This window comes from Pseudomonas sp. D(2018) (assembly GCF_005502555.1).
Classification (GTDB): domain Bacteria; phylum Pseudomonadota; class Gammaproteobacteria; order Pseudomonadales; family Pseudomonadaceae; genus Metapseudomonas; species Metapseudomonas resinovorans.
In genome coordinates, this window is sequence record NZ_SCOK01000004.1 from 110,522 (window position 1) to 167,905 (window position 57,384).

Genomic DNA, 57,384 nt, shown 5'->3' on the forward strand with positions numbered 1-57,384 from the left:
CTGTTCCAGCACGAATCAGTGCGCCACGCCTCCATCGGCCACCCCAACGAGCCCATGTTGGCGGAGAAAGACCGGCCGCTGATGGAGCTGTCGACCCGCTGGCTGACTGACCCCATCCTCGGCAAGGAACAGACCTTCACCATCCAACTGGTCGGCCGCAGCCCCTACAGCGAGTACTACGGCGACCTCAGCATCACCCTCGACACCGCCCCCTACGGCGAAGACTTCGTCACCAGCTCGGTGATCATCTTCATTTCCGGCGTGCTGCGCGCCCTGGCCATGGGCCTGGTGCTCTACCTCGTGTACCACTGGCTGCTGACCAAGCCCCTGTCGAAGATCATCGAGCACCTCTCCAGTATCAACCCCGACCGCCCCAGCGAACACAAGCTGCCCATGCTCAAGGGCAACGAGAAGAATGAGCTTGGCCTGTGGATAACCACCGCCAACGACCTGCTGGCCTCCATCGAACGCAATACCCACCTGCGCCGCGAAGCCGAAAACAGCCTGCTGCGCATGGCTCAATACGACTTCCTGACCGGCCTGCCCAACCGCCAGCAATTGCAACAGCAGCTGGACCAGATCCTTGAGGACGCCGGCCGCCTGCAACGTCGCGTGGCCGTACTTTGTGTCGGCCTGGATGACTTCAAGGGCGTGAATGAACAGTTCAGCTACCAGACCGGCGACCAACTGCTGATCGCCCTGGCCGACCGCCTGCGTGGGCATAGCGGCCGCCTCGGCGCGCTGGCCCGCTTGGGGGGCGACCAGTTCGCCCTGGTCCAGGCCGACATCGAGCAGCCCTACGAAGCCGCCGAACTGGCCCAGAGCGTGCTCGACGATCTCGAAGTGGCCTTCTCCCTGGAGCAACAGGAAGTGCGCCTGCGTGCCACCATCGGCATCACCCTCTTCCCCGAAGATGGCGACAGCACCGAGAAGCTGCTGCAGAAAGCCGAGCAGACCATGACCCTGGCCAAGAGCCGCTCGCGCAACCGCTACCAGTTCTACATCGCCAGCGTCGACAGCGAGATGCGCCGCCGCCGCGAGTTGGAAAAGGACCTGCGTGAAGCCCTCGCCCGTGGCGAAATGCACCTGGTCTACCAACCCCAGGTGGACTACCGCGACCATCGCGTGGTGGGCGTCGAGGCCCTGCTTCGCTGGCAGCACCCGCAGCACGGTTTCGTGCCACCAGACCTGTTCATTCCATTGGCCGAGCAGAACGGTTCCATCATCCCCATCGGCGAATGGGTGCTGGACCAGGCCTGCCGCCAACTGCGCGAATGGCATGACCAAGGCTTCAGCGAACTGCGCATGGCGATCAACCTCTCCACCGTGCAGTTGCACCACGCGGAGCTCCCGCGTGTGGTGAACAACCTGCTGCAGGTCTACCGCCTGCCGCAACGCAGCCTGGAAATGGAAGTCACCGAAACCGGCCTGATGGAGGACATCTCCACCGCCGCCCAGCACCTGCTGAGCCTGCGTCGCTCCGGCGCGCTGATCGCGATCGACGACTTCGGGACCGGCTACTCCTCGCTGAGCTATCTGAAGAGCCTGCCGCTGGACAAGATCAAGATCGACAAGAGTTTCGTGCAGGACGTGCTGGAGGACGAAGACGACGCCACCATCGTCCGCGCCATCATCCAGTTGGCCCGCAGCCTGGGCATGCAGGTGATCGCCGAAGGCGTGGAAACAGCCGAGCAGGAGGCCTATATCATTGCCCAGGGCTGCAACGAGGGTCAGGGTTACCTGTACAGCAAACCCCTGCCCGCCCGCGAACTTACCCTCTACCTCAAGCAGGCCCGACGGCTGACCAACGCGGCGTCCAATCCCGCTACGCTCTGACGCCGGTCCAGTAGGATGCGGTAGAGCGCAGCGAAACCCATCGCTCCTCACCGCTCCTCATATCATCTGGTCAACCTGAGCCTGATCGGTGGGCTGAAGCCCACCCTACAAAAGCCCCGTCACCCTGAGCAGATACACGGTCGCCACCGCACCGCCGACGCAGAGCACTGCGCCAAGCAGTGCCTGCCAACGGAACTGCCGCGCGAGCACATCCTCGCCGTGACTGGACAGCAGGAAGGGCTGTGACTCCGGCGGACGGCGCATCTGGTTCACGGCAGGCGCCGCGCTGGTGTGGCGATGGCGGTCTTCGGCTTCGAGGCTGGCGGCCAGGCGCACACGCGACCACTCCGCTTCGTCCAACTGGCCATCGCCATTGCTGTCGAAACGTTGCAGCAAGCCGGCGAAATCGCCCTTCCACTCGCGAATCACCGCCCCCTGGGCCGAGTTCAGGTCCAGCCCCTGGCGCCCACCACCGCTGGTACGAAAATCGCCAATGGCATACAGCGGCTCGTCGGCATGCAGGCGTTCCTCGGTGTAACGGTACTCGCCGCCGGACAGCCAGCCAGTCAGGCCGCCAGAAACCAGGGCACCACGAGGATGACGCTGATGGCCTTTCCAGACCTCGCGGGTCGACGGGCGAACTTCGGCACCGCGCGGATCGATCAGGCATTCGCCCGTGGAGTCGACCAGGCGCAGCCAGGCATCGCTGACGCCACTGTCCACCACCCGCCAGCTCTTGTTCTTGCCGCTCTCGCTGTATTCCTCGATGCGATAGCGCCACCAGAGGCACGGCTTGCCCGTCAGCGGCGCGGCCAACTGGCCCTCGCCGCAGGAATGGAGCAGGCCATACAACTCCACATAGCCTTGGGCGGCAGAGCGGATCTTCGAAGTCGGGGTATCCAGCAGCAGCCGCGCCTGGGCCAGGCGGCGCAGGCACCACCAGCCGCCACCGGCAAAGGCACCGAGGCTGAACCCCAGGCTGATGGTCAGCCCGGCGATATCCACAGCCATATCAGCCAAACAGGCTCTTGAGGTCGACGTCGGCCTTCTCGGCTTCGCTGAACTCCAGCAGCTCGGCAGCCTTGAAGCCAAACAGGCCGGCAATGATCACGTCCGGGAACTGCTCGATGCGCACGTTGTTCAGGTTTACCGCCTCGTTGTACAGCTCGCGGCGGTCGGCGATGCCATTCTCCAGGCCGCTGATGCGCTGCTGGAGGAACTGAAAGCTTTCGTTGGCCTTGAGCTGCGGGTAGTTCTCCGCCAGGGCAAAAAGCTGTCCAAGGCCGGCACGCAGGCCGCTCTCGGCCTGGCCGAGGGCACCGATATCGCCTTTCTCGCGGGCACTGGCTACCGCATTACGAGCCGAGATCACCCGCTCGAGGGTGGTGCGCTCGTGCTGCATGTACTGCTTGCAGGTTTCCACCAGCTTGGGCAACTCGTCATGGCGCTGCTTGAGCAGTACCTCGATATTCGACCAGGCCTTGCCCACCCCATGTTTGAGGCGCACCAGCGCGTTGTAGAGGATCACCGCATAAGCGACGACAAGTAACAGGACCACGATCAGGGCAACGCTGGTCAGACTCATGCAGGCTTCTCCTTCAGCTGCGGGTCATCAGGGTTATGGCGATTCTAAGGGTGTTTGGCCCACGACGCGGAGACCTTGGACACAGCTGTTGCAAAACGCCCGATAACAGCCTTTCCAAAAATGAAAATCTTTCGCATTATGTGTCGGTTTTCATTTGCGCAACTACACATTGCCATCACCCAGAAGCAAAGGACCTCGCACATGATTCGTATGCCCCTGGCCACCGCCAGCCTGCTCGCCGTCGCCATCTCCCTCGCCGGTTGCGGTGACGACAAGAAAGAAGCGGCAGCACCGCAAGCCGCTGCTCCGGCCGCCACCACCGCGGCCCCGGCTGCCACCGCCAAGGTCGACGAGGCCGAGGCCAAGAAGGTCGTTGCCCACTATGCCGACCTCGCCCTGGCCGTGTTCACCGACGCCCACGCTACCGGCGTGAACCTGCAGAAAGCCGTTGACGCCTTCCTCGCCAAGCCCGACGCCGACACCCTGAAAGCCGCCCGCGAAGCCTGGCTGGCCGCCCGGGTTCCCTACATGCAGACCGAAGTGTTCCGCTTCGGCAACGCAGTGGTGGACGACTGGGAAGGTCAACTGAATGCCTGGCCGCTGGACGAAGGCCTGATCGACTACGTTGCCGGCGATTACCAGCACGCCCTGGGCAACCCCGGCGCCACCGCCAACATCGTCGCCAACACGACCATCCAGGTCGGCGAAGACAAGATCGACGTCACTGAAATCACCGGCGAGAAGCTGGCCAGTCTGAACGAACTGGGCGGCTCCGAAGCCAACGTCGCTACCGGCTACCACGCCATCGAATTCCTCCTCTGGGGCCAGGACCTGAACGGCAGCGGCCCGGGCGCCGGCAACCGTCCCGCCACCGACTACGTGGTCAGCGAAGGTTCCACTGGCGGCCACAGCGAGCGCCGTCGCGCTTACCTGAAAGCCGCCACCGACCTGCTGGTCAGCGACCTGGAATACATGGTCGGCCAGTGGAAAGCCGGCGTTGCCGACAACTACCGCGCCAAGCTGGAAGCCGAACCGGCTGACTCCGGCCTGCGCAAGATGCTCTTCGGCATGGGCAGCCTGTCCCTCGGCGAGCTGGCGGGCGAGCGCATGAAGGTCGCCCTGGAAGCCAACTCCACCGAAGACGAGCACGACTGCTTCAGCGACAACACCCACAACTCGCACTTCTACAACGGCAAGGGCATCCGCAACGTCTACCTGGGCGAGTACAAGAAGGTCGACGGCACCACCCTGACCGGTCCGAGCCTGTCGTCCCTGGTCGCCAAGATCGACGCCCAGACCGACACCACCCTGAAAGCAGACCTGGAAGCCACCGAAGGCAAGCTGCAAGCCCTGGTGGACAGCGCCAACAAGGGCGTGCACTTCGACCAGCTGATCGCCGCCGACAACACCGCCGGCCAGCAACTGGTGCGCGATGCCATCGCTTCCCTGGTCAAGCAGACCGGCGCCATCGAAGAAGCCGCCTCCAAGCTCGGCATCACTGACCTGAAGCCGGACAACGCCGATCACCAGTTCTGATCGACCCAGCGGTAAGCAGAAGCGGATGCGGCCCAGTGCCGCATCCGCTTTTTTTGTGCCTGCAGTTGAAGACCCTTTCCTTGTAGGGGCGAACTCATTCGCCAAGGGCGGCGCAGCCGCCCCCGTACGGCCCTTCGCGGCAGGACTTTGTCCTGCTTGGCGATTGAAATCGCCCCTACAGAATGAGCATCACAAGCCGTTCCAGAATGTAAGGCAAACGCAAATCCCTCTTATTCAGAGGGCCCAGTCCTGATAAGCTTGCCGGCCTGTTTCTCGCCGACCGGAACCCCGCCAATGCTTGCTCCACCGGCCTTTCGCCGCCTGTTGCCCCTGCTGCTGGCATTCAGCCTCAGTGCCTGTGACGACGCGCCGCGATTCACCCAGGCCGAGCCCGGCGAACACCTTTCCGGCGGCGCCGCGACGGTCCGTCAGTTCGACCACAACGCCTTTTCCATGCCGTCGGCGAACCTCACGCCGATGCGTCGTCTGGACTTCAGTGTCGGCAACAGTTTCTTCCGCAACCCCTGGGTGATTGCGCCCGCCACCACCACGGCGCGCGATGGCCTGGGGCCGCTGTTCAATACCAATGCATGCCAGAACTGCCATGTGAAGGACGGCCGCGGTCACCCGCCGGCACCCGGCGCGAACAACGCAGTCTCGATGCTGGTACGGCTGTCGATCCCGTCTGGTGCCTCGGCCGAACATGCGCGGCAGCTCGAACGACTGGGCGTGGTGCCGGAGCCGGTATACGGCGGCCAACTTCAGGACGTGTCGATTCCCGGCGTCGAGCCTGAGGGCAAGGTGCGAGTCAGCTACGAGCCGGTACCGGTGACCTTTTCCGACGGCACCCGCGTCGAGTTGCGCAAACCGCGTCTGGAAATATCCCGTCTGGGCTACGGCCCGATGCACCCGGACACGCTGTTCTCCGCTCGCATCGCCCCTCCGATGATCGGCCTGGGCCTGCTGGAGGCGATTCCCGAGTCCGCGATCCTGGCCAATGCCGACCCGGAAGATCGCGACGGCGACGGCATCCGTGGCCGCGCCAACCAGGTGTGGGACGACGTCGCCGGCAAATCGGTACTCGGCCGCTTCGGCTGGAAGGCCGGACAGCCCAATCTGAATCAACAGAATGCTCATGCCTTCTCTGGCGACATGGGCCTGACCACCACCTCCTTGCCCCAGGACGATTGCACCGCGACGCAGACCGCTTGCAAGTCAGCGGTGAATGGCGGCGAGCCGGAAGTCAGCGACAACATCCTGTCCCTCGTACTCTTCTACACTCGCAACCTGGCCGTTCCGGCCCGGCGCCAGGTGGACGCAGCGCAGGTGCTGGACGGCAAGGGCCTGTTCCACCAGGCAGGCTGCCAGGCATGCCATACCCCCAGTTTCACCACGGCGACCGATGCTGTCGAACCCGAGTTGGCCAACCAGGTGATCCGCCCCTACAGCGACCTCCTGCTCCACGACATGGGCGAAGCCCTGGCCGATGGCCGCGCCGAGTTCCAAGCCGGCGGTCGCGATTGGCGCACCCCACCGCTCTGGGGCATCGGCCTGACCGAAACGGTGAGCGGACACACCCAGTTCCTGCACGACGGCCGCGCGCGCAACCTGCTGGAAGCCATCCTCTGGCACGGCGGTGAAGCCGAAGCGGCGAAGCAGAAGGTCCTGAAATACGACGCCGAGCAGCGCGCCGCGCTGCTGGCCTTCCTGAATTCCCTATAAGGAGCCCCGCATGTTCCGTCCCAAACTGCTGTTCACCAGCCTCGCGGCCCTGGCCCTGGGTGCCTGCGCCCCGCAGGACCCGCAGGCGCAGACCGCCGCGGCCCTGGCCAAGGACGTGATCCTGCCAACCTACAGCCGCTGGGTCGAAGCGGACCGCCAGCTCGCCGCCAGCGCCCTGGCCTTCTGCTCCGGCAAGGAAGACCTGGCCAAGGCCCGTGCCGATTTCCTCAACGCGCAGAAAGCCTGGGCCGAGTTGCAGCCGCTGATGGTCGGCCCGCTGGCCGAAGGCAACCGCGCCTGGCAGGTGCAATTCTGGCCGGACAAGAAGAACCTGGTCGGTCGCCAGGTGGAGCAATTGGTCAAGGCCCAGCCGCAGGTCAATGCTGCAGCCCTGGCCAAGGCCAGCGTGGTGGTCCAGGGCCTGTCTGCCTATGAATACATCCTCTTCGACAGCAACCTGGACATGGCCGACAGCGCCCAGAAGGCACGTTACTGCCCGCTTCTGGAAGCCATCGGCGAGCGCCAGCAAAGCCTGGCCGAGGACATCCTGGCGCGCTGGAACAGCAAGGACGGCATGCTCGACCAACTGAGCAAATTCCCCAACCAGCGCTACGCCGACTCCCATGAAGCCATCTCCGAGCTGCTGCGGGTCCAGGTCACCGCCCTCGACACCCTGAAGAAGAAGCTCGGCACCCCGTTGGGCCGCCAGACCAAGGGCCTGCCCCAGCCGATGCAGGCCGAGGCATGGCGCAGCGAGAGCTCCCTCTCCAACGTCGCCGCCGCCCTGGCCAGCGCCGAAACGCTCTGGCTGGGCACCGACAAGCACGGCATTCGCAGCCTGCTGGGCGACGACCAGAAGGCCTTGGCCGAGAAGATCGACGCCGGTTACGTCGAAGCCCGTGGCAAGCTCGATGCGCTCAAGCAACCGCTGGGCGTGCTGCTCGCCAGCGAAGAAGGCATGAAGCAGGTCAACGACTTCTACGACAGCCTGGACCGCGTGCAACGCCTGCACTCCGGTGAACTGGCCAAGGCCCTGGGCGTGCAGCTCGGTTTCAACGCCAACGACGGTGACTGACATGCTCCGCCGCCAGGTCCTCACTCTCGCCAGCCTGCTGTTTGGTGCCGTCGGTCTGGGCGGCTGGACCCTGAGCCGCAAAGGGCAATCGCCCCTGCTGCTCTCCGCCCGCGACGACGCCGATGGTCATCACTACGCCGTGGGCTACCGCCTCGACGGCTCCCAGGTGTTCGCCACCCGCGTCGCCCAGCGCTGCCACGACATCGTCGAGCACCCCAGCGAGCCCGTGGCGATCTTCGTCGCCCGCCGTCCGGGCACCGAGAGCTACCTGGTGGACCTGCGCGACGGCCGCCTGCTGCAGACGCTGATCGCGCGCGAGGACCGCCATTTCTACGGCCACGGTGTCTGGCACCGTGACGGCGAATGGCTCTACACCACCGAGAACGACACCACCGACCCCGGTCGCGGCATGCTTGGCCGCTACCGCTATCAGGGCGGCAGGCTGATCCATGAAGGCGAGCTGTCCACCCACGGCCTGGGCCCGCACCAGGTTTCCTGGATGCCCGATGGCGAAACCCTGGTGGTCGCCAATGGCGGCATCCGCACCGAGGCCGAAAGCCGGGTAGAGATGAACCTCGACGCCATGGAACCGAGCCTGGTGCTGATGCGCCGCGACGGCAGCCTGCTGTCGAAGGAAACCCTGCCGCAGCAGATGAACAGCATCCGTCACCTGGCCATCGGCGCCGACGGCACCATCGTCGCCGGCCAGCAGTACATGGGCGATGCCACCGACCGCGCCGACCTGCTCGCCATCAAGCGCCCCGGCCAGCCCTTCCAGCCCTTCCCGCTGGAGGACGAACAGCGCCTGGCAATGGTCCAGTACACCGCCAGCGTCGCCATCCATGACGAGCTGCGCCTGGTGGCCCTGACCGCACCGCGTGGCAACCGCTTCTTCATCTGGGACCTGGACAGCGGCGCCGTTCGCCTGGACGCACCGCTGCCGGACTGCGCCGGTGTCGGTGCGGTGAAGGACGGCTTCGTCGTCACCTCCGGCCAGGGACGCTGCCGCCTGTACGACTGCCGGGGCGATCAGTTCATCGCCACGCCGCTGCAACTGCCAGCGAGCTTTTGGGACAACCATCTGCACCTGGCCTGATGGCCCGGTGCAGGATCTCTGCGCCGGGCTTACCGAGGATCGCCCCTACGGAGTCCCCCGCCTTCATGCGGCCCGCGTGAAACCCCCGCCACTCCTGGTTTCCTGGCACTTTCGTACCCCACAAATTCCCGACTCGGGGCCTTCAGCGGCGCCTCCCGGTGCCGACCTATAGAGTGCTCGCCAGACACAGGCTCGTCCGCGCCAACGCTGCGCTCGACGTCCTGCAACATTCGTCTGGTAGAGAGCCGACATCCCCCTTCCTTCTCCGAGAGGCGCAACACCATGTCTCTGCAACGCTCCTTGCGTGGCCAGATCCTCACCCTGCTCGGCGGCAGCCTGCTGCTGCTCCTGCTGATCGCCCTGTCGTGTATCCACTTCCTCTCCGGCGGCATCCAGTCCTATCGCGGACTGGTGGACGGCACGCTGGAGGCTTCAAGCCTGGTGGATGAGGCCAACCTCGAGTTCAAGGTGCAGGTCCAGGAGTGGAAGAACGTGCTCCTGCGCGGCAAGGAGCAGGAGAGCCTGAACAAGTACTGGAGCCAGTTCGAAGGTCAGGAAGCCAAGGTCCAGACCCTGCTGGGCAAGCTGCTGGACAAGGCCCAAGGCCTCGAAGACAGCGCCTTGAAGGCCAAGGTGGAGAGCCTGCGCAATGAGCACCGCAACCTCGGTATCGCCTACCGCAAGGGCCGGGATGCCTTCATCGCCGCTGGCGCCGACCCGATAGCCGGGGACAACGCGGTCAAGGGGATCGACCGCGCCGCCAGCGAACAGATGAGCGCACTGGTGGCCGAATTGCATGCCCGCGGCACCCAGCAATCCGAAGCCATCAGCGCCAGCGCCGACAGCACTGTGAACCTGGGCATCGTGGTGATGCTGCTGTCGAGCCTGGGCATCGGACTGTTCAGCCTCTGGCTGATCAACCGCAACCTGATCGCCCCCATCAGCTCGCTGATCGAACACATCGCCCAACTCAGCCAGGGCAACTTCGGCCAGCGCGTGGATGCCAGCCGCCAGGATGAACTCGGGCGCCTGGCTGTCGCCGCCAACACCCTGCGCGACTTCCTCGCCGACACGTTCAATCGCCTCAAGCAGAGCACTACGCAACTGGACAACGCCAGCGGCGAGCTCAATGCCATCGCCAGCCTGATGGCCGAGGGCACCCGTGAGCAGTTCTCGCGCACCGACCAGGTCGCCACGGCCATGCACGAGATGTCCGCCACCGCCCAGGAAGTGGCACGCCATGCCGCCGAAGCGGCCGGCGCCGCGGACCAGGCCGACCATTCGGCGCAGCAGGGGGGCTCGGTAATGCAGGCGACCATCCACAGCATCACCGGCATGCGCGGCGAAATCGCCAACACCGCCGACGTGATCCGCCGCCTGGAAAGCGACAGTGGCCGCATCGGCAAGGTGCTGGAAGTGATTCGCGGCATTGCCGAACAAACCAACCTGCTAGCCCTCAACGCCGCCATCGAGGCCGCCCGCGCCGGCGACCAGGGCCGGGGATTCGCGGTGGTTGCGGATGAAGTACGCACCCTGGCCCAGCGCACGGCCGAATCCACTGCGGAGATCCACCAGATCATCGATACGGTGCAGACCGGCGCCCTCAACGCCGTGCGCGCCATCGAGAACGGCCAGAACCGCAGCGAGGAGAGCGTCGCCCAGGTCACCGAAGCCGGCGCGATGCTGCAACGCATCACTGACGCAGTGGAGGCCATCCGTGACATGAACCGGCAGATCGCCACCGCCGCGGAGGAGCAGACCTCGGTGGCCGAGGACATCTCGCGCAACCTCACCGAGATCACCGCCATCGCCACCACAAACCAGGAAAACGTGCAGCGCACCCAAGGCGCCAGCCAGCACCTGCACGGTCTTTCCGGCGACCTCAACCAGCTCACCGCGCGCCTGCGCGCCTGACCGACAGACGGCACAGGGAGGTGCCGCCCCGGACTTGGCCCACCGATCAGAAACAACCAGGTTTCCGCAAGAGGAAATGTCGTAAAACTTCGCGATCTCCGTCGATCATCTCCGCCCGAAATCGACTATTCCCCCGAAAGCAATCTTCTGCAATTTCTTGTCTTTGACTTGGTCTAAGTCTGGTACTAAGGTGCTTGCCTCGCCTATTCCCAGGCCACTTTTTTCCCTGCCAAGGAACCGGAATATGTTGCTCCGCCGCATGCTCATCATGCTGGGCGTAGTTGCCCTCGTGGTCCTCGCCCTCGCCGCCTACAAAGGCTTCTCGATCTACCAGCAGGTCCAGCAGTTCTCTGCGCCTCAGCCCCCCATCAGCGTCTCGGCCGAGAACGCCGTCGAACAGCCCTGGCAAAGCCGCCTGCCCGCCATCGGCTCATTGAAGGCCTTCCAGGGCGTCGATCTGACTGTTGAAGCCAGCGGCACCGTCCAGGACGTGCTCTTCCTCTCAGGCGAGAAGGTCAAGCTGGGCCAACCGCTGATCCAGATGGACAGCGACGTGGAGCGCGCCAGCCTGGCCACCGCCGAGGCCGAGTTGTCCCTGGCACGCGTCGAGTTCGCACGCGGCCGCAGCCTGGTCAGCCGGCAGAACATCTCCAAGAGCGAGTTCGACCGCCTTTCCTCGGAACTCCAGGCGGCCACCGGCAAGGTCGCCCAGCTCAAGGCCCTGCTGGACAAGAAACGCATCATCGCGCCCTTCTCCGGCACCATCGGCATCCGCCAGGTGGACGTGGGCGACTTCCTCTCCTCCGGCACCACCATCGCGACCCTGCAGGACCTCAACACCCTCTTCGTCGACTTCTTCCTGCCGGAACAGTCCGCACCGCTGCTGAAGGTCGGCCAGAAGGTGCGCATCAGCGTCGCCGCCTTCCCGGGCGAATCCTTCGAAGGCGACATCGCCGCTCTGAATCCCAAGGTGGAGGAAACCACCCGTAACCTGCAGGTTCGCGCCATGTTGCAGAACCCCGACGGCAAGCTGCTGCCGGGCATGTTCGCCAACCTGGAAGTACTGCTGCCAGGCGACCAGGAGCGCGTGGTGGTGTCGGAAAGCGCCATCACCTACACCCTCTACGGCAACTCGGTGTACGTGATCGGCGAGAAGAAGACCGCCGAAGGCCAGCCCGAAAAAGGCCAGGACGGCCAGCCTCAATTGGTGGTGGAGCGTCGCTTCGTCGAGACCGGCGAGCGTCGTGATGGCAAGGTCGTGGTGCTCAAGGGCCTCGAGGCCGGCGAACAGGTGGTGACCTCCGGCCAGCTCAAGCTGGACAACGGTTCACACGTCGCCATCGTCCCTGACCAGACCCTGGCCACCAAACCGGAAAATCAAGCCCGCGCCCAGTGACCCTCACGCGCGCGAAGGAACGGAACATGGCTTTCACAGATCCTTTCATCCGTCGCCCGGTACTGGCGACCGTGGTCAGCCTGCTGATCGTGCTGCTGGGCTTCCAGGCCTTCAGCAAGCTGGTGATCCGCCAGTACCCACAGATGGAGAACGCCCTGATCACGGTGACCACCGCCTACCCGGGCGCCAACGCCGAGACCATCCAGGGCTACATCACCCAGCCGCTGCAGCAGAGCCTGGCCAGTGCCGAAGGCATCGACTACATGACGTCGTCGAGCCAGCAGAACATGTCGGTCATCCAGATCTACGCCCGCATCGGCGCCAACTCCGACCGTCTCTTCACCGAACTGCTGGCCAAGGCCAATGAAGTGAAGAACCAGCTGCCCCAGGACGCCGAAGACCCGGTGCTGTCCAAGGAAGCGGCCGACTCGACGGCGCTGATGTACATCAGCTTCTATAGCGATCAGCTGTCCAACCCACAGATCACCGACTACCTGTCGCGGGTGATCCAGCCCAAGCTGGCCACCCTGCCCGGCATGGCCGAGGCGGAAATCCTCGGCAACCAGGTCTTCGCCATGCGCCTGTGGCTGGACCCGGTCCGCATGGCGGCCTACGGCATCACTGCCAACGACGTCAGCGACGCCGTGCGCAAGTACAACTTCCTCTCCGCCGCAGGCGAAGTGAAGGGCCAGTACGTGGTGACCAGCATCAACGCCACCACCGACCTCAAGTCACCGGAAGCCTTCGGCGCCATCCCGGTGAAAACGGTGGGTGACAGCCGCGTGCTGGTACGCGACATCGCACGGGTAGAGATGGGCGCGGAGAACTACGACTCCATCAGCTCGTTCGACGGTATTCCTTCGGTCTACATCGGCATCAAGGGCACTCCCAGCGCCAACCCGCTGGACGTGATCAAGCACGTGCGCGCCATCATGCCGGAGCTCGAGTCCCAGCTGCCGCCGAACCTCAAGGTGTCCATCGCCTACGACGCCACCCGTTTCATCCAGGCCTCGATCGACGAAGTGGTGAAGACCCTGGGCGAAGCGGTACTGATCGTGATCGTGGTCGTCTTCCTGTTCCTCGGTGCGTTCCGCTCGGTGCTGATCCCGGTGATCACCATCCCGCTGTCGATGATCGGCGTGCTCTTTTTCATGCAGTTGATGGGCTACTCCATCAACCTGCTGACGCTGCTCGCCATGGTGCTCGCCATCGGCCTGGTGGTGGACGACGCCATCGTGGTGGTGGAGAACATCCACCGGCATATCGAGGAGGGCAAGACGCCGTTCGATGCCGCCATCGAGGGTGCCCGCGAGATCGCCGTGCCGGTGGTGTCCATGACCATCACCCTGGCGGCGGTGTATGCGCCCATCGGCTTCCTCGAAGGCCTGACCGGCGCGCTGTTCCGAGAGTTCGCCCTGACCCTGGCGGGTGCGGTGATCATCTCCGGCATCGTCGCCCTGACCCTGTCGCCGATGATGTGCTCCAAGCTGCTGCGCCACGATGAGAATCCGTCAGGCCTGGCGCACAAGCTGGACATGATCTTCGACCGCCTCAAGCGGCGTTATCAGAGCGCCCTGCACGGCACCCTGAACACCCGCCCGGTGGTGGTGGTGTTCGCGGTAATCGTGCTGTGCCTGATCCCGGTGCTGCTGAAGTTCACCAAGAGCGAGCTGGCTCCCGACGAAGACCAGGGCATCGTCTTCATCATGGCCAAGGCGCCGCAACCGACCAACCTGGACTACCTGAATGCTTACACCGGCAAGTTCGTCGAGATTTTCAAGGCGTTCCCCGAGTACTACTCGTCGTTCCAGATCAACGGCTTCGATGGTGTGCAGTCGGGCATAGGCGGGTTCCTGCTGAAACCCTGGGATGACCGCGAGCGCACCCAGATGGAGCTGCTCCACGAGGTGCAGGCCAAGCTCAACCAGATCCCCGGCCTGCAGATCTTCGGTTTCAACCTGCCATCGCTACCAGGCACCGGCGAAGGCCTGCCGTTCCAGTTCGTGATCAACACCCCCAACGACTACGAGTCGCTGCTGCAGGTGACCGAACGCATCAAGGCGCGCGCCATGGAGTCAGGCAAGTTCGCCTTCCTCAACGTCGACCTGGCGTTCGACAAACCGGAAGTGGTGGTGGACATCGACCGCGCGAAAGCAGCGCAGATGGGCGTGTCCATGGAAGACCTGGGCTCGACCCTGGCCATCCTGCTGGGGGAAGGCGAGATCAATCGCTTCACCATCGACGGCCGCAGCTACAAGGTGATCGCCCAGGTGGAACGTGCCTATCGGGACAACCCGGGCTGGCTGAGCAACTACTACGTGAAGAGCGAAAGCGGCACGATGGTGCCCCTGTCGACCTTGATCAGTGTGCATGACAGCGCCCGGCCGACCCGTCTGAAGCAGTTCCAGCAGCTCAACTCGGCAGTCATCGAAGGTTTCCCGCTGGTGAGCATGGGTGAAGCCATCGACACCGTGACGCAGATCGCCCGCGAAGAAGCACCGCGTGGCTACGGCTTCGACTACGCCGGCGCCTCGCGCCAGTACGTGCAGGAAGGCAGCGCACTCTACGTCACCTTCGCGCTGGCCCTGGCGATCATCTTCCTGGTGCTGGCCGCGCAGTTCGAAAGCTTCCGCGACCCGCTGGTCATCCTGGTGACGGTGCCGCTGTCCATCTGCGGTGCGCTGATCCCGCTGTTCCTCGGCGTGTCCAGCATGAACATCTACACCCAGGTGGGCCTGGTGACCCTGATCGGCCTGATCAGCAAGCACGGCATCCTGATCGTGGAGTTCGCCAATCAGTTGCGCCGCGAGAAAGGCCTGACGGCCCGTGAAGCGGTGGAAGAAGCCGCCGCCATCCGCCTGCGCCCGGTACTGATGACCACAGCCGCCATGGTGTTCGGCATGGTGCCGCTGATCCTCGCCACCGGCGCCGGTGCGGTCAGCCGCTTCGACATCGGCCTGGTCATCGCCACCGGCATGTCCATCGGTACGCTGTTCACGCTCTTCGTCCTGCCTTGCGTCTACACACTGCTGGCGAAGAAAGAACTGCAGCCGGAAGGCCAGCCGTCGACCAGCCACTGAGCCATGAGGCGATGAACAAAAAACCCCGCTTTCGCGGGGTTTTTCATGAATCCTGCCTCACTCCTGACTACGCAGTCCCTGCGACAGGCCGACCATGAACAGCAGTAGATTCTCGTCGGGTTGCACCTGCGCTTTCAGGCGCGCGTTAGGCGGCAATGGGCAGTAACCCAGCCCGTTGACGCTAACCACTGAGGGTGTAGGTTCATGCCAGGCAGCCACCGCCAGGGAGGCCACCCCCAAGGCGCCGACGAGGAACAAAGCTCGCGTGACTTCTAACTTCATGTTCGCAACCCCTTGATAGCGCTGCCAAACGCTGCTTCATAACCGTAGATCAGTATCTGCCAATCCGCCTCATCCAGTGACGAATGGCGCTTAAACTGCCACAGGTCGCGCAGCGCTGCCCGTTTGCTCGACAGCCGGCGCCGGGCTTTTTCCAGGTCCAGCAGAGCCACTTCGGGCAGTCCACCCTCCCCCATCGGGCGCACGAAGACGTGCTTGGCATAGAGGCAACCGTGCTGCCACCGGCCTTGATGCAGGCGGCAGAGGGTAGCTGCCAATTGTTGCAGTACGAGGTGTCTTTCCCCCTCTCCTTTCGTTGCCGCGTACCAGCGCTCGAATTCGATGAAACCGTCCAGAGCCTCGGTCACCAGCAGCCCTTGCCAGCCACTGTCGGCCTGGTAACGAACCGCGCCATAGACCAACCGCGGAACTCGCACACCCAAGCGTTCGATGGCGAGCAGCGCGTCCCGCTCGCGCAGCACAGTCGGTCGGCCAAAGGGGTGGCGAAGACTGCGGTAGAGATGTCCGACCTGTCGCTTGAGGTACAGCTGCGTGCCATCGGCCAGATGCAATCTCTGCACACCGCTCTCACCACCACGGCGGAGGTTGGGAGCTTCCACCCAATCACCACGCATGACCCAGAAGCGTAGAAAGCGCTCGTCCTCGGTAGGATTCGCAATGCTGGCCCAGTCAGAGGGCATGGACCGTCGCCTTGCGCAGCACGTAGACCCGCCACATCGCATAGAACGGCAGGAAGTCCAGATGCTCCTGGATCTCGAATCCGGCTTCGCGGAACTCCGCCTCAGCCGTGGCCACAGGCAATACGAAGCGGTTCTGGTAACCCGTTTCCGCGCGCCGGGACTGGCGGCGGCTTTCCAGGCGGCGGCGCTTCCAGGCCTTGTAGTTGCCATCGACCCAGAGGGACAGGATCAGGCTGTCGCGGGTCACCCGGTGGCATTCGCGCAACAGCGCCAAGCGATCAGCTGAATCGCCGATGTGGTGCAGCAGACGCATGCAGAAGACGCTGTCGACGGCGTTCGCCGGCAGATCGATGGCAAAGGCCGAGGTCTGCATCATGCGCACCCGTTTGACCAGTTCCGGTGGCTGGAACTCGTTGGCCACCCGCAACATCTCTTCCGAATTGTCGGCGCCGATGATGACCCGGTTGGGCTTCTCCGCTAGCAACGACCAGAAGCGTCCGGCACCGCAGGGCAGGTCAAGCACCAGGCCTGGCTCGTCAGCCAAGGCCAAGGCACGCCGCGCCAGTTGCTGGTCGCGCCAGTTGGAGAGGCGACGCGAGAGGCCGGACTGATGCTTGCGGAAGTAGGCTTCGGCATGCTCGCGGTCGTACTTATCGGAGAACTCGAGATTGATCGGGCGGGTCATGGACCACCTCCGGCGGGAAGATGGTCCCTAACCTAATCACGCTGACGTCAAGGGCGGGTCAAACGCAGGTGAAAAAAACGTCAATTGGCGGGCAGATCGCTCGCCTTGAGATCCACCTGGAAACGGCAACCGGTGGGTTCCATTGCGCTCAACCTGACTGCCCAGCCCTGGTTCTCGCAAATCCGCTGGACCAGCGAAAGTCCGAGCCCTAGGCCGTCGCCACGCCGCGCCGGGCCGCGAATGAAGGGTCGGAACATGGCTTCACGGTCCTCCTCCGGGATGCCCACGCCGCTATCCTCCACTACGAAACCGCTCTCTTCGAGCACCAGTCGGATGCTTCCGCTGTCGGTGTAGTGCAAGGCGTTGCGCAGGAGGTTGCCCAGTACCGAGCGCAGGAAGGAGGCATTGTAGCGCTGCTCCTGGGGCGGACCGGGCCGGTACTCGAAGCTGAGGCCCTTGTTCTCGATGTGCTCGCGCCATTGACCCGCCAGGTCGTCGGCCACGCTGCGCAAGCTCGCCTGGGGGGCCAGGTTGGTTTCGTCGCGCTGTGAGCGGGCAAGCATCAGGAAGGTTTGCACCAGGTCGCGCATTTCTTCGGTGGCGCGAGCGATGCGTTGCACCTGGACACGACCACGTGGGTCGAGGTGGGAATTGTCCGCCAGCAGTTCACAGGAGGTGGCCAGCACCATGAGCGGCGTACGCAGTTCATGGCTGACGTCGCTGGTGAACAGTCGCTCGCGATTCAGTACTTCATGCAGGCGGCCCAGTGTGTCATCGAAGGCCTGCGCCAGTTGTCCAACCTCGTCGGCGGCGTAGTCCGGAGCCAGCGGCGGCGCCATTCCGAGCAACTGGTCACGATGGCGAACCTGGCCGGCCAGTCGAACCACCGGCTCGATCACCTTGCGCGCAAGTATCCAGCCCAGCACCAGGGCCAGCAGCACGCTGAGGACGAAACCGACCATCACCACCCGGTAGAGCACCTGTTCGCGAGCCTCGAAATCGCTCTGGTCCTGTAGCATCACGTAGCGATGGCCATCGATCTCGCGGACCAGCGCATGATAGGAACTTCGCCCCTCGAACACTTCGTGGAAGCCCGGCGTCAGGCTGGACAGATTCTCAGGCACCGCAGTCGGCGCGGGGCCCTCGCTGCTGTAGAAACGGGTATCACTGCCCAGGCTTGGTGGCCGTCCCGCAGCATGGCTTTCGGTGAGCACCCGGTTGAGCTCATTGTTCAGATCGCGGGAGATCAACTGCTCTTCAATCAGATGCACGACTTCGATGATGCCCACGGCGAAGGTGCCCCCCACCAGGCTGGTCATCAGTACGAAGGCGATGAGGATCCGCCGGGCCAGGCTGTGCTTAAACTCCATCAGCGGACTCCGCCAGGCGATAGCCGAGCCCGTGCAGGGTATGCAGCAACGGCTTGCCGAAAGGCTTGTCGATCACCTGGCGCAACTGATGGATATGACTGCGCAGGCTGTCGCTGTCGGGGCAGTCATCGCCCCAGAGGGCTTCTTCCAGGACTTCGCGGCGCACCAGATGCGGGCTTTTCTGCATCAACACGGCGAGTAGTTTGAGGCCGATGGGGTGGAGCTTCAGCGGCTTGCCCGCACGACTGACCTCCAGGGTGTCCAGGTCGTAGCTGAGATCGGCAACTTGCAGGGCACGCTTGCCACCCCCCTGGGAGCGACGCAGCACAGCCTCCATACGGGCAGCCAGTTCGGAAAGAGCGAAGGGTTTGAGCAGGTAGTCATCCGCGCCGGCCTTGAAACCCTGAAGGCGATCGTCCAGGGAATCCCGTGCGGTGAGCATGATCACAGGCGTGTCGCGCCGCGCTTCTTCGCGCAGTCGGCGGCACAGGCTGTAGCCATCCAGCCCCGGCAACATGATGTCCAGCACGACCAGGTCATAGTGTTCGCTGCTGGCCAGGTGCAAGCCGGAAAGGCCGTCTCGCGCGCAGTCGACGCTGTACCCCTTGAGCTCGAGGAAATCGACCATGTTGGCCAGGATGTCGTTGTTGTCTTCGACCAGCAGGATGCGCATCGGCTCAACTCCATTCATCAATCCGCGGAAGGCCAGTTGCCGGCCCGAGCACCGTTGAGCAGAAGCCCTGCAGGATATTCAGGCGACGCGGTATCGGAGGATCATACCCATGGCCTGGTGGTCCGCCCAACTCCAGGCGCAAGAAAAAGCCCCGCACTAGGCGGGGCTTCTTCAGACCGGATGGCCGGGTGGCTTACATCATGCCGCCCATGCCGCCCATGCCGCCCATGTCCGGCATGGCCGGGGCGCCCTTGTCGTCAGCCACTTCGGCAACCATGGCCTCGGTGGTGACCATCAGGCCGCCGATGGAGGCAGCAGCTTGCAGAGCGGAACGGGTGACCTTGGCCGGGTCCAGGATGCCCATCTCGATCATGTCGCCGTACACGCCGGTAGCGGCGTTGAAGCCGTAGTTGCCGGAACCTTGCTTGACCTTGTCAACCACCACGCTCGGCTCGTCACCGGAGTTGGCGACGATCTGGCGCAGCGGAGCTTCAACAGCGCGACGCAGCAGGGCGATACCGACGTTCTGGTCTTCGTTGTCGCCTTTCAGACCTTCGATGGCCTGCAGGGCGCGCACGAGGGCAACGCCGCCGCCAGGAACCACGCCTTCTTCGACGGCAGCACGGGTAGCGTGCAGAGCGTCTTCAACGCGAGCCTTCTTCTCTTTCATCTCGACTTCGGTAGCCGCACCGACCTTGATCACGGCAACACCGCCCGCCAGCTTGGCCAGACGCTCTTGCAGTTTCTCCTTGTCGTAGTCGGAGGTGGTTTCCTCGACTTGCTTGCGGATCTGGGCAACGCGGGCTTCGATGTCAGCCTGGGCGCCAGCGCCGTCGATGATGGTGGTGTTTTCCTTGCTCAGCACAACGCGCTTGGCGTTACCCAGGTGCTCCAGGGAAGCGCTTTCCAGGGACAGGCCAACTTCTTCGGAAATCACGGTGCCGCCGGTCAGGATGGCGATGTCCTGCAGCATGGCCTTGCGGCGGTCGCCGAAGCCCGGAGCCTTGACGGCTGCGACTTTGACGATGCCACGCATGTTGTTCACAACCAGGGTAGCCAGGGCTTCGCCTTCAACGTCTTCAGCGACGATCAGCAGCGGGCGGCCAGCTTTGGCGACTGCTTCCAGGACCGGCAGCATTTCGCGGATGTTGGAGATCTTCTTGTCCACCAGCAGGATCAGCGGGCCTTCCAGCTCGGCGACCATGGTGTCCGGCTTGTTGATGAAGTAGGGGGACAGGTAGCCGCGGTCGAACTGCATGCCTTCAACAACGGACAGTTCGTTTTCCAGGCCCGAGCCTTCTTCAACGGTGATCACGCCTTCCTTGCCCACTTTCTCCATGGCTTCGGCAATGATGTTGCCGATGGAGTCGTCGGAGTTGGCGGAGATGGTGCCTACCTGGGCGATGGCCTTGGTGTCGGCGCAGGGCTTGGCCAGCTCTTTCAGCTGGGCAACGATGGCGATGGTGGCCTTGTCGATGCCGCGCTTCAGGTCCATCGGGTTCATGCCGGCAGCGACGGCCTTCAGGCCTTCGTTGACGATGGCCTGAGCCAGAACGGTAGCGGTGGTGGTGCCGTCACCGGCAGCGTCGTTGGCCTTGGAGGCCACGTCTTTCACCAGTTGGGCGCCCATGTTTTCGAACTTGTCTTTCAGTTCGATTTCCTTGGCAACGGAAACGCCATCCTTGGTGATGGTCGGAGCGCCGAAGGATTTGTCCAGAACAACGTTACGACCTTTCGGGCCGAGGGTCGCTTTAACGGCATCGGCCAGAACGTTTACGCCGACCAGCATTTTCTTGCGGGCGGAATCGCCGAATTTGACTTCTTTAGCAGCCATGTTGATTGATCCTCAATTCTTTGGTGTGTAGGCGGAGATTCGCGAGACTCAGGCTTCGACGACGGCGAGGATTTCGCTCTCGCCCATCACCAGCAGTTCTTCGCCATCAACCTTGATGGTGTTGCTGCCCGAATAAGGGCCAAACACAACCTGATCACCGACCTTGACGGCCAGCGGACGCACTTCGCCGTTGTCCAGCAGGCGACCGGTGCCGACAGCGACGACTTCGCCACGGTTCGGCTTTTCGGCAGCCGAGCCCGGCAGCACGATGCCGCCAGCGGTTTTGGTCTCTTCTTCGCTGCGACGGATGACGACGCGGTCATGCAGAGGACGAAGCTTCATTGTCGATCTCTCCCAATAGTGTTGTTACTTCGACCGGTGCGAACACCGGCGGGTTGGTAATGTCCGGCGGGGCCGGGTGCAGCGCGACAGGCGCGCGGCTGAATTCAGACCTGCTGATCAGCAGGAACCTTGCGGTGACGGATACATAGGGGCGCCGGGAGGCATTTCAAGGGCGACGCGCAAAAAAAATGCACTTTATTGGTCGCGACGCTCGTACTCGCCTTCGATCACGTTGGGGCGCACCTGGCCGCTGCGCGCGGCCAGGTCATCGGCGAAGGCACGCTGGCGCATGGCTTGGGCGGCGGCGCGCTGGCGCAGGTTGCGGATGAACAGGCGACGCGTGAAGGGAATCAGGCAGAGCAGGCCGAAGATGTCGCTGATGAAGCCTGGCAACAGCAGCAGGCCACCGCCGACGGCAATCAACAGGCCCTCAAGCATTTCCTGCTCGGGCACTTCGCCACGGGCCAGACGTTCACGGGCGCGCCAGGCAGTGGCAACGCCGGCCACCCGCAGCAACACGCTACCGAGCACGGCGGTACCGACCACCAGCAGCAGGGTGGGCAGGACGCCGATCACGCTACCGACCTGGATCAATACAGCCAGCTCGATCAGCGGAAAGAGCAGGAACAGAAAGAGAAAAGCGCGCATCACGAGTTTCCTTGGCGGAAGAACAGCTTCCGATAATCCGCTAGATGAAGCCGCCGCCCACCCAATTCAAGCCACCGCCTCTCCGCTGGTCGGCCAGATTTCAGCGCGAGCCAGCTGTACCAAGGCCTGCCGGACCGCACCTGGGTTGTTACAGGATGTTGGGAAGGGCAGCCAGTGAAGCGTCTGACCAATGCGTAGGTGGAATCCTTCCGTATCGATCCCGACCATCTCCGCTGCTGGCTCTTTCGGCAGTCCGGCCAGTTCCACGTAGTGGGTGATGGCATTGGCGTGGTCGCTGTTCATATGCTCCAGCATGCCGATTTCAGCCGCCCCGGCGAAGGCGTTGGCCAGCACCAGATGGTCCACCCAGTGGATGGCACCGAAGCCACCAATGAAGCGGGCGCGCACCGGCTCCAGGCGCCAGAAGTCGAAATCGTGGGTGCGGTGGTAGTCCACTGCCTGGGGGAAGTAACGGTAGTAGCGGGTGGCAGCAGCCTCGGTCTCGGCCGCATCGGTAATCTGCCGCGCTTCGGCCAGCAGGGTCAGACGCCCCGCGGCCTGAACATCGTCGGCGCCGCGCTCGCCCACCAGCAGCGAACACTTGGTGTCCTTCTGCAGGTTATGGGTGTGCTGGGCGATACGGCTGATCAGGATCAGCGGCCGGCCTTCGGCGTCCAGGCAGTACGGCACCACTGATCCGAAAGGGAAGCCCGGCATGGCCTTGGAATGGGTGGACAGTACCCCACGGTATTCCTTGAGCAGCAATTCTCGTGCATGCTTTGCGGCTTTCACGCTCACCTTATGACTCCTCGCAGAGAATCCGTCGAAAACGGACGAGCGCCCAGAATAGCGGTTTAACGGCGCCAGCGGGGGCAAAGCGACAGTTATTCGAGGGGATTCTCATGCAACTCAAAGACAAGGTCATCATCATTACCGGTGGTTGCCAGGGCCTCGGCCGCGCCATGGGTGAGTACCTGGCGGCCAAGGGCGCAAAGCTCGCCCTGGTGGACCTGAACCAGGAAAAACTGGATGACGCCGTGGCGGCCTGCAAGGCCGCCGGTGGTGATGCCCGTGCCTATATCTGCAACGTGGCCAACGAAGAGCAGGTGACCCACATGGTCGCCCAGGTGGCCGAGGACTTCGGCGCTATCAACGGCCTGGTGAATAACGCCGGCATCCTGCGCGACGGCCTGACCATCAAGGTCAAGGACGGCGAAATGACCAAGATGAGCCTGGCCCAGTGGCAGTCGGTCATCGACGTCAACCTGACCGGTGTCTTCCTCTGCACCCGCGAAGTCGCCGCCAAGATGATCGAGCTGAATAACGAAGGCGCGATCATCAATATCTCGTCCATTTCCCGCGCCGGCAACATGGGCCAGGCCAACTACTCCGCGGCCAAGGCCGGCGTCGCCGCCGACACCGTGGTCTGGGCGAAGGAACTGGCCCGCTACGGCATCCGCGTGGCTGGCGTGGCACCGGGCTTCATCGAGACCGACATGGTGGCCAGCATGAAGCCGGAAGCCCTGGAGAAGATGACCTCCGGCATTCCGCTCCGCCGCCTGGGCAAGCCGATGGAAATCGCCCATTCGGTGGCCTATATCCTGGAAAACGACTACTACACCGGTCGTGTCCTGGAACTGGACGGCGGTCTGCGCCTGTAAGCCCTCGCTCCAACAGAAAGCCCCGCGATGCGGGGCTTTTTTGTTTGCTTCGGCGGTTTGTCAGCCCGCGCGCCGTAGAAGCCAGAAGCCTGCCAGCGCGCAGATACCTGCCGGCACCAGCACAGCGAACAGCGGCGAGAAGCCAAACACCAGGCTCGACGGCCCGAGCAGGTCCTGGCTGATTCGAACCACGAAGCCAATCACCACGCCGGTAAACACTCGCTGGCCGAGAGTGACGGAGCGCAACGGGCCGAAAATGAAGGAAATCGCCATCAATACCAGTGCAGCGGTGACCAGGGGTTGCAGCACCTTGGTCCAGAACGCCAACCAGTAACGACCATTGTTAAGCCCCTGCTCCGCCAGATAGTGGGTGTAGCGCCACAGGCCGGAAATCGACAGTGCCTCAGGCTCCATCACCACAGTGCCGAGCAGCTCCGGCTTGAGCTCCACATCCCAGCGTTCAGTGACGTTATTGACCACCTCAGTGTGATCGCCACGAAAATGGGTAGTGGACACATCTTCCAGCTGCCAGTGGTCGCCCTGGAACAGTGCGCGCTTGGCAAAGCTGGCGGACTGCATGTGGCGCTCACCATCAAAGCGGTAGCGAGTCACGCCATAGAGCACTCCATTGGGCTGCACGGCGTTGATGTGGACGAATTCTTCTCCCTGACGGTGCCAGAGGCCGCGTTTGGAGCTCTGCGCGTCACCACCGCCCTGCGCCAGGGACCGATTGGCCTGGGCCAGGTTCTCGCTCCAGGGGGCTGCGTACTCGCCAATCAATACGCCCACCACCATCAGTACCAGCATGGGCTTCATCACCGCCCAGACGATTCGGCCGATTGAGACACCCGCGGCACGCATCACCGTCAGCTCGCTGCTACTGGCCAGGGAACCCAGGCCAATCAGGCTGCCGATCAGCGCCGCCATCGGCAGCATGTCGTAGATCCGGCGCGGCAGGGTGAGGAAGACGTACCAGGCGGCAGCGAACACATCGTAGTCACCGCCAATGTCACCCAGCTCATCGATGAAGGCGAACAGGGCCGCGAGGCTGACGATGATCCCCAGCACCGCGAGGATGCCGAAGAACACACTGGTGCCGATGTAACGATCCAACCTAACCATGGGCCACCTCTCGGGCATCACGACGAGCCGCCCACTTCAGTCGCAGTGGCTCCCAGTACAACAACAGCAGGCCGACCGCGATGAACAGTCCATGCACCCACCAAAGACCGATGGCCATGGGAATGCGCCCCTTGTCCAGCTGGCCGCGCGCAGCAATCAGCAGGGCCAGGTACGCCATGTACAGCAGGATCGCCGGAAGCAACTTGAGGAAGCGCCCCTGGCGCGGATTGACCTTGGACAAGGGAACCGCCAACAGCGTGACCACGAATACCAGCAGCGGAATCGATAGGCGCCACTGCAGCTCCGCCTGGAAGCGAGGATCAGTGCTACCGATCAGCTCGGACGTAGGCACCGCTTCACGCTCGCCAATCTCGGAGCTGATTTCCGGTTTGGGCAGCAACACACCGTAGGTTTCGTACTGGATGATCCGGTAATCCGCCTTGCCCGGGTTGCCGTCATAGCGGTAGCCGTTATTGAGGATCAGGTAACGACTGCCATCAGGCTGGATCTCCTGGTGGCCCTTCTCCGCCACCAGCACGCCGATACCGCGGTCCTTGCCGTCCTGGCGCGAAATCCGCTTCTCGGAAATGAACACACCACCCAACTCGCCGCGATCGGAGGACAGGGTCTCGGTATAGGTCACCCGCCCCCCCCCCTTGAGCGCCTGGAAGCGCCCGGGAACCAGGGTGTCGAGTTCGGTCAGGGCATCCTGCTCGTTGAGAATTCGCGCCACCTGGCCGACGCCCTGAGGCGCCAGGCCCAGGCTCAGCCAGGCCACGATCAGGGCCACCAGCAGTGCCGGCGCCAGGCTGTAGACCATCAACCGTTGTTGGCTCATGCCGGTGGCGCTGAGCACAGTCATTTCGCTTTCAAGATAGAGCCGGCCATAGGCCAGCAGGAAGCCAAGGAACAATCCCAGGGGCAGGATCAGTTGAAGAAAGCCGGGAATCCGGAAACCCATGATCAGGAACAGTACGCCGGGGTCCAGGGCCCCTTGCGCGGCCTGCGCCAGGTACTTGATGAAGCGGCCGCTCATGATGATCACCAGCAGCACGGCACTGACCGCACTCAGGGTGACCAGCACCTCGCGGGAGAGATAACGGAAGACAATCAAACCAGACACTCCAGGGTTGTCAGGCTCAGGCGGCTACGCTCAAACTAGCCGCTTTATGGCCAGCCCGCCGCAAAGACGGGCCACTGAAAAAATAGCCGGCATTATCCGTTAATACCGGCTCTTTGTCTTGGGGACACATGTCATGGAATTCCTCGTCAAAAGCGCCCGTCTGGAAACTCTGAAAACCGCCACCCTGGTCGTCGCAGTCGGTGAAGGGCGCAAGCTGGGCGACGCAGCCAAAGCCATCGACGCAGCTGCCGACGGCGCCATCACCACCCTCCTCAAGCGCGGCGACCTGGCCGGCAAGGTCGGCCAGACCCTGCTCCTGCACAGCCTCCCCAACCTCAAGGCCGAGCGCGTGCTGCTGGTCGGCTGCGGCAAGGAGCGCGAGCTCTCTGACCGCCAGTTCCGCAAAATGATCGCAGCAGCGAACGGCGTGCTGAAGGGCCTGGGCGGCAGCGACGCCACCCTGGCCCTGGGTGAGCTGGCCGTGAAAGGTCGCGACGCCTATGGCAAGGCCCGCCTGATGGTGGAAACCCTCGCCGATGGCGGCTACGTCTTCGACCGTTTCAAGAGCCAGAAAGCAGACCCCAAGGCCCTGAAAAAAATCATCCTGCTGGTGGAAAAGGCCGAACAGGCCGAGGTCGAGCGCGGCAGCCTGCACGCCCAGGCAATCGCCAACGGCATGGCCTTCACCCGTGATCTCGGCAACCTGCCACCGAACCTGTGCCACCCCAGCTACATCGCCGAAGAAGCCAAAGCCCTGGCCAAGGCCCACAAGAACCTCAAGGTCGATGTGCTGGACGAGAAAAAGCTCAAGGAGCTGGGCGCCGGTGCCTTCCTCGCCGTGGCCCAGGGCAGCGAGCAACCGCCGCGGATGATCGTGCTCAACTACCAGGGCGGCAAGAAGGAAGACAAACCCTTCGCCCTGGTGGGCAAGGGCATCACTTTCGACACCGGCGGCATCAGCATCAAGCCGGCCGCCGGCATGGACGAGATGAAGTACGACATGTGCGGCGCGGCCAGTGTGCTCGGCACCTTCCGCGCCGTGCTGGAACTGCAACTGCCGATCAACCTGGTGGGCCTACTGGCCTGCGCCGAGAACATGCCCAGCGGCGGCGCCACCCGTCCGGGCGACATCGTCACCACCATGAGCGGCCAGACCGTCGAGATCCTCAACACGGATGCCGAAGGCCGTCTGGTGCTGTGTGACACGCTGACCTACGCCGAGCGCTTCAATCCGCAAGCGGTGATCGACATCGCCACCCTCACCGGCGCCTGCATCGTCGCCCTGGGCAGCAACACCTCGGGCCTGATGGGGAACAACGACGGGCTGATCAAGCAGATCCTCAAGGCCGGCGAGTACGCCGACGACCGCGCCTGGCAACTGCCGCTGTTCGACGAGTACCAGGAGCAGCTGGACAGCCCCTTCGCCGACATCGCCAACATCGGCGGCCCGAAGGCCGGCACCATCACCGCCGGCTGCTTCCTGTCGCGCTTTGCCAAGAAGTACCACTGGGCGCACCTGGATATCGCGGGTACCGCTTGGGTCAGCGGCGGCAAGGATAAAGGCGCCACTGGCCGCCCCGTGCCCCTGCTCACCCAGTACCTGCTGGACCGCATCAAGTGAGAGTAGAGTTCTACGTGCTCTCTTCAGCCAATCCGGCAGACCGCCTGCGTGCGGCCTGCCAGTTGGCCGCCAAGGGCTGGCGCCACGGGTTGCCGGTCCTGCTGCGCTGCACCGACGCCGCCCAGCGTGATGAACTGGACGCGCTGCTCTGGCGCTTTCGCGCCGAAAGCTTCATTCCCCATAGCCTCATCGACGACGATGCCAACGCTCCGGTAGTCCTGGCCCTGGACGAGGAACCATCCGTCCAGCAAGGCCTGCTGATCAACCTCGCCGCGACCATTTCCCCCCACGTCGAACGTTTCAGTCGGGTCATCGAGATCGTCAATCAGGAACCCGACCTGCTTGCCGCCTGCCGGGAGAATTTCCGCACCTACCGGCAGCGGGGCTATGATCCGAAACGAGTCGAACTCTAGCCGTATTCCCATGGACACCCCCAAGCTTCCCCCCAAGCCGGCACACCTGCTGGACGACCTCGAATCCATCCGTGCCCTGCTCGGCGACGAGCCGAACGGTGCTGAGCCGCCTTTGCTCACGGACGCGCTGGATGCTGACCGCATTCCGCTGCTGTCAGAAATAGTCGAGCCCGCCCCGGCCCCCGTGGTGCCATCGACTCCAGCGCAGCCCCTGGCCCAGGAGCCTACCGTCGCACCGCTTCCCGCAGCCACGGCGGCCCCAGCAGCGGAGCTCGCACCTACGCTGCCCATGGCCGAAGCCCTCCGCCAGCGCATGACGCCGGCGGGCAACCCGGAACTGGCGCGCCTGGACAGCGAACTGCGCGCCGCCGCGCAACTGATCCTGCAGGATGTGATCGACGATTTCGTGCCACAGATCGAGGCCGAGCTCAAACGCCGTCTCGAAGCCCGCCTGACTCGCCTGCTGCCCCCGCGCCGGCAGTGATCCACCGCGCCCGGTAACGACCGGGCGCCGCCCACGACGCGCGCCAATTCTTTCGACAGCCCGTTGCCGCTATACTCTCCGGTTTTCCCGTTCAGTTGCCTCTAGGGTCCCCGCCGAACCATGGACAAGACCTACCAGCCCCACGCTATCGAAACTTCCTGGTACCAGACCTGGGAGAAGAACAACTACTTCGCCCCGCAAGGTTCCGGCGACCCGTACACCATCATGATCCCGCCGCCGAACGTGACCGGCAGCCTGCACATGGGTCATGGCTTCAACAACGCCATCATGGACGCCCTGATCCGCTTCCGCCGCATGCAGGGTCGCAACACCCTGTGGCAGCCCGGCACCGACCATGCCGGCATCGCCACCCAGATGGTGGTTGAGCGCCAGCTCGCCGCCCAGGGCGTCAGCCGCCATGACCTCGGTCGCGAGAAGTTCCTCGACAAGGTCTGGGAATGGAAGGAACAGTCCGGCGGCACCATCACCCGCCAGATCCGCCGTCTCGGCTCCTCCGTGGACTGGACGCGCGAGCGCTTCACCATGGACGACGGCCTGTCCGAGGCGGTCAAGGAAGCCTTCGTGCGCCTGCATGAAGACGGCCTGATCTACCGCGGCAAGCGCCTGGTCAACTGGGACACCAAGTTCCACACCGCCATCTCCGACCTCGAAGTGGAAAACCATGACGAGAAGGGCAGCCTGTGGAACCTGCGCTACCCGCTGGCCGACGGCCACAAGACCGCTGACGGCAAGGACTACCTGATCGTCGCCACCACCCGCCCGGAAACCATGCTGGGCGACAGCGCCGTTGCCGTGCACCCGGAAGACGAGCGCTACAAGAACCTGATCGGCACCTTCGTCGAGCTGCCCCTGGTGGGACGCCGCATCCCGATCATCGCCGACGAGTACTGCGACCCCGAGTTCGGCACCGGCTGCGTGAAGATCACCCCGGCCCATGACTTCAACGACTATGAAGTCGGCAAGCGCCACAACCTGCCGCTGATCAACATCTTCGACAAGGACGCCGCGGTACTCGCCACCGCCCAGGTGTTCAACCTTGACGGCAGCGTCAACGACCAGCTCGACGGCAGCCTGCCCGAGCAATACGCCGGCCTGGACCGTTTCGACGCACGCAAGCGCATCGTCGAGGCCTTCGAGCAACTCGGCCTGCTGGAAAAGATCGAAGACCACGCGCTGAAGGTGCCCAAGGGCGACCGTTCCGGCACCGTCATCGAACCCTGGTTGACCGACCAGTGGTACGTCTCCACCAAGCCGCTGGCGGAACCTGCCATCGCCGCCGTGGAAGATGGCCGCATCCAGTTCGTGCCCAAGCAGTACGAAAACATGTACTTCTCCTGGATGCGTGACATCCAGGACTGGTGCATCAGCCGCCAGCTCTGGTGGGGCCACCGCATCCCGGCCTGGTACGACGAAGCCGGCAACGTCTACGTCGGCCGCGACGAGGCCGAGGTTCGCGCCAAGCACAACCTGGGCGACATCGCCCTGCGTCAGGACGAAGACGTCCTGGACACCTGGTTCAGCTCCGGCCTGTGGACCTTCTCCACCCTGGGTTGGCCGGAACAGACCGAGTTCCTCAAGACCTTCCACCCCACCAATGTGCTGGTCACCGGCTTCGACATCATCTTCTTCTGGGTCGCCCGGATGATCATGCTGACCATGCACCTGGTGAAGAACGAGGACGGCACCCCGCAGGTTCCGTTCAAGACCGTGTACGTGCATGGCCTGGTACGCGACTCCCAGGGCCACAAGATGTCCAAGTCCAAGGGCAACGTCCTGGACCCGCTGGACATCGTCGACGGCATCGACCTCGACACCCTGTTGGAAAAACGCACCAGCGGCATGATGCAGCCCAAGCTGGCCGAGAAGATCGCCAAGCAGACCAGGGCCGAGTTCCCCGAAGGCATCAACAGCTACGGCACCGACGCCCTGCGCTTCACCTTCCTCTCGCTGGCCTCCACCGGCCGCGACGTGAAGTTCGACATGGGCCGCGTCGAGGGCTACCGCAACTTCTGCAACAAGCTGTGGAACGCCGCCAACTTCGTCATCGAGAACACCGATGACCAGGACACCGGCGTGAATGACGAGCCGGTCGAGCTGTCCTCGGTCGACCGCTGGATCATCTCCGCCCTGCAACGTACCGAAGCCGAAGTGACCCGACACCTCGATGCCTTCCGCTTCGACCTGGCCGCCCAGACCCTCTACGAGTTCATCTGGGACCAGTACTGCGCCTGGTACCTGGAGCTGGTCAAGCCGGTGCTGTGGGACGAGAACGCACCCATCGAGCGTCAGCGCGGCACCCGCCGCACCCTGATCCGCGTGCTGGAAGTGGCCCTGCGCCTGGCGCATCCGTTCATGCCCTTCATCACCGAAGAAATCTGGCAGCGCATCAAGGGCCAGGCCGGCAAGGGCGGCGACACCCTGATGCTGCAACCCTGGCCGGTGGCCGCGGAAGAGCGCATAGACGCCGCCGCCGAAGGCGACATCGAGTGGGTCAAGGCGCTGATGCTCGGCGTTCGGCAGATCCGCGGCGAGATGAACATCTCCATGGCCAAGCGCATCGACCTGCTGCTGGCCAACGCCAACGAGGAAGACCGTCGTCGCCTGGCCGAAAACGAGCCCCTGCTGAAGAAACTGGCCAAGCTGGAAACCATCCGCGTGCTGGCCGCAGGCGAAGAAGCACCGATGTCCGCCACTGCCCTGGTGGGTGAGATGCAGGTGCTGGTGCCCATGGCCGGCCTGATCGACAAGGACGCGGAACTCGCCCGCCTGGACAAGGAAATCCAGCGCCTGGACGGCGAGGTGAAGCGTGTCGGCGGCAAGCTGGGCAATGAAGGCTTCGTCGCCAAGGCCCCGGCCGAGGTGATTGAGAAGGAACGCGCCAAGCTGGCCGAGGCCGAACAGGCCCTGGCCAACCTGACCGAACAGCGCAGCCGAATCGCCAGCCTGTAACCCCAACGAGGCCCGCTAATGCGGGCCTCGTTCATTGCACCGTCCGCCACGCAGGGCATGCCCATGGAAATCAGCAAAACCAAGTCCAGCTTCTACCGCCGCCTTTATGTTGCCTGGCTGATCGACAGCGGCACCGCCACCAGCATCCCGGCCCTCATGGACGCCACCGGCATGCCGCGCCGCACCGCCCAGGACACCCTGCTGGCCCTGGCGGAACTGGATATCGACTGCCATTTCGAACAGGCCGAAGGCGAGCGCAACAACGCCGGACACTACGTGATCCGCAGCTGGGGCCCAATCGACAAGCGCTGGATCGCCGCTAACCTGCAACAGATCAAGGCCGTCCTGGATTACCCCTGACAGACTGCCGCTCCCCGCCAAGGAACCTCCGGGAGTACCGATTGAACCTCGATCTGCTGATGGTGCTGGGCCTGCTCACGGCCGCCATCACCCTGTTCGTCCTCAACAAGCCACGCATGGACGTGGTCGCCTTGCTGGTCATAGTCGCGCTGCCACTGACCGGCATCCTCGATATCCAGCACACCCTGGCCGGTTTCAGCGACCCCAGCGTGGTGCTGATCGCCGCCCTCTTCGTCATCGGTGACGGCCTGGTCCGCACCGGCATCGCCTACCGCCTGGGCGACTGGCTGGTGGCCCGGGCCGGCAGCAGCGAGACGCGCCTGCTGGTGCTGCTGATGCTGGCCGCTGCGGGCCTGGGGTCTGTAATGAGTTCCACAGGCGTAGTGGCCATCTTTATTCCGGTAGCCCTTGGCGTCGCCGCGCGGCTGAAGATCGCCCCGGCACGGCTGATGATGCCGCTGGCCTTCGCCGGATTGATCAGCGGCATGCTCACCCTGGTGGCCACCGCACCCAACCTGGTGGTGCACAGCGAACTGCGCCGCGCCGGCCTGGACGGATTCGGCTTCTTCAGCCTCACACCGATCGGCCTGGCCGTACTGGCCCTGGGCATCGTCTACATGCTGTTGACGCGTCATTGGTTGACGCCCAGAGGCAACGACGAAGCCGCCGCTGCGCCCCGCCTCACCCTCGCAGACCTGGCCACGGCTTACGACCTCAACGAACGGGAACGTCGCCTGAAGGTTCGCGCCGACTCGCCACTGGCGCGCCAAGCCCTCAACGAACTGGAGCTGCGCAAGCAGTACGGCATCAATGTGATCGCCGTCGAGCGCCAGCGCCGCTTCCGTACCCTGCTGCTGATGGCCACCGGCAATACCCTGCTGGAGCCCGGCGACGTGCTGCTGGTGGACCTCGCCAGTCCGGCCATCGGCCTGCTCGGTGCCTATCAGGAGCTGGGCCTGGAACCCCTGCCGCTGCAAGCTTCCTACTACAGCCTGCATGCCCACCAGTTGGGGCTGGCCGAAGTGGCCCTGCCGCCGGAGTCGAAACTGCCGGGCAAGACCATCCAGGAACTCGGCTTTCGATCGCGCCACCAGCTCAACGTGGTGGGCCTGCGCCGCCACGGCCAAGCGCTGGAAGGCGTCCTGGTGGACGAGAAGCTCAAGGCCTCCGACACCCTGCTGGTGGCCGGCGAGTGGAAGTGCATTCATCAGTTGCAGGGCCAGAGCCGCGACTTCCTGGTGCTGAGCCTGCCCGCAGAGGTGAACGAAGTAGCCCCCACCGCGCGCAAGGCCCCCTACGCCCTGCTCAGCCTGGCGGTGATGATCTTCCTGATGGTCAGTGGCCTGGTGCCCAACGTGATGGCCGCGCTGATCGGCTGCCTGTTAATGGGCGCCTTCCGCTGCATCGACCTGGACAGCGCCTACCGCGCCATCCACTGGCCGACCCTGATCCTCATCGTCGGCATGTTGCCCTTCGCCCAGGCCCTGCAGCAGACCGGCGGTATCGACCTGGCCGTGAAAGGGCTGGTTGCGCTGCTGGGCAATGCCGGCCCCTACGCCATGCTCGCCAGCCTGTTCATCGTCACCGCACTGATCGGCCTGTTCATCTCCAACACCGCCACGGCCGTGCTCATGGCGCCGGTGGCCATCGCCACAGCCCAGCAACTGGGGATGTCACCCTACCCCTTCGCGATGATCGTCGCCCTGGCGGCATCGGCTGCCTTCATGACGCCCATCTCCTCGCCCGTGAATACCCTCGTACTGGGCCCCGGCCAATACCGATTCGGTGACTTCGTGAGGGTAGGTGTGCCCTTCACTGTGCTGGTAATGATCGTCAGCGTCTTCCTGGTGCCACTGGTGTTCCCGCTCTGAGCTTCAATGATGGGAACTCCCCCAAGGGCTGGGACAATGCACAAGTACCGTCGCCTGCTGCTGGTAGCCCTTTTCCTCGGGTTATTGCTGGCAGCCTTCCAGTTCAGCGGAATGCGCGAGCACCTCAGTCTGCAGTACCTGCACGACACGCTGCTGGCCCACAAGGGCTGGGGCCTGGTGCTCTTTGCGCTGCTATTCGCACTGGGTAACCTGATCCAGATTCCCGGCTGGATTTTCCTCGCCGCCGCAGTGCTGGCCCTGGGGCGCCTCTGGGGCGGGCTGGCCACTTACCTGGCGGCGACCTTCTCCTGCTGTTTCACCTTTCTGCTCATCCGTTGGCTGGGCGGCAGCGCCCTGCGCGAGATGGACAACCGGCTGGCGAAGCGCATCTTCGCTCACCTCGACGAACGCCCGGTGGCTGTCATCACGCTGTTGCGAATGCTGTTCCAGACGGTTCCGGCGCTCAACTACGCCCTCAGCCTCAGCGGCGTGCGCTTCCGCCACTACCTCATCGGAACCCTCCTCGGCCTGCCACTGCCGATTGCCCTCTATTGCCTGTTCTTCGATTACCTGGGCCGCGCCCTTCACCTTTCCTGACGTGAAGTGCCCGCTTGTGGGAAAATTCCGCGTTTTCCTCTGCCGATACCGCCACCATGCCGCAAACGCCAAAGCGTCCCCGCCCCGCCACTGCCAAATCGACTGCAGCGCCTGCCAAGGGCCAGTTGCATCCGCGCAATCGCCACCAGGGCCGCTATGACTTTCCCCAGCTGATCCAGGGCAGCCCGGAACTGGCGCGCTTCGTCATCACCAACCCCTACGGCAAGGAAAGCATCGACTTTGCCGACCCGGAGGCGGTCAAGGTGTTCAACCGTGCCCTGCTGCGGCAGTTCTACGGCATTCGTCACTGGGACATTCCTGCTGGCTACCTCTGCCCGCCCATACCCGGCCGCGCCGACTACCTGCACGGCCTCGCCGACCTGCTGGCCGCTGGCAATGGCGGGCAGATCCCGCGCGGCAAAGGCATCCAGGCGCTGGACATCGGTATCGGCGCCAACTGCATCTACCCGCTGATCGGCCACAGCGAGTATGGCTGGCACTTCACCGGCACCGACATCGACCGCACGGCCCTGGGCTCGGCCCAGGCCATCATCCAGTCCAACCAACTCGGCGACGCCATCGACCTGCGCCAGCAGGCCGAGCCGCGCAACATCTTCAAGGGCCTGATCGCCCCGGGCGAGCGCTTCGACCTGGCCCTGTGCAACCCGCCCTTCCACAGCTCCCTGGAAGAAGCCACCCGCGGTAGCCAGCGCAAGTGGAAGAACCTCGGCAAGCTCGACCCCAAGCGCAAGCTGCCGGTGCTGAACTTCGGCGGTCAGGGCGCAGAACTCTGGTGCGACGGTGGCGAAGTTGGCTTCCTGCAGCGGATGGTGGACGAGAGCCTGCAGTTCAAGGAGCAGGTGCTCTGGTTCAGCAGCCTGGTTTCCAAGGGTGGCAACCTGCCCGGCATGGAAGCCCGCCTGCGCCGCAGCGACGCCGTGGAGGTGCAGGTGGTGGAAATGGCCCAGGGCCAGAAGCAGAGCCGCTTCGTCGCCTGGACCTTCCTCGACGCCGCACAGCGCGAGGCCTGGCGCAAAGCGCGCTGGTAACCCGGATGCAGTCCGCGAACTGACTGCGCCCTTCCCGGATTCCCGGGCTACGGAGCCGTAGGAGCGAGCTTGCTCGCGAACGCAGGCCGCAGGCCTGCCACCACTAGCCAACCGCGAAACGCGCATCCAGCCGGCTGTACCCCATCCCGACGCCCTTGTGCACCTTGAGCTGCACCGGGATGCGCTCCTTCAGCGCTTCCACGTGGCTGATCACGCCGATCATCTTGCCGCTGGCATTCAGTGCATCCAGGGCGTCGAGGGCAACCTCCAGGGTCTCGCCGTCCAGGGTGCCGAAGCCTTCGTCGAGGAACAGCGAATCGATGCTGGTCTTGTGGCTGACCAGGTCGGACAGCGCCAACGCCAGCGCCAGGCTGACCAGGAAGCTCTCGCCGCCAGACAGCGTCTTGCAGTCGCGGACGACGTCGGCCTGCCAGGTATCCACCACCTCAAGCTCCAGCTCGCCCCCCTGACGACGCGCCAACTGGTAGCGGCCATGGAGACGTTGCAGTTGCAAGTTGGCCAGATGCACCAAGTGATCCAGGGTCAAGCCTTGGGCGAACTTGCGGTACTTGGCGCCGTCGGCTGACCCCACCAGGCTGTTGAAACGCTGCCAGAGGTCGTACTCGGCCTCCTGGCGGGCGATGTCGGCGAACAGCGCCTGCTGGTTCTGTCGGCGCTGCTCGTCACCGCTGAGTTGGGCACGGATTTCGCCCTGGCGCTGGCTCGACTCGCGCATACGGTCGCCCAGCGCCTGCCATTCCCCTTCCAGCCGCTCCCGATCCAGTTCGCTCTGGGGCGCTGCCTGGAGACGTTCGGCCTGGATGCGGGCATCTGCCAGCAAGACTTCGGCATCCCCCAACTCACGGCTCAGGCGCTGCTGCAGCTCCTGCAGGGCGCTGCGTTCTGCCTCATCCAGCACGGCGGCGAGGAAGGCTGCCTCGTCCGGGAAGGGGCTGACGCCCAGTCCTTGGTGCCAGGCATCCAGCTGCAGTTGCAACTGGTGACGGGCCTCGTGGACCCGCTGGTCCTGACTTCGCTCCGTGCCCTTGAGCTGATTGAGCCGTTGCTGGGCCGCGTCCATCTCGGTCTGCACTGCCGCCAGTGCGTTCTGGGGATCGTCCACCGGCGCCAGAGGCGCTTGCCCGGTGTGCCCGGAGGCCTGCCAGCGCCCCAGCCACAGGCGAGCCTGTTCGCGGGCAATCTCCAGTGCGTGTTGCTGATCGCGCAGTTGGCCTTCCAGCCTCTGGCTGGCGGCCTGGTCCTGCTGCCACTGTTGCCACTCGGCTTCGCGCTCGACCAGCCAGGCCTCCCCCGCCGTCGGCAGGCTGTAGCCCAACGGCGCCAGACTGGCGGCCAACTGCTCGCGGGCTTCCTGCTGCTGGCTATCCAATTGCTCCAGCCGCAGGGCGATGGCCTGCTCCTGCTGGCGCAAGCCGATCTGGTCTTTTTCCAGCAAAGCGAGCTGGCTGGTGCATTCTTGCAGGGTGGTGTCGCGTTGCTGGCGCAGGTCGCGGGCGCGAGCGAGGGCTGCCTTGAATTGATCCAGCTGCGCCAGGCGTTCCTGCAGCGCCTGTAGCCCCTCGGCATGGCGCTGCAGTTCGGCCTGCAGGGCTGTCAGGTCGGGCAGTTGCAGCGCCAGGGACTGGCACAGCTCACGCCAGCGCTCGACGAACTCGCGCAGCTCCGCCTCGCCCCCCTGCAGGGATTCATTGAGCTGCGCGATCTGCGCCTCCAGGGCGGCCAGGCGATTGCTCAGGTGTTCCCCCTGCTGACGCACCTCGTCCTGGGCCACCTTGCAGTCCTGCAGCCCCTGTTGGGTGGCGGAAAGATTGAGTGCCTGGTACTCGGCTATGGCCGGATGGTCATGGGAACCGCACAAGGGGCAGGCTTCGCCCGGCTGCAGGGCTGCGCGATAGGCCTCCAGTTGCTGGATACGCTGCTCCTGTTCGAGGAGCTTTTCCTTGTCGGCGATCTGCTGCTTGAGTTCGGCGAAGCGGCGGCGCAGGCCGTCGCGCTGTTCGCTGAGGGCTTTCTGCTCCTCCTGCAGTGGCTGCATCTGCTCGCGGGCGCGGGACTGCCGCTCAGCCAGCTGCCTGCGCTGCTGGGACAACTGCTCCAGACGTTCCAACTGGCGCCCACGCTCCAGCAATTGCTGCCACTGCGCACGCAGCGCCGCGTCGTCCTGCCCGCCTAGAAGCCCATCGAGCTGCACCTGCGCCTCAGCCTCTTCCTGCTGGGCCTGACCTTGTTCGACTCGGGCATTCTCCAGGGCCGTGCGAGCCTGCTCGAAGCGAGCCTCCAGCGCGCCACCCTGATGCTTGAGTTCGGTCTGGACGCGACGCAACTCGGCCCATTCATCCTGGCGTCTGCTCAGCGCGCCGAGTTCAACCCGCCAAGCGCCCAGGTGCTCGCCCAAGCGCGCCCGCTGGGGCTGCTCGGACAGTCGTTTCTCCAGGGCCTCACGCTCAGCCTGGAGCCCCTCAAGCGCACCCTGGCGCGCCTGCACCCATTGCTCGCCGAACTGGGCGCCCTGCCAGAGCTGGTCGAGGATGCGTTCGGCCAGCGTCTGCAGTTCATGGCGAGTCACCCGCAACTCGCTTTCGCCCTGATTCAATTGCTGCTGGGCCCGCTGCCAGTCGCGGTGCAGCGGCAACAGCCGGTTGGCCGGCTCGCTGGCGGCCAGCCGTGCCAGTTGTGGCTGAGCCTGTTCCAATGCTGCCTGGGCGACACGGCCCTGTTGCTCGGCAAGCTGTTTGCGGGTCAGTGCTTTGTCCAGTTCATCGTGCCACTGTCGCTGGTGTTGCAGGTCCACCTGGCGGGCCTGCAAATGCTGCGCTTCGTTCGCAAGGGTTTGTGCCTCCTGCTGCAGAGCAACGCGGCGCTCGTCGCTCAGCAGTTCCACGCCTTCAGCACGGGCGCGCAACTGGTCCAGCCCAGCCTTCACTTCACGGGTTCTTTCGAAAACCCGCTGGGAAATAAGCCCGTAGATTTCAGTACCGGTCAGCTCTTCCAGCAGCTCCGCACGCTGGTTGGCATTGGCTTCGAGAAAGGCGGCAAAACCGCCCTGGGCCAGCAGCATGGATTTGGTGAAACGCTCGAAATCGAGACCGGTCAGGCTCTCGGTCAGCTTGAGCTTGTCGTTGATCTTGTCGGTGAGGATGTCCCCGTCCTGCACCCGCGCCAACTCGACTTTGGGTGGCTGCAGGCCGCCATCGGCCTTGTCGCGAGCGCGGCGCTGGCTCCAGAAGGCGCGGTAGGCCACGCCCTTCACCTCGAATTCCACCTCGGCCAGACAGTCGGCGGTGTGTCGGGTCATCAGCTCGTTGATGCTGGCCGACACCGTGCCCATGCGCGGCGTGCGGTGGTAAAGGGCCAGACAGATGGCGTCGAGCAGCGTGGTCTTGCCGGCGCCGGTGGGGCCGGTAATGGCGAACAGGCCGTTGCCGGCGAAGGGTTCACCGGTGAAGTCGATCTTCCACTCGCCCTTGAGCGAGTTGAGGTTCTTCAGGCGCAGGCTGAGGATTTTCATGCCTGTCCCTCCCGCAGATCGGCCAACACCTCCCGGTGCATTCCCAACAGATTGCCTCTCAAGGCGTCGTCCAGCTCTTCAGTCGCCAGGCGCTTGTGGAACACCTCTTCCGGATTGAGCTCATCGAGGGTTTCCCGCGCTTCTCGCTGCAGGCCAGAGAGGGCTGTGCCGCGCTCGCGGCGGATGCGCAGCACCTCCACGGGCAAGCCTTCACAGAGCGCAAGCAAACGCGCCTGCAGGTCGTTGAGGTAGTCGTCCGTGCTCACCAGCACTTCCACCCAGACCGGCCGTTCCGGGGTGCCTTCGCGCGCCACCTCGGCCAGTTGCGCAGGCAGTTCCGCCAGGGAGCCACGCAGGGAATGCAGGGCCTGGAAACGTGGTACCGGCAGGGCCTCGACCTTGTGCAGCCCGATGCTGTCCATCTCCACCAACAGCACCTCCTTCTGCTGGGAGGCCTCGTCGAAGGCCAGCGCGATGGGCGAGCCGCAATAGCGGATGTGCTCCAGGCCGCCGACCTTCTGCGGCCTGTGGATATGTCCGAGGGCGATGTAGTCCACCGCAGGGAAGGCGCTGGTGGGGAAGGCTTCCAGGGAGCCGACGTAGATTTCCCGCACCGACTCGCTGGCGCTGGCGCCCACGGTGGTCAGGTGGCCGGTGGCAATGATAGGCAGGCCGCCGCCCAGCTCGGCACGACGCTGCTGGGCCAGGGAAAAGAGCTGCTGGTAGTGGTCCTGGATCGCCTGCTGCAATGACAGTTGCTTGTCCGCCGCGCTCTGCCCGGCCTGACTCTGCAGCACGTCGCGCGGACGGATGAAGGGAATGGCACAGAGAATTGCCCCCGGTTCGCCGGAGCGGCGTTTCAGCACCAGCAGTTGCTGATCGAGATCAACGCCTACGGCCGGCACCACCCGGGTACCCAGCTGCGCCAGCAGGGTGCGGCTTTCGCCGAGCATGGCCACCGAGTCGTGGTTACCGCCGAGCACCACCAGGCTGGCGCCGGCGTCGCGCAGCTCGACGATGAACTGGTTGTACTGCTCGCGGGCATAGCTCGGCGGCGCGCCGGTGTCGAACACATCCCCGGCGATCAGCACGGCATCCACCTGGCGCTCGCGCACCTGTTCGATCAGCCACTGGCAAAAAGCCTGGTGCTCGGCTTGCCGGGTCTTGCCCATGAAGTGCTGGCCCAGGTGCCAGTCGGACGTGTGGAGGATGCGCATCGGGAATCACTGTGACGGAACGGAACTGCCGGCCACCCTGTCATTTCCTTCGCGGCCTGGCAACCGCAGAGCCGCTATCCTTCCCAGCATTCGCTGCAGACAAGGACTTCCATGCAACGCATCCTTCGCGACATCAAGATCATGCTCCTGGCCAACCTCTGGCTGATCCCGGTGATGGCGGCCCTGGTGGGCGCCCTCTTCTACTTCGTCGCGCCGCCGCCACCCATGCACGCGCGACTGGCCACCGGCAGCCCCGCGGGCGGTTACAACGCTTTCGGCGAGAAGCTCAAGGAAGAACTGGCCAAGCAGGGCTTCGAGCTGGAGCTGGTGCGCAGCACCGGCTCGCTGGACAACCTGGCCAAACTGCGGAGCGGCGAGGTGGAAATCGCCCTGGTGCAGAGTGGCCAGGAACTCACCCTGAGCGCGAAGGAACGCGAACACCTGCATGGCCTTGGCGTGATGTACCAGGAGCCGCTCTGGCTGTTCAAACGCAAGGAACTGGAGATCGACAGCATGGCCGACCTGCTGCAGCTGCGGGTGGCCATCGGCGCACCGAACAGCGGCACCCGCTCGGTCAGCGATGCGCTTCTCGCCGCCAACCAGATCAGGCCGGAAGGCTACCCGCCGCAGTGGCAGTCCATCAGCGGCAGCCCGGCGGCCAGCGCCCTGCTGGGCGGCGAACTGGACGCCGGTTTCTTCCTCGGCCCGGCGGAAAGCGCCGTGGTGCAACGCCTGGCCGCCAGTCCCGAGCTGGATCTGGTGAGCCTGCGCCGCAGTGCAGCCTATCGCGCGCGCCTGCCTTACCTGACCAAGCTGGAAGTAGGCGAAGGCCTGCTCAACCTGGCCAGCAACAGCCCCTCGCGGGACATCCTCACCCTGGCGCCGGTGGCCACCCTGGTGGCGAATGATGAATTCCATCCCTCGCTCACCCCGTTGATCCTCGAAGCCGCTCGTGAGGTGATGCAGAACGGTACCCTGCTCGACCCGCCCGGCACCTACCCCAGCGCCAAGCCGCAAACCCTCTCCAGCCTGAGCGAGGCCGATTACTACTACGAGAAAGGCCTGCCGATCCTGCAGCGCTACCTGCCGTTCCGCATCGCCTCCCTGGCCGACCGCTACATCATCCTGCTGATCCCGCTGCTGGTGATCATGATCCCGCTGACCAAGGCCGTAGGCCCCATCTACCGCTGGCGCATCCGCGCACGCATCTACCGTTGGTACAAGTACCTGCGCGAGATCGACCGCAAACTGGACAGCGGCACCCCGCCGGAACAGCTCGCCGCCGAGATCGAGCACCTGGAAACGCTGGAACAGCGCCTGGCCAAGGTGGAAGTGCCGCTGTCCTACTCCAATGAGCTCTACGACCTGCATGTGCACCTGCGCTACGTGATCGCACGGCTGCAGGCCGTGCAGAGTCGGCAGGCAGACGTGGATCAGGTCGGGTAAACTGGCGCACTTTTACTGCCGGCGCTTCCTCGCGCCGGATGTGCCCCTGAGAGCGAAGATCCATGCCCATCCGCCACTGCATCGTTCACTTCATCGACAAGAAGCCCGACGGCAGCGCCGCCGTGCTGCATGCCCGGGATAGCGAGCTGGGCGAATCCCAGGCCATGGAAAACCTCCTGGCCGATCTCAACGAGAGCTACAACGCCAAGCAAGGCAAGGCCTGGGGCTTCTTCCACGAGGAATCCGGTGCCTATCCCTTCAGCGGCTGGCTGAAGGAGTACCAGGAAGGCACGCGCGACTTCACTGCCTTCAGCCGCCAGGCGGTCGAGCACCTGCAGAAACTGATGGAAGAGTCCAATCTCTCCACCGGCGGCCATGTGCTGTTCGCCCACTACCAGCAAGGCATGACCGATTACCTGGCCATCGCCCTGTTGCACCACAGCGAAGGCGTGGCGGTGACCGACTCGCTGGAAGTGGCACCGGCCAAGCACCTGGACCTGGGCCAGTTGCACCTGGCTGCGCGCATCAACATCTCCGAATGGAAGAACAACCAGCAGTCGAAGCAGTACATCTCCTTCATCAAGGGCAAGAACGGCAAGAAGGTCTCGGACTACTTCCGCGACTTCATCGGCTGCCAGGAAGGCGTCGACCCGCCGAGCGAAACCCGCACCCTGCTCAAGGCCTTCAGCGATTTCGTCGAAAGCGAGGACCTGGCCGAGGAACAGGCCCGCGAGAAGACCAAGACCCTGGTCGACTACGCCACGACGCAGGCAAAGATGGGCGAGCCAATCACCCTGGACGAGCTTTCCGGCCTGATCGACGAAGACCGCCCGCGCGCCTTCTACGAACACATCCGCAACAAGGATTACGGCCTGTCCCCGGAGATCCCGCCGGACAAGCGCACCTTGAGCCAGTTCCAGCGCTTCACTGGCCGCGCCGAGGGCCTGTCGATCAGCTTCGAAGCCCACCTGCTGGGCTCGAAGATCGAGTACGACGAAAGCCGCGACATGCTGATCATCCGGCAGTTGCCGACGCAGCTGAAAGATCAGCTGAAACGGCGTAAGGATTGACCTGATGCCACGCGGTGTGCGCAGCGCACCCTACGAAAAGGCCCGGCGCGATTGCCGGGCTTTTTTTTGTTCCAGAGGTGAACCTGTAGGGGTAAATGAATTCGCCCCTACAAGAAAGATCAGCGCGCTTCGATACGGAACCCGAGCCGCGGGAAGTGCACATGCACCACCCCGGCGCGTTCGTCCTGGCGACGCAGGATGATTTCCTCGCGACCCACGAACACCAGCTCGCCCTCCACCGGGTCGACGCCATAGTCGGTGGCCGCCACCGCCACCTTCTGCCCAGGCGCGAAACCGTTGGGGTCGACGAAATCCTCCACCGGCAGCGCCGCGGGCGTGGCGCTGCGGGCGATATCCACAGCCTCGGCGGCGGACAACGGGCTGCCGGCACCCTCGCCGAAGCCCAGTACCCGGCCAAACCAGGCCGCCACCTCCGGGTAGTCGTCCACCAGTGGCGCGGTGACCGGGGTGCCCTTGAGGAACCAACAGCAGTGTGCCAGGGAGAAGTCGGCCACCGAGGGTTCGCCGAAGAGGAAGTCGCCTTCGCTGCGTTCCAGTTGCTGTTGCAGTCGCCCCATCAGCACCGGCCAGTTGCTGCGGGCTTGCTCCAGCGGCAAGCGGGTGCTGCTGCCGCCGGAGAACAGCTTGGCCCGGTCGGCGAGGAAGGCCTGCTGCACGGCTGGCGGCAGCTGGCCCATGCGCACGGCGATGGATTCGGGCTGGAACACCAGGGTCACGGTGTGCTGGAAGATCACCGAGTCCACCCACAGGGCAAAACTGGCGACATTGAATTCCTGGCCTTCCGGGAACAGCGCCGGACCGGACTTTTCCGCTTCCAGGCGGCGTGCGATCAGTGCAGTGTCGCAGTAGATGTCGGCGCCCACCTGCAGCACTGGGGTCTTGCGATAGCCGCCGGTCAACGGCATCAGGTCAGGCTTGGGCATGATCCGGGGGATTTCCACCGAGCGCCACGACAGCTGTTTGAAGCCGAGCATCAGCCGCGCCTTCTTGGCGAAGGGGGATTGCTCGTACTGGTGCAGGATGAGTTCGGACATGGCAGGGCTCCGCTGCTGTTGGGATAGTGCGGCAGCTTAGCCGCTCACTTCGGCGAGGCGTACCTTTTCGGCGCACTCCCAGCCCTGTATCAACGCCTCTTTGACCGCCTTCTTCATGCGCTTGATGGCGATCTCCCGGCGAAGGGCTTCGCCCTTGTCGGCGCAGGCCTCGACGAACACCAGGGCCTGCGCCGGGCTGGAATGGAAGAAGCGCGCGCCCTTGCCGCTCTGATGCTGGGCGAAACGCCGCTGCGGGTCGTCGCTGATACCGCAGTAGAGGGCTCCGTTTTCGGCACGCACCAGGTAGACGAACCAGGGCTTGGCAGCAGGGACGGCGTCGACGTGTTCGGGCATTGCGGGGTCCTGTTGGAAGGCCGCCGCATTAGGCAATGCCATACCACCTCAAGACAAGTCCTTCAGCGCCCCCGTGCGGTAGGCAGCCAGCCCCCGCGCGGCCTGCTTGCGGATGGCGTTCTGTACCGGCGGCAACCAGCCCAGCAGCGTCCCCTTGGCCCCCAGGGCCTGCCGGGCCCAGCGCCAGAGGTCGAAGCTGTCGTGGTGCTCGATGATCTTGCCGTCGGAGAAAAGGAAGCGGGCCTGGATACGGTTTTCCACCATGCGCCCGGTCTGGCTGAACAGGTAAGTGGCCACCCAGTTGGCACGACCGCTGAGGTCGTCGGCCTCGACGCTGTCGAAGGTGAGGCTGAACTGCTGGGCGCGGCTGGCGAGCATGCGCCACATATCGGCGGCCTCCTGGCCGTTCAGGTCAGTGAACACGGGATCGCTGAAGTGCACATCGGGGCTGTAGCAGGCCGCCATGGTCTCGGCGTCAAGCTGCTGAAAGGCCTGATAGAAGCGGGTGATGAGTTCGGCATTGGGGTGAGCCATGGGCAACTCCGGTAGGCGGATATGCATTGAAGTATTGACCCGGATGGGCCAGACGGCGATTGGCGGCATCGCCAACTTTGTGTCAATAATCGCCAACCCCATCGTGAGCCCTGCCCATGATCCGCGTCGCCCTCTTCGTTTGCCCGCAGACTGTCTGCTCCAGCCTGGCCACTGCCGATGATGCCTTTCGCCTGGCGAACCAATTGGCTGGGGAACCCCTGTTCCAGGTGCAGCGTTTCAGTCGCGACGGCCGACCTGTGGATATCGGCATGGCCGAGGTGCGGGTTAACGGTGACCTGGCCCTGGCGGAGTCGGCTGACCTGGTGCTGCTCACCGCCACCGGCCCCGCGGTGGAGAAGACGCTGGCCGCCAACCATGAACTGCTGCCCTGGCTGGCCGCGCGGCCTGATACGCAGCAACTCGCCAGCCTCTGCAGCAGCGCCTTCCTGCTGGCCGCTTCGGGACGGCTCGACGGCCGCCGCGCTACGACCCACTGGGCCCTGGCACCCGCCTTTCGCAAACGTTATCCACAGGTGCGCCTGGAACCGGACGCTCTGCTGACCGAAGACGGCAACCTGTTCTGTTCGGGCGGCGCCCAGGCCGGACTGGACCTCTGCCTGCACCTGATCGGTTGGCATGGAGGCGACTGGCTCGCGCAACGGGTAGCCGGCGCCATGGTGTTCGATAGGGAACGCGGACGCCAATCACGTTTCGCCCCGTTGCTGCCGACCGCCGGCAGCGACGACCCGCAGATCGGCCCCTTGCTGCTCTGGTTGCAACGCAACCTGTCCGAGCCTCTTGATCTGGACGCCCTGGCGCAGCGCGCCCACTGCTCGAGCCGCACCCTGCTGCGGCGCTTCAGGGCTGCCACGGGCCTCACCCCGAATGCCTACCTGCAGCGCCTGCGCATCAGCGCTGCACAGACGGCCATGCGCAACCCGGCGCGCTCCCTGGAACAGGTAGCGTCCCAGGTGGGCTACGCCGACAGGGCGACCTTCGCCAAGTTGTTCAAGCAGCTATGCGGGGAAACGCCGGGGGCCTTCAGGCGGCGGTTGCGAGGGTGACGCATGGACTGGCGGACCTTCGGCCCGCTTGGCGAATGAATTCGCCCCGACAGGGAGCATTGGGCTAGACCGACTCTTCCTTCAATTCCTTGAGGTGCTTGTAGACCGTGGCACGCCCCATGTTGAGGACATTGGCCACGTAGTTGGCGGCACTCTTGCCCTTGAAGGCACCTTCGGCATGCAGGGCCAGGACCAGCTCGCGCTTGTGTTCGCGGGTCAGCAGGTTGAGGCCGAGTTGGCGCTGGCGCAGCCAGTTGTGCAGGAAGGTGTTGATGCGCTCCTGCCAGTCGTCGCGGAACAGCGCATCGGGCTGGGGGATCAGCTTGTTGGAGGAAAGGAACAGGTCGAGGGCCGCCTTGGCCGCCTCGAACAGGGAGATGTTCAGGTTGATGCAGAGCACGGCGACCGGCGCGCCTTGGGCGTCGCGCAACACGGTGCTCATGGAACGGATCTTCTGGCCGTCCCAGTTGAGCTTCTCGTAAGGGCCGATGGTCCGCTCGTCCACGTCCTCGCTGAGCATGTCCTCCAGTGCGGCATCGTCACCCACACATCGCTTGGAGATGTTGTTGGCGATGTAGTCGATCTTCTGCGTACGCAGGTCGTGCAGCACGACCTCGGCATGGGGGAAGAACAACGTGGCAATGGCGTCGGCGATAGCTCGGTAGTTATCCAGGGCGAGGTCTGGGCGGGGGGTCATGGAGCGGCTCCTGGAGCGGAAAGATCGGCGCCGGGCGCGGGGCCCGGCGCAGCGAGTGTGGCGCAAAGCGCCCGCGTCGTCACCCCAGTCGCGCGGGCGACAGCATGGCTTCGGTCAGGCCGAATTGCGTCAGGTGCTCCGGCAGTGGCTGGCGCAGGATCAGGCAGGCGCTGGCCTCGCCCATGGCGGCGGAGGTCTGGATGCCGTAGCCACCCTGCCCCGCTACCCAGTAGAAGCCCGGCGTGCGTGGGTCGTAGCCGGACACCAGGTCGCCATCGGGGAAGAAGGAACGCAAGCCCGCCCAGACCCGCGCGGGGCGGCGGATGGTCATGCTGGTGTGTTCCTCGATCTGGTAGATGCCGAGGGCAATGTCCAGCTCTTCCGGCTGCACGTCGTGGGGGTCCACCGGGTCGGCGTTGGCCGGCGAGCCCAGCAGCATCCCGGCGTCGGGCTTGAAGTAGAAGGATTCGTCCAGGCTCACCAAGGCTGGCCACCTATGAGCGTCCACACCGTCCGGCGGCGAGAAGATGAACGCGGCGCGGCGCTTGGGCTGCAAGCCCAGCGGTGGAACCCCGGCAAGTTGCGCGAGCTGGTCGCACCAGGCGCCGGCGGCGTTGACCAGGACGGGCGCCTGGACGCTGCCCAGGGAAGTCTCTACCCGCCAATGCTCACCTTCGCGACGAACACCGGTCACTTCACAGTTATGCCGCACCTCACCACCGTTGCGACGAATGCCGCGCAGGTAGCCCTGATGCAGGGCGTCAGTGTCGATATCGGCAGCGCTGGGGTCGAGCATGGCGCCTTGCACCTTGTCGCGGCGCAGCACGGGCACCAAGGCACAGGCCTGGTCCGCTGTCAGCATCTGCATGTCGGGGACATTTTCCAATGCGCTGTCGAACTGGCGCTGCAGCTCCTCGGCATCCCCAGTGAAATCCACCACCATCTCGCCGCGCGGCGTCAGCAGTGGATGTTCGCTGAAGCCCTCGGGCGGTGCATCGAAGAAGGCACGACTGGCGGCGGTCAGGGCTCGCACCTGGGGCGTGCCGTAAGCGACGGTATAGAGCGCGGCGGAACGGCCGGTGGAGTGGTAGCCCGCATGTTCCTCGCGCTCCAGCACCAGCACGCGACCATGGCGCGACAGCCAGAAACCGGTGGAGGCGCCGGCGATACCGGCGCCGATGATGATGTAGTCAACCTGGGTCATCGGGTTCACCTCACTGGCCTTGGCGTTGCAGACGATAGAGGGCGTTGGCCAGAGCCATGTCTTCCAGGCCCAGACCGATGGAGCGGAAGAATACCGGGCGGCGGTAGTCCGGACGCGGCGCCTTGCCACTGACCAGCTCCGGCAGGTCGCCACGGATGGCCTCGCGGCTCCAGCCGTGACGCTCGGCCGCCAGCAGCATCTCTCCGGCAGAACCCGGAGTGGTGGCGCGGTAGTCGCAATAGACCTCCATCTCGCCCAGGGCTTCCGGTGGTACTTCATGGGCACGCGGGGCGTTGGTGCTGATGGAGGTGACCAGAGCCGGCTTGGCCAGGCTGCGCGGATCCAGCACCGGACCGGCGGACGAGGTGCAGAGCATCACCACGTCGGCGTCGGCCACCGCGTCTTCCAGGTTGGCACTGATTTCCACGCGCGAGTCCTGGGCGCGCCATTGCGCCTGGGTATCCGCTTCTCCCGCCAGGGACGGCGAGTAAACCGCGATGCGCTGCCAGTCGCGAAGCCCCTTCACATAGTGGAGGTGGGCGCGGGCCACAGGGCCGCTACCGATCACCGCCAGCCGGCGTGCCTGCTCAGGTGCCAGAGATTCGACCGCCACTGCTGTGGTAGCAGCGGTGCGCGCGGTGGTCAGCTCGCCGGCATCGCAGAGCAGCAAGGGCTGGCCGCTGTCCATGGACATCAACAGGGTCCAGGCGGTGACCAGGGCACCATCGGGCTTTTTGATGTAGGGCGAGGTCTTGACCCCGTATACGCCGTCCTTGGCCAGCACGCCCAGGTAATTGATGAAGTCGCCGGTCGCGTTGGGGAACTCCACCAGCTGCTGCGCAGGCTGCACGGCTTCGCCAGCGGCGAGGTCGAGGAACATGTGGCGCATTGCCTGATGCACATCCACCTGCTGGAGCAGGTGGCGCGCTTCAGCTTGCTGGAGAACGAGGGGCGGGGTGCTGGACATGGGGACGCTCCCGAAGAGTGGATATAAACAATTTGTCCATATTGGACTTTTAAGTTTACACCAGCAAGGGGACGACGACCCGGATGTACGAGAATGGCGCGTGTGTGTAAGCAATGCAGCGCCTGGAGAAAGGACACCCGGCGGGAGCGAGATTGCACGCGAGTCAATTCGCCCCCGCAGGTGCTGGTGGAGCCGCCTTTACCAGCCGACGCCGAATCCGACGGTGTAGCGGGTTTCGTCGATTTCACCGTCGGCGCCGCTGACCTGGTCCTTCTCCGCCTTCATGTTGAGTGAGGCCCAGTCGGTCAGCTTGTAGCGCAGGCCCACTTCGGCATCCAGGGAGTAGTCGGCGGTATTGTCCAGGGGGCGACCGATTTCACCGGTGGTGAAGAGTTCCACCGTCTTGCCCACCAGGTAGCGGTTGTAGTCCCACTTGGTACTCAGGGAGTAGAAGTTCTCCTTCTCGCCATTGGAGAACTGATAGTCGCTACGGTTGACCAGGCCGGCCAGGGAGAACGCGCCCAGTTCGTCGTCCCAGAACTGGTAACCGGGGCCGGTACCCAGGGTGCGCTGGCGTTCGAGTTCTTCGATCTTGTCGCGCTTGTACTCGCCACGGCCCTGCCAGAAGAATTTCTCGGTGATGAAGCGATCGAGGGCGTACTCGGTTTCCCAGTTGTCCGTGGTCTTCACGTCGTCGGTGAACTCGCGGTTGTACTCGCCGGAGGCGTTGTGCCGCCATCGGCCGTGGCGGGCCTTGGTGTTGAAGTCGACGTCGTAGTCGTCGGTGTCCTTCTCCGCCCGCTTGTAATCCAGGGACAGATCGACGTTGCCCGTCCAGGTCAGGTCCTCGACCAGGGGCTTGGGTTTCATGATCTGCTCGATGCTGGCCAGCTCTACTTCCTTGGGCGCTTCGCCGTTGGCCAGGATGACCTTGCCTTCGTCGGCGCGCTGCAGGGACTTGGCCCGTTCGCCGTCGATGTCGCCTTGCTTGATCAGCAGCTCACGGTCGCTTTCCAGCGTGGCGACTTTCTTCCAGTCCAACGGGATAGTGCCGCCGTAGTCGGTTTCAAGGACCAACTTGCCGCCGTCGAAGACGCGAATGGTGCCGGTAAGACGGTCGCCGTTCTTCAACCAGACGGTGTCAGCGAAAACGGCGGAGGATGCGGCGGCAAGCGCCACGCAAAGCAGGGTTCTGGACAACATAAAGCGGCTTCTTTGCTCGGGGTCTCAAAAAAAGCCGGGCATTATCCTTATGACCGACGGCAGAGCAAGGACTGACCGACCTGCGCCCGCCGAGTTCCAGAAAATCGATGGACGTGACCGGTTTGAGCCCTACCAGCCGATGCCGACACCAATCAGGTAGTGCCGGTCAGACGACGTGTCGCCCAGGCCCCTCACCTGGTCCAGTTCGTAGAGCAAGGACAATCTCGCCCAGTCATTGAGCCGGTAGCGCAGGCCGAATTCGCTGTCGAGCACATAATCGATCTCCTCGATATGCGGCACCTGGAGCTGGGCCTTGGAATAGAGCTCGAAGCGAGTCCCCCAGATCAGCCGCTTGAAGTCCCACTCGAAGGAATAGGCATTGAAGTCCAGGTCGCCGGCGTCGCTTTCCAGCTGGAAACGCGTGAGCTGGGCAATCAGGTCGAAACGGCCCAGTTCGTTGTCCCAGAAGCGGTAGCCGGGGCCAACGCCATACGCGCGCTGGCGATTGAAGAACTGGAAGTCGTCGTTGTCCTGGTCATAGCTGCCACGTACGAACCAGTGCTGGGTCAGGAAACGGTCGAGGTCGTACTCGATCTCCCAGTTGTCCTCGGTACGCTCTCCGTTCTTGGTTTCCTTCTCGAACTGGCCACTCAGTACATGGCGCCAGCGGCCGTGCTCGACGCGGGTGTCGCCCTTGAGCTTCCACTCGTCCTTGCTGTCCTCGTTGCGTTCCATGTCCAGCTTGGCGTCGATATTGCCTTCCCAGACGCGGTCCTTGAGAACGGGCCGCGGCGGCACCATCTGGCGGATGCTGGCCAAAGGCACCGTCTCGCTCGTGCCGTTCTCCAACCGCACCATGCCCTTGCCCGCTGCATCCAGGCTGCGGCTATGCTGGCTGTCGAGTCCCTCACGCTTGATCAGCAGCGGTTTCTCCGAACGGAGGGTGTCGATATCCTTCCAGTCGATCAGCACCTGGCCGGCGTATTTGGTCTTCAATGCCAGTTTGCCGCCATCCAGCACGATAATTTCGCCTGTCAGGCGATCACCGTTGTTCAACCAGACGGTGTCCGCCCAAAGGGGCGAGCAGGCCAGACACAGAATCAGAGCACTCAGGCTACGGAGCAGCATGGTCGGTAAGCAGAAGAAGGAAGAGGCGCCAGAGCATGCATGGGCGGACTTGCCAACGGCAAGCGTGGACATCCGCCGCGAGGCGCTTTACCTCACCCTGGCGCAAGTGCCGGAGGGCAAGGTGGTGACTTACGGCCAGTTGGCCGAGCTGGCGGGGCTTGGCCGCGCCGCGCGCTGGGTCGGGCGAACCCTGAGCCAGTTGCCCAGCGGCACCCAGCTGCCCTGGCACCGCGTCCTGGGGGCCGGCGGACGCTTCAGCCTGGCCCTTGGAACGCCATCCGGCAACGAGCAGCGGGCACGTTTGCGGGCTGAAGGGGTCAGTATCCAGAACGATCGGGTGGACATGCGTCGGCACGGCTGGCATCCCATGCCACCCAAGGGTTAGAGTGCGCCCTGCCCTATTGCCCGCCTCTTTCCTGCACGCCATGAGCAACCCAATGCCCAGCACCACGCTTTTCGGATTGCACCGCTAATGCCCCATCGTTCCTGGCGCGACGCCATCGCCGCCTATGCCTCGCCGGCCACCCTTTCGCTGTTGCTGCTGGGCTTCGCCGCCGGCCTGCCTTACATGCTGGTGTTCTCCACCCTCTCTGTCTGGCTTCGCGAGGCTGGCGTATCCCGAGAAACTATCGGCTTCGCCAGCCTCATCGGCCTGGCCTACGCCTTCAAGTGGATCTGGTCGCCGCTGCTCGACCAATGGCGCCTGCCACTGTTGGGCCGCCTCGGTCGCCGTCGTTCCTGGCTGGTGCTGTCCCAGGCGCTGGTGGGCCTGGGGCTGGTGGGCATGGCGCTGTGCGATCCGCAGACCAACCTCACCTGGCTGATCGCTTTGGCGGTGCTGGTGGCTTTCGCCTCGGCGACCCAGGACATCGCCATCGACGCCTACCGCCTGGAAATCGCCGAAGACAGCCGCCAGGCCGCCCTCGCCGCCAGCTACATGACCGGCTATCGCGTCTCCGCGCTGCTGGCGACCGCTGGCGCGCTCTACTTCGCCGAGTGGTTCGGTTCCACCGCCAAGGTCTACGAATACGGTGCCTGGGCCGGTACCTACCTGCTGTTCGCCCTGCTGATGCTGCCCGGACTGATCACCAGCCTGTGGATGCGCGAACCGCCGGTGGACCTGCCGCCGCAGAGCACGACCTCGCGCTTCAAGCTCAAGCACCAGCTGTCATCGGTGCTGATCCTGCTGGTGATGCTGATCTCCCTGCCGGCGATGATCACCGGCCTGCTCGATCGCGCCTGGCCGCGCGCAGCGCTCTACGCAATCTTCCTGATCACCTGCCTGTCACCCTGGGGCATGCGCCAGATCCTTCCGGTGCGCGAACTGCTCAGCCAGCAGCGCCGCCAATTGCTGGTGGCAGCGCGAGGCAAGGTGATGCCCAACTTCGACTTCGTGCACCAGGCGGTGTCGATCATCGTGCTGATCGTGATCCTGGTGACCATCGCTGCCGCGGTGAAGGCCTTCTCGTCAGGCGCCTGGCCGCGCGGCACGCTGTTCCTGCTGATCACCCTGGCCTGCTTCTCCGCCGCTGGCCGTCTGCTGATGGCGCCGGTGCTTACGCCGATCAGCGAGTTCGTCCAGCGCTACCGCTGGCAAGCATTGCTCCTGCTCGGCCTGATCGCCACTTACCGGATGTCGGATACCGTCATGGGCGTGATGGCCAACGTCTTCTACATCGACCAGGGCTTCACCAAAGAACAGATTGCCAGCGTCAGCAAGCTGTTCGGCCTGGTCATGACCCTGCTCGGCGCAGGCGCCGGCGGCTTACTCATCGTGCGTTTCGGCATCCTGCCGATCCTCTTCATCGGCGGCATCAGCTCGGCGGCCACCAATCTGATGTTCGTAGCCCTGAGCGATATGGGCGCGCACCTGAACATGCTGATCCTGACCATCTCCTGCGACAACTTCAGCGCAGGGCTGGCCACCTCGGCTTTCGTCGCCTACCTCTCAAGCCTGACCAACCTGAAGTTCTCGGCCACCCAGTACGCGCTGCTCAGCTCCATCATGCTGCTGTTGCCGCGCCTGATCGGCGGTTACTCGGGTGTGATGGTGGAGAGCGTCGGCTACCACAACTTCTTCCTGCTCACGGCCCTGCTGGGTATACCCACCCTGGTGCTGATCGCGATCCAATGGGGCCGCAACCGCCAGCAGCCGAAGGAAAACGGCTCGTCCAATGCCTCCGCGACGCCCGGTTCCCCCGAGCAGCCCTGATTTGCGCGAGCCATGAAAAAGGCCGGCAAGATTGCCGGCCTTTTTCATTGACGTATCCTGCTCATGCGCTTTGCACGAGCTTCACGACCCGCTGGGGGAACGGAATGCTGATACCCGCTTCGTCCATCTTCTCCTTGGCACGCTCGATGAAATCGAAATTCACGGCCCAGTAGTCCTCCGTCGCGACCCAGACCCGCAGAGAGACGTTGATGGCGCTTTCGCCCAGCCCGGTAACGAATACCACCGGCTCGGGGTGCCTGAGGACGCGAGAATCACGAGCGATTTCCAGCAGCACCTGGCGCGCACGCTTGATGTCGCAGTCGTAGTCAATGCCGATGTTGATATCCACCCGGCGGGTCTTTTCTCGCGAGAAGTTGGTGATGTTGCCATTGGACAGGCTGCCGTTGGGCACGATCACCACTTTGTTGTCGCCGGTTTTCAGCGTGGTGTGGAAGATCTGGATGCTGTCCACGGTCCCGGCCACGCCTTGCCCTTCGATCCAGTCACCGACCTTGAACGGGCGGAACAGCAGGATCAGCACGCCACCTGCGAAGTTCGCCAGGCTGCCCTGCAGGGCCAGGCCAATGGCTAGGCCCGCAGCACCGATGGCGGCGACGAAGGATGTGGTCGAAATGCCGATCATCGAGGCCACGCTGACCAGCAACAGCACCTTCAGGATGATGTTGGCCAGGCTGCCGATGAAGCCTTGCAAGGTGCGATCGACCCGGCGGTTCTGCATCATGTTGCCAACCTTGCCGGTCAGCAGGTTGACCAGCCACCAGCCCAGCAACAGGGTGATGAGGGCCAGGGTCAGCTTGCCGCTGTACTCCAGCACGATGGGTAACCAGGTTTCGGATACTTTGACCAACTGGTCGACGTTCATCTCCACGGGCATTCTCCTGCGCTATTTCAGTAATGCAAAACCAGGCCGCCATGGACAAGCCATGGCAGCGAAGGTTCAAACGACTCTTGGTTTGCGACGCAGATCGGTCGCGAAGGTTCCGCTCAGTCGCGGAAGTTGTTGAACTGCAGGGGCATGCCGAACTCCTTGGCGCGCAGGGCAGCGATGGCTTCCTGGAGGTCATCGCGCTTCTTGCCGGTGACGCGCACCTGTTCGCCCTGGATGGCGGCCTGGACCTTGAGTTTGCTTTCCTTGATGTGAGCAACGATCTTTTTCGCCAATTCCTTGTCGATACCTTCGCGCAGCACGGCTTCCTGCTTCACGACCTTGCCGGAGGCGTAGGAGTCTTTCACCTCCAGGCACTGGACGTCGATCTTGCGTTTGACCAGGGCCAGCTTGAGGATTTCCAGCATCTGCTCCAGTTGGAAATCGGCATCGGCCGTCAGGGTGACGGTCAGTTCCTTGAACTCGAAACTACCCTTGCCGCGCAGGTCGTAGCGGCGATCGAGTTCCTTGATGGCGTTGTCGACGGCGTTGGTGACTTCGTGTTTGTCCAGTTCGGACACCACGTCGAACGAGGGCATGGGATTCCTCCAGATAGACGGCGCGATCTGCATCACGGATATGAAAGCGCCTGGCTTGACGGTAAAAAATGCGGATCCATTATAACCGAGCGACACACCGCCTTCTGGAAGCCATCCCTCAGCAGTCCGAAACCGGCAGAACGGTGGGGCGACAAGGCAACCTGAACGAGGCTTGATATCATAACGCCACATCCCGCTGTCCCACTCTCCTTGCGAGCCTGCCAAATGCCCAACCCTCATCTCAGTATCCTGGTGGTGGACGATGCCAAGTTCTCCAGCGCCATGATCGGCCGCACCCTGAGCCAGGCCGGTTACCAGGATCTGCGATTCGCCAGCAGCGCCAGCGAAGCGCTGAAACTTCTGGAAGACAAGCCCGCCAACGTTATCCTCGCCGACTGGCTGATGCCCGAGATCGACGGTCTGGAACTGACCGCACGCGTGCGCCAGCTGGATGAGATGACCGACCACTACAGCTACGTCATCCTGCTTACCGGCAAGGAAGGTGAGAACGTCCTGGGCGAAGCCTTCGACCGCGGAGTGGACGATTTCATCAGCAAGGCGGCCATGAGCGAGCAACTGGTTCCGCGCATCTACGCGGCCGACCGCCTGTGCAACACCCTGCAGCGCCTGCTGCAGGAAAACCACCTGCTCACCCAGAACATCGCCAGCCTGGAACAGCGCAACCTGGTGGACTCCCTCACTGGACTGGGCAACCCGCGCTACCTGCGGCAGAAGCTGACCGACAGCCTGCGCCAGGTGGAGTCACGCGGTGGCGCCCTGTGCTACCTGCTGATCGGCCTGCTGGACGCGCCGAAGCTGCGTCTGCAGTACGGTGACACCTTCTACAACGAACTGCTGCATGGCGTCGCCCGCCGCCTGCAGCAACTGGTACGCCCGCTGGATGTGCTCACCCGCCTGGACGACAACCACTTCGGTCTGATCACCCTGCTCGACGACCTCCATGAGTGCTCGCCGAGCAGCTTCCGCCGTCTGCATGAAGGTCTGAACCTGAAAGCCTTCAAGACCAGCGAAGGCTTCATCACCCTCAAGGCCGGTATCGCCCTGGTCGGTCTGGACACCAAGGCATTACCGCTGGATGTCGAGGAGTTGCTGGACAAGGCCAACGCCATGCTGCCCGAGGCCCACGCCAGCGGTCGCGTCACCGCCCTGCGCCTGCCACAGCCATGACTTGGCACATCCTCGGCGCCGGCAGCCTGGGCAGCCTCTGGGCCACCCGCCTGGCGCGAGCCGGATTGCCGGTGCGCCTGATCCTGCGTGATCGCGCCCGCCTCAAGGCATACGAAGCAGCCGGCGGCCTGACCCTGGTGGAGCAGGACCAGGCACGGCAATACCCCATTCCGGCGGAACTGCCCAGCACCGCCAGCCCCATCAGCCGCCTGCTCGTGGCCTGCAAGGCCTACGACGCCGAGGCTGCGGTCCAGCCCCTGCTGCCACACCTGTCTCCGGGCGCCGAACTGATCCTGCTGCAGAACGGCCTGGGCAGCCAGGACGCCGTGGCCCTGCGCCTGCCCCATACGCGCTGTGTGCTTGCCTCCAGCACAGAAGGCGCCTTTCGCGACGGGGACTGGCGCGTAGTCTTCGCCGGCCATGGATTCACCTGGCTCGGCGACCCGCTACAACCCGCCGCGCCCATCTGGCTGAACGAACTGGAACACGCCGGTATCCCCTATGGCTGGACGCCGGACATCCTCTCGCGCCTCTGGCGCAAGCTGGCGCTGAACTGCGCCATCAACCCCCTGACTGTGTTGTACGACTGCCGCAATGGCGGCCTGCTCGAACACCCTGCAGAGGTCAGTGTGCTCTGCGTCGAGTTGGCCGAACTGCTGCAGCGCTGCGGCCAGCCGGATGCCGCCGATGGGCTGCACGAAGAAGTGCTGCGGGTGATCCAGGCCACCGCGGCCAACTACTCCTCCATGTACCAGGATGTCGCCCACGGCCGCCGCACCGAAATCAGCTACCTGCTCGGCCACGCCTGCGCAACCGCCATTCGCCACCGGCTGAGCCTGCCGCACCTGGACAGGCTGCACACACGCCTCAAGACCTATCTGCAGCAGCGCGGATTGCCCGTCACCTGAGCCCGCGCTAACCTGCCCCTCAGCCCAGCCGCGGATACTTGCCCCCTTGTCCAGCCTGCGTCAGCGCCTCGATAACTTGTCGGTCGGCCGCAAACTGCTCGCCGCTCTGTTGGTTTTGCTCGCCACTGTCCTGCTCATTGCCAATCTGGCCTTCATCAGCGCCGCCTATTGGATCTCCCAGGAAAGCGTCGCGCCCCAGGGCCTGGAAACCCTTGGCCGCCTCTTCGCCACGTCAGCCGTCGGCCCCGAGGCGCTGTCCTCGGAAGAGAACGCCAAGCAGATGCTGCAGCGCCTGGAGGGTTACACACCACTGCGTGCTGCCGCCCTGTACGACAGTGACGGCCGTCTGCTGGCCCAGCTCCAGCGCGGTGCACAACTCGACCTGCCGCTGAAGGCCAGTGACATTCCCACATGGCGCCTGCGCGAGTTCCGCACCAGCCACCTTGCAGAGCTGCCGGTACCCGGCAAGCCAGCTGGCCACCTGTTGCTGGTGGCCTCCAGCGAATTGCCCGGCGTGTTCTACACCGGCACCCTGACCGCAAGCCTGGCGATCCTCGCCTGCAGCGTACTGCTCTGGCTGCTGGTCGCACGGCAGATCCGGCGGATGGTCACCCGGCCCATTCGCCGCCTGGAAGAACTGTCGCGTCAAGTGACCCGGGAGGAGAACTATGCCCTGCGCGCGCCCCGTGGCAATCGTGACGAGATCGGCAGCCTGGCTGACGCCTTCAACACCATGCTTAGCCGTATCGAAGCCCGCGAACAGCAACTCAAACGTGCCCGCGACGACGCCCAGGCCGCCTTCGACCAGGCCCATGAACTGGCCGAAGAAACCCGCCACTCCAACCGTAAGCTGGAGCTGGAAGTGCAGGTGCGCAGCAAGATCGAGAAGAAACTGACCGGTTTCCAGAACTACCTCAACAGCATCATCGACTCCATGCCTTCGGCGCTAATCGCCCTGGACGAACAGCTCTACGTCACCCAGTGGAACCAGGAGGCCAGCGTCCTCTCCGGCACGCCCATGGACGATGCGCTGAACCAGCCCGTATTCCTCGCCTTCCCTTCACTCAAACCGTTCCTACC

At 64.2% G+C, this 57,384-nt stretch carries 49 protein-coding genes and 2 pseudogenes (2 of these 51 only partly in view); 26 read left to right on the forward strand and 25 right to left on the reverse strand.

Annotated elements, in window-relative coordinates; all coding sequences use genetic code 11:
• Positions 1 to 1,836 carry the 3' portion of a bifunctional diguanylate cyclase/phosphodiesterase gene (locus FFS60_RS04895; protein WP_028628712.1) on the forward strand. It extends 231 nt beyond the left edge of the window, so only the last 1,836 of its 2,067 coding nucleotides appear in the window; its start codon lies off the left edge, out of view; it ends in the stop codon at positions 1,834 to 1,836.
• Between the two features lie 105 nt (positions 1,837 to 1,941).
• On the opposite strand, the gene FFS60_RS04900 is transcribed toward FFS60_RS04895, so the two are convergent.
• Together FFS60_RS04900 and FFS60_RS04905 are read right to left on the reverse strand one after the other, a co-directional pair.
• Positions 1,942 to 2,847, reverse strand: a complete 906-nt coding sequence (locus tag FFS60_RS04900; RefSeq protein WP_051246646.1) for a GIDE domain-containing protein — start codon at positions 2,845 to 2,847, stop codon at positions 1,942 to 1,944.
• A 1-nt stretch (position 2,848) separates the two neighbouring features.
• The gene (locus FFS60_RS04905) at positions 2,849 to 3,421 is read right to left on the reverse strand and encodes a LemA family protein (protein ID WP_028628714.1); all 573 of its coding nucleotides are present in this window, start codon (positions 3,419 to 3,421) and stop codon (positions 2,849 to 2,851) included.
• A 201-nt stretch (positions 3,422 to 3,622) separates the two neighbouring features.
• Between FFS60_RS04905 and FFS60_RS04910 the strand changes: the two genes are divergently transcribed.
• The 8 genes and pseudogenes from FFS60_RS04910 (at position 3,623) to FFS60_RS04940 (ending at position 15,240) form a co-directional block, all read left to right on the forward strand.
• Positions 3,623 to 4,957: an imelysin family protein gene (locus FFS60_RS04910; RefSeq protein ID WP_028628715.1), complete on the forward strand. Its 1,335-nt coding sequence runs from the start codon at positions 3,623 to 3,625 to the stop codon at positions 4,955 to 4,957.
• Positions 4,958 to 5,251: 294 nt separating this feature from the next.
• Positions 5,252 to 6,679 (forward strand): di-heme oxidoredictase family protein, encoded by a 1,428-nt coding sequence (locus tag FFS60_RS04915; protein ID WP_137821295.1) that lies wholly within the window; start codon positions 5,252 to 5,254, stop codon positions 6,677 to 6,679.
• 10 nt (positions 6,680 to 6,689) lie between these two features.
• A complete protein-coding gene (locus tag FFS60_RS04920; RefSeq protein WP_137821296.1) occupies positions 6,690 to 7,754 on the forward strand; it encodes an imelysin family protein in 1,065 nt (354 codons plus the stop codon).
• Position 7,755: 1 nt separating this feature from the next.
• A complete protein-coding gene (locus tag FFS60_RS04925; RefSeq protein ID WP_137821297.1) occupies positions 7,756 to 8,850 on the forward strand; it encodes a DUF1513 domain-containing protein in 1,095 nt (364 codons plus the stop codon).
• Positions 8,851 to 9,720: 870 nt separating this feature from the next.
• Positions 9,721 to 9,831: pseudogene (locus FFS60_RS29385) on the forward strand (hypothetical protein); the annotation flags it as partial.
• Positions 9,832 to 10,059: 228 nt separating this feature from the next.
• Entirely contained in the window at positions 10,060 to 10,764 is a 705-nt protein-coding gene (locus FFS60_RS29390; protein WP_371926370.1) for a methyl-accepting chemotaxis protein, read from the forward strand.
• A gap of 244 nt (positions 10,765 to 11,008) precedes the next feature.
• Entirely contained in the window at positions 11,009 to 12,160 is a 1,152-nt protein-coding gene (locus FFS60_RS04935; protein WP_028628720.1) for an efflux RND transporter periplasmic adaptor subunit, read from the forward strand.
• 26 nt (positions 12,161 to 12,186) lie between these two features.
• The gene (locus FFS60_RS04940; RefSeq protein WP_137821299.1) at positions 12,187 to 15,240 is read left to right on the forward strand and encodes a multidrug efflux RND transporter permease subunit; all 3,054 of its coding nucleotides are present in this window, start codon (positions 12,187 to 12,189) and stop codon (positions 15,238 to 15,240) included.
• 57 nt (positions 15,241 to 15,297) lie between these two features.
• Here FFS60_RS04940 and FFS60_RS04945 read toward each other — a convergent pair whose 3' ends face one another.
• The 9 genes from FFS60_RS04945 to FFS60_RS04985 form a co-directional block, all read right to left on the reverse strand.
• Positions 15,298 to 15,522, reverse strand: coding sequence for a hypothetical protein (locus FFS60_RS04945; protein WP_028628722.1), 225 nt, complete (start codon positions 15,520 to 15,522; stop codon positions 15,298 to 15,300).
• On the reverse strand, positions 15,519 to 16,220 hold the full coding sequence (locus FFS60_RS04950; protein ID WP_137821300.1) for a lipopolysaccharide kinase InaA family protein: 702 nt from the start codon (positions 16,218 to 16,220) through the stop codon (positions 15,519 to 15,521). The genes FFS60_RS04945 and FFS60_RS04950 overlap by 4 nt, the downstream gene beginning before the upstream one ends.
• A complete protein-coding gene (locus FFS60_RS04955) occupies positions 16,210 to 16,905 on the reverse strand; it encodes a class I SAM-dependent methyltransferase (protein WP_028628724.1) in 696 nt (231 codons plus the stop codon). Before FFS60_RS04955 ends, FFS60_RS04950 begins: the two co-directional genes overlap by 11 nt.
• An 80-nt stretch (positions 16,906 to 16,985) precedes the next feature.
• Positions 16,986 to 18,275, reverse strand: coding sequence for a HAMP domain-containing sensor histidine kinase (locus FFS60_RS04960; RefSeq protein WP_028628725.1), 1,290 nt, complete (start codon positions 18,273 to 18,275; stop codon positions 16,986 to 16,988).
• Positions 18,265 to 18,948: a response regulator transcription factor gene (locus FFS60_RS04965; protein WP_028628726.1), complete on the reverse strand. Its 684-nt coding sequence runs from the start codon at positions 18,946 to 18,948 to the stop codon at positions 18,265 to 18,267. Before FFS60_RS04965 ends, FFS60_RS04960 begins: the two co-directional genes overlap by 11 nt.
• A gap of 193 nt (positions 18,949 to 19,141) precedes the next feature.
• A complete protein-coding gene (groL, locus tag FFS60_RS04970) occupies positions 19,142 to 20,782 on the reverse strand; it encodes a chaperonin GroEL (protein WP_028628401.1) in 1,641 nt (546 codons plus the stop codon).
• Positions 20,783 to 20,830: 48 nt separating this feature from the next.
• Positions 20,831 to 21,124: a co-chaperone GroES gene (locus tag FFS60_RS04975; RefSeq protein WP_028628402.1), complete on the reverse strand. Its 294-nt coding sequence runs from the start codon at positions 21,122 to 21,124 to the stop codon at positions 20,831 to 20,833.
• A gap of 195 nt (positions 21,125 to 21,319) precedes the next feature.
• The gene (locus FFS60_RS04980) at positions 21,320 to 21,772 is read right to left on the reverse strand and encodes an FxsA family protein (protein WP_137821301.1); all 453 of its coding nucleotides are present in this window, start codon (positions 21,770 to 21,772) and stop codon (positions 21,320 to 21,322) included.
• A 66-nt stretch (positions 21,773 to 21,838) separates the two neighbouring features.
• Entirely contained in the window at positions 21,839 to 22,570 is a 732-nt protein-coding gene (locus FFS60_RS04985; RefSeq protein WP_137821302.1) for a HugZ family protein, read from the reverse strand.
• A gap of 104 nt (positions 22,571 to 22,674) precedes the next feature.
• On the opposite strand from FFS60_RS04985, the gene FFS60_RS04990 reads away from it, so the two are divergent.
• Complete coding sequence (locus tag FFS60_RS04990; RefSeq protein WP_028628405.1) at positions 22,675 to 23,433, forward strand: SDR family oxidoreductase; 759 nt, start codon at positions 22,675 to 22,677, stop codon at positions 23,431 to 23,433.
• A gap of 60 nt (positions 23,434 to 23,493) precedes the next feature.
• On the opposite strand, the gene lptG is transcribed toward FFS60_RS04990, so the two are convergent.
• Positions 23,494 to 24,555, reverse strand: a complete 1,062-nt coding sequence (gene lptG, locus FFS60_RS04995; RefSeq protein ID WP_137821303.1) for an LPS export ABC transporter permease LptG — start codon at positions 24,553 to 24,555, stop codon at positions 23,494 to 23,496.
• Complete coding sequence (gene lptF, locus FFS60_RS05000) at positions 24,548 to 25,669, reverse strand: LPS export ABC transporter permease LptF (RefSeq protein WP_028628407.1); 1,122 nt, start codon at positions 25,667 to 25,669, stop codon at positions 24,548 to 24,550. The genes lptG and lptF overlap by 8 nt, the downstream gene beginning before the upstream one ends.
• A 142-nt stretch (positions 25,670 to 25,811) precedes the next feature.
• Between lptF and FFS60_RS05005 the strand changes: the two genes are divergently transcribed.
• The 8 genes from FFS60_RS05005 to rlmF all read left to right on the forward strand — a co-directional run bounded on the left by FFS60_RS05005 (position 25,812) and on the right by rlmF (position 35,043).
• On the forward strand, positions 25,812 to 27,299 hold the full coding sequence (locus FFS60_RS05005; protein WP_137821304.1) for a leucyl aminopeptidase: 1,488 nt from the start codon (positions 25,812 to 25,814) through the stop codon (positions 27,297 to 27,299).
• Positions 27,296 to 27,712: a DNA polymerase III subunit chi gene (locus FFS60_RS05010; protein ID WP_137821305.1), complete on the forward strand. Its 417-nt coding sequence runs from the start codon at positions 27,296 to 27,298 to the stop codon at positions 27,710 to 27,712. The genes FFS60_RS05005 and FFS60_RS05010 overlap by 4 nt, the downstream gene beginning before the upstream one ends.
• Positions 27,713 to 27,722: 10 nt before the next feature.
• A complete protein-coding gene (locus FFS60_RS05015) occupies positions 27,723 to 28,196 on the forward strand; it encodes a DNA polymerase III subunit chi (protein WP_137821306.1) in 474 nt (157 codons plus the stop codon).
• A 120-nt stretch (positions 28,197 to 28,316) separates the two neighbouring features.
• A complete protein-coding gene (locus FFS60_RS05020) occupies positions 28,317 to 31,166 on the forward strand; it encodes a valine--tRNA ligase (RefSeq protein WP_137821307.1) in 2,850 nt (949 codons plus the stop codon).
• Between the two features lie 63 nt (positions 31,167 to 31,229).
• A complete protein-coding gene (locus FFS60_RS05025; protein WP_028628412.1) occupies positions 31,230 to 31,526 on the forward strand; it encodes a helix-turn-helix domain-containing protein in 297 nt (98 codons plus the stop codon).
• A gap of 41 nt (positions 31,527 to 31,567) precedes the next feature.
• Positions 31,568 to 33,397 carry an SLC13 family permease gene (locus tag FFS60_RS05030; RefSeq protein WP_137821308.1) on the forward strand — a complete coding sequence of 610 codons (1,830 nt, stop codon included), beginning with the start codon at positions 31,568 to 31,570 and terminating at the stop codon, positions 33,395 to 33,397.
• Between the two features lie 36 nt (positions 33,398 to 33,433).
• Positions 33,434 to 33,994, forward strand: a complete 561-nt coding sequence (locus FFS60_RS05035; protein WP_028628414.1) for a VTT domain-containing protein — start codon at positions 33,434 to 33,436, stop codon at positions 33,992 to 33,994.
• A gap of 56 nt (positions 33,995 to 34,050) precedes the next feature.
• Entirely contained in the window at positions 34,051 to 35,043 is a 993-nt protein-coding gene (gene rlmF / locus FFS60_RS05040) for a 23S rRNA (adenine(1618)-N(6))-methyltransferase RlmF (RefSeq protein WP_137821309.1), read from the forward strand.
• A 103-nt stretch (positions 35,044 to 35,146) separates the two neighbouring features.
• Here rlmF and FFS60_RS05045 read toward each other — a convergent pair whose 3' ends face one another.
• Positions 35,147 to 38,572, reverse strand: coding sequence for an AAA family ATPase (locus FFS60_RS05045; protein WP_137821310.1), 3,426 nt, complete (start codon positions 38,570 to 38,572; stop codon positions 35,147 to 35,149).
• Positions 38,569 to 39,789, reverse strand: a complete 1,221-nt coding sequence (sbcD, locus tag FFS60_RS05050) for an exonuclease subunit SbcD (protein WP_137821311.1) — start codon at positions 39,787 to 39,789, stop codon at positions 38,569 to 38,571. The genes FFS60_RS05045 and sbcD overlap by 4 nt, the downstream gene beginning before the upstream one ends.
• Positions 39,790 to 39,900: 111 nt before the next feature.
• On the opposite strand from sbcD, the gene FFS60_RS05055 reads away from it, so the two are divergent.
• On the forward strand, positions 39,901 to 41,235 hold the full coding sequence (locus tag FFS60_RS05055) for a TAXI family TRAP transporter solute-binding subunit (protein WP_137821312.1): 1,335 nt from the start codon (positions 39,901 to 39,903) through the stop codon (positions 41,233 to 41,235).
• A gap of 62 nt (positions 41,236 to 41,297) precedes the next feature.
• Entirely contained in the window at positions 41,298 to 42,305 is a 1,008-nt protein-coding gene (gene yejK / locus FFS60_RS05060; RefSeq protein ID WP_137821313.1) for a nucleoid-associated protein YejK, read from the forward strand.
• Positions 42,306 to 42,424: 119 nt separating this feature from the next.
• On the opposite strand, the gene FFS60_RS05065 is transcribed toward yejK, so the two are convergent.
• From FFS60_RS05065 to FFS60_RS05075, 3 genes are read right to left on the reverse strand one after another with little or no spacing between them, the layout of a single operon-like run.
• A complete protein-coding gene (locus FFS60_RS05065) occupies positions 42,425 to 43,360 on the reverse strand; it encodes a glutathione S-transferase family protein (protein WP_137821314.1) in 936 nt (311 codons plus the stop codon).
• A gap of 36 nt (positions 43,361 to 43,396) precedes the next feature.
• Positions 43,397 to 43,714, reverse strand: coding sequence for a GIY-YIG nuclease family protein (locus FFS60_RS05070; protein WP_028628421.1), 318 nt, complete (start codon positions 43,712 to 43,714; stop codon positions 43,397 to 43,399).
• A gap of 48 nt (positions 43,715 to 43,762) precedes the next feature.
• Positions 43,763 to 44,248, reverse strand: a complete 486-nt coding sequence (locus tag FFS60_RS05075; protein WP_137821315.1) for a nuclear transport factor 2 family protein — start codon at positions 44,246 to 44,248, stop codon at positions 43,763 to 43,765.
• Between the two features lie 116 nt (positions 44,249 to 44,364).
• Between FFS60_RS05075 and FFS60_RS05080 the strand changes: the two genes are divergently transcribed.
• The gene (locus tag FFS60_RS05080) at positions 44,365 to 45,312 is read left to right on the forward strand and encodes a GlxA family transcriptional regulator (RefSeq protein ID WP_137821316.1); all 948 of its coding nucleotides are present in this window, start codon (positions 44,365 to 44,367) and stop codon (positions 45,310 to 45,312) included.
• A 64-nt stretch (positions 45,313 to 45,376) separates the two neighbouring features.
• Here FFS60_RS05080 and FFS60_RS05085 read toward each other — a convergent pair whose 3' ends face one another.
• The 5 genes from FFS60_RS05085 to FFS60_RS05105 all read right to left on the reverse strand — a co-directional run bounded on the left by FFS60_RS05085 (position 45,377) and on the right by FFS60_RS05105 (position 50,511).
• Positions 45,377 to 46,009 (reverse strand): transcriptional regulator, encoded by a 633-nt coding sequence (locus FFS60_RS05085; RefSeq protein WP_137821317.1) that lies wholly within the window; start codon positions 46,007 to 46,009, stop codon positions 45,377 to 45,379.
• A gap of 79 nt (positions 46,010 to 46,088) precedes the next feature.
• Entirely contained in the window at positions 46,089 to 47,213 is a 1,125-nt protein-coding gene (locus tag FFS60_RS05090; protein ID WP_137821318.1) for an FAD-binding oxidoreductase, read from the reverse strand.
• Between the two features lie 10 nt (positions 47,214 to 47,223).
• On the reverse strand, positions 47,224 to 48,180 hold the full coding sequence (locus tag FFS60_RS05095) for an ornithine cyclodeaminase family protein (RefSeq protein WP_137821319.1): 957 nt from the start codon (positions 48,178 to 48,180) through the stop codon (positions 47,224 to 47,226).
• Positions 48,181 to 48,378: 198 nt separating this feature from the next.
• A complete protein-coding gene (locus tag FFS60_RS05100; protein ID WP_028628427.1) occupies positions 48,379 to 49,383 on the reverse strand; it encodes a DUF481 domain-containing protein in 1,005 nt (334 codons plus the stop codon).
• A gap of 129 nt (positions 49,384 to 49,512) precedes the next feature.
• Entirely contained in the window at positions 49,513 to 50,511 is a 999-nt protein-coding gene (locus FFS60_RS05105; RefSeq protein WP_137821320.1) for a DUF481 domain-containing protein, read from the reverse strand.
• Between FFS60_RS05105 and FFS60_RS05110 the strand changes: the two genes are divergently transcribed.
• Both FFS60_RS05110 and FFS60_RS05115 read left to right on the forward strand, forming a co-directional pair.
• Positions 50,510 to 50,896, forward strand: a complete 387-nt coding sequence (locus FFS60_RS05110) for an MGMT family protein (protein WP_051246630.1) — start codon at positions 50,510 to 50,512, stop codon at positions 50,894 to 50,896. The genes FFS60_RS05105 and FFS60_RS05110 overlap by 2 nt on opposite strands.
• Positions 50,897 to 50,983: 87 nt before the next feature.
• Positions 50,984 to 52,723: an AmpG family muropeptide MFS transporter gene (locus tag FFS60_RS05115; protein WP_028628430.1), complete on the forward strand. Its 1,740-nt coding sequence runs from the start codon at positions 50,984 to 50,986 to the stop codon at positions 52,721 to 52,723.
• 61 nt (positions 52,724 to 52,784) lie between these two features.
• Here the strand turns inward: FFS60_RS05115 and FFS60_RS05120 are convergent, their stop codons facing one another.
• Entirely contained in the window at positions 52,785 to 53,612 is an 828-nt protein-coding gene (locus FFS60_RS05120; RefSeq protein ID WP_137821321.1) for a mechanosensitive ion channel family protein, read from the reverse strand.
• 116 nt (positions 53,613 to 53,728) lie between these two features.
• Positions 53,729 to 54,208 carry a YajQ family cyclic di-GMP-binding protein gene (locus tag FFS60_RS05125; protein WP_028628432.1) on the reverse strand — a complete coding sequence of 160 codons (480 nt, stop codon included), beginning with the start codon at positions 54,206 to 54,208 and terminating at the stop codon, positions 53,729 to 53,731.
• Positions 54,209 to 54,430: 222 nt separating this feature from the next.
• Here FFS60_RS05125 and FFS60_RS05130 point away from each other — a divergent pair.
• The 3 genes and pseudogenes from FFS60_RS05130 to FFS60_RS05140 form a co-directional block, all read left to right on the forward strand.
• Positions 54,431 to 55,396: pseudogene (locus tag FFS60_RS05130) on the forward strand (response regulator); the annotation flags it as partial.
• Positions 55,393 to 56,304: a putative 2-dehydropantoate 2-reductase gene (locus tag FFS60_RS05135; RefSeq protein WP_137821322.1), complete on the forward strand. Its 912-nt coding sequence runs from the start codon at positions 55,393 to 55,395 to the stop codon at positions 56,302 to 56,304. The pseudogene FFS60_RS05130 and the gene FFS60_RS05135, both read left to right, overlap by 4 nt.
• Before the next feature lie 46 nt (positions 56,305 to 56,350).
• Positions 56,351 to 57,384 carry the 5' portion of a HAMP domain-containing sensor histidine kinase gene (locus FFS60_RS05140; protein ID WP_137821323.1) on the forward strand. The gene runs 985 nt beyond the window's last position, so 1,034 of the gene's 2,019 nt are visible here — the first part of the coding sequence; it begins with the start codon at positions 56,351 to 56,353; the stop codon falls past the right edge of the window.

Coding starts and splice junctions, on each gene's coding strand:
- FFS60_RS04900 (WP_051246646.1), bottom strand. CDS start 2,847: ATGGCTGTGGATATCGCCGGGCTGACCATCAGCCTGGGGTTCAGCCTC.
- FFS60_RS04905 (WP_028628714.1), bottom strand. CDS start 3,421: ATGAGTCTGACCAGCGTTGCCCTGATCGTGGTCCTGTTACTTGTCGTC.
- FFS60_RS04910 (WP_028628715.1), top strand. CDS start 3,623: ATGATTCGTATGCCCCTGGCCACCGCCAGCCTGCTCGCCGTCGCCATC.
- FFS60_RS04915 (WP_137821295.1), top strand. CDS start 5,252: ATGCTTGCTCCACCGGCCTTTCGCCGCCTGTTGCCCCTGCTGCTGGCA.
- FFS60_RS04920 (WP_137821296.1), top strand. CDS start 6,690: ATGTTCCGTCCCAAACTGCTGTTCACCAGCCTCGCGGCCCTGGCCCTG.
- FFS60_RS04925 (WP_137821297.1), top strand. CDS start 7,756: ATGCTCCGCCGCCAGGTCCTCACTCTCGCCAGCCTGCTGTTTGGTGCC.
- FFS60_RS29390 (WP_371926370.1), top strand. CDS start 10,060: ATGTCCGCCACCGCCCAGGAAGTGGCACGCCATGCCGCCGAAGCGGCC.
- FFS60_RS04935 (WP_028628720.1), top strand. CDS start 11,009: ATGTTGCTCCGCCGCATGCTCATCATGCTGGGCGTAGTTGCCCTCGTG.
- FFS60_RS04940 (WP_137821299.1), top strand. CDS start 12,187: ATGGCTTTCACAGATCCTTTCATCCGTCGCCCGGTACTGGCGACCGTG.
- FFS60_RS04945 (WP_028628722.1), bottom strand. CDS start 15,522: ATGAAGTTAGAAGTCACGCGAGCTTTGTTCCTCGTCGGCGCCTTGGGG.
- FFS60_RS04950 (WP_137821300.1), bottom strand. CDS start 16,220: ATGCCCTCTGACTGGGCCAGCATTGCGAATCCTACCGAGGACGAGCGC.
- FFS60_RS04955 (WP_028628724.1), bottom strand. CDS start 16,905: ATGACCCGCCCGATCAATCTCGAGTTCTCCGATAAGTACGACCGCGAG.
- FFS60_RS04960 (WP_028628725.1), bottom strand. CDS start 18,275: ATGGAGTTTAAGCACAGCCTGGCCCGGCGGATCCTCATCGCCTTCGTA.
- FFS60_RS04965 (WP_028628726.1), bottom strand. CDS start 18,948: ATGCGCATCCTGCTGGTCGAAGACAACAACGACATCCTGGCCAACATG.
- groL (WP_028628401.1), bottom strand. CDS start 20,782: ATGGCTGCTAAAGAAGTCAAATTCGGCGATTCCGCCCGCAAGAAAATG.
- FFS60_RS04975 (WP_028628402.1), bottom strand. CDS start 21,124: ATGAAGCTTCGTCCTCTGCATGACCGCGTCGTCATCCGTCGCAGCGAA.
- FFS60_RS04980 (WP_137821301.1), bottom strand. CDS start 21,772: ATGCGCGCTTTTCTCTTTCTGTTCCTGCTCTTTCCGCTGATCGAGCTG.
- FFS60_RS04990 (WP_028628405.1), top strand. CDS start 22,675: ATGCAACTCAAAGACAAGGTCATCATCATTACCGGTGGTTGCCAGGGC.
- lptG (WP_137821303.1), bottom strand. CDS start 24,555: ATGGTTAGGTTGGATCGTTACATCGGCACCAGTGTGTTCTTCGGCATC.
- FFS60_RS05005 (WP_137821304.1), top strand. CDS start 25,812: ATGGAATTCCTCGTCAAAAGCGCCCGTCTGGAAACTCTGAAAACCGCC.
- FFS60_RS05015 (WP_137821306.1), top strand. CDS start 27,723: ATGGACACCCCCAAGCTTCCCCCCAAGCCGGCACACCTGCTGGACGAC.
- FFS60_RS05020 (WP_137821307.1), top strand. CDS start 28,317: ATGGACAAGACCTACCAGCCCCACGCTATCGAAACTTCCTGGTACCAG.
- FFS60_RS05025 (WP_028628412.1), top strand. CDS start 31,230: ATGGAAATCAGCAAAACCAAGTCCAGCTTCTACCGCCGCCTTTATGTT.
- FFS60_RS05035 (WP_028628414.1), top strand. CDS start 33,434: ATGCACAAGTACCGTCGCCTGCTGCTGGTAGCCCTTTTCCTCGGGTTA.
- rlmF (WP_137821309.1), top strand. CDS start 34,051: ATGCCGCAAACGCCAAAGCGTCCCCGCCCCGCCACTGCCAAATCGACT.
- FFS60_RS05045 (WP_137821310.1), bottom strand. CDS start 38,572: ATGAAAATCCTCAGCCTGCGCCTGAAGAACCTCAACTCGCTCAAGGGC.
- sbcD (WP_137821311.1), bottom strand. CDS start 39,789: ATGCGCATCCTCCACACGTCCGACTGGCACCTGGGCCAGCACTTCATG.
- FFS60_RS05055 (WP_137821312.1), top strand. CDS start 39,901: ATGCAACGCATCCTTCGCGACATCAAGATCATGCTCCTGGCCAACCTC.
- yejK (WP_137821313.1), top strand. CDS start 41,298: ATGCCCATCCGCCACTGCATCGTTCACTTCATCGACAAGAAGCCCGAC.
- FFS60_RS05065 (WP_137821314.1), bottom strand. CDS start 43,360: ATGTCCGAACTCATCCTGCACCAGTACGAGCAATCCCCCTTCGCCAAG.
- FFS60_RS05070 (WP_028628421.1), bottom strand. CDS start 43,714: ATGCCCGAACACGTCGACGCCGTCCCTGCTGCCAAGCCCTGGTTCGTC.
- FFS60_RS05075 (WP_137821315.1), bottom strand. CDS start 44,248: ATGGCTCACCCCAATGCCGAACTCATCACCCGCTTCTATCAGGCCTTT.
- FFS60_RS05080 (WP_137821316.1), top strand. CDS start 44,365: ATGATCCGCGTCGCCCTCTTCGTTTGCCCGCAGACTGTCTGCTCCAGC.
- FFS60_RS05085 (WP_137821317.1), bottom strand. CDS start 46,009: ATGACCCCCCGCCCAGACCTCGCCCTGGATAACTACCGAGCTATCGCC.
- FFS60_RS05090 (WP_137821318.1), bottom strand. CDS start 47,213: ATGACCCAGGTTGACTACATCATCATCGGCGCCGGTATCGCCGGCGCC.
- FFS60_RS05095 (WP_137821319.1), bottom strand. CDS start 48,180: ATGTCCAGCACCCCGCCCCTCGTTCTCCAGCAAGCTGAAGCGCGCCAC.
- FFS60_RS05100 (WP_028628427.1), bottom strand. CDS start 49,383: ATGTTGTCCAGAACCCTGCTTTGCGTGGCGCTTGCCGCCGCATCCTCC.
- FFS60_RS05110 (WP_051246630.1), top strand. CDS start 50,510: ATGGTCGGTAAGCAGAAGAAGGAAGAGGCGCCAGAGCATGCATGGGCG.
- FFS60_RS05105 (WP_137821320.1), bottom strand. CDS start 50,511: ATGCTGCTCCGTAGCCTGAGTGCTCTGATTCTGTGTCTGGCCTGCTCG.
- FFS60_RS05115 (WP_028628430.1), top strand. CDS start 50,984: ATGCCCCATCGTTCCTGGCGCGACGCCATCGCCGCCTATGCCTCGCCG.
- FFS60_RS05125 (WP_028628432.1), bottom strand. CDS start 54,208: ATGCCCTCGTTCGACGTGGTGTCCGAACTGGACAAACACGAAGTCACC.
- FFS60_RS05135 (WP_137821322.1), top strand. CDS start 55,393: ATGACTTGGCACATCCTCGGCGCCGGCAGCCTGGGCAGCCTCTGGGCC.